Genomic DNA, 42,073 nt, shown 5'->3' with positions numbered 1-42,073 from the left:
GTTTGCACGAAAAATGCCCATCTGCTGCGTTGCGCTCCTCGGCATCGTAGTCCTGGCTACGACCTTCGTCGCGCGCCTTGCATCTGAGCATTTTTCGTGTCAAACGCGGCTCCCGGAGAGTTTTTCAACACCCTGTTAAGGCGGCAGCGTTCGCGCCACCACCCAGACGCTGATTTCAACCGCACCTTTCCTGCGCACCACCTTGGCAAGCTCGTCGAGGGTTGCGCCAGTGGTCATCACGTCATCGATCAGCGCCACTTTTTTTCCGGATAAATCGGCTTCGCACGCAAACGCGCCGCGGATGTTTTTAGTGCGTTCTTTCCACGGCAGTCCCGCTTGCGGCGCGCAATCGAGTACCCGGGAACAGCTGGTCGCCAACAGCGCAACTCCGGTTGCGCGCGCCACCGGCCTGGCGATTTCCAGCGCCTGATTGAAGCCGCGCTCGCGCAGTCTCGCCGCAGACAACGGCACCGGAATCAGGCAATCGACTGGAGATGCGCTTCGGGCAATGGGCTCCAGCGCGCTCGCCAGCAGCGGCGCTACCGCGAAGTTTCCCCGATACTTGAGTGCCTGAATCAAGGCGTCCACCGGAAAACTGTAGCTGAATGCAGCATAAGTACGGTCAAAAGCCGGCGGCTCGCTCAAGCACGCACCGCAGATTTCGCTTTGCGATAGCGGCACCGCGCACACCTTGCAGCAAGCAGGGGCGAGATACGGCAAATGTTCAAGGCAGGCTTGGCACAAATCCTGATTTGCAACGGTCGCGCCGCAAAGCAGGCACTCTGCCTGCAACAGCCGAATATTTAGGCAGTTGTTTAAAAATTTACAGATAGAAATTGACACTCGAACGGAAATCCTTGATAATTTAGCGAATTTTATTGTTTAGCCGAGGCGCTGCAAATCCGCGAATCAGACATTGTAATGAAGCCCGCCTCACAAATTGCAGAAATACGTCAAGCATGGCGCGTTGACGAAGTTGAAGCTTTGTTCGAGCTGCCGTTCAACGACCTGGTTTATCGCGCCCAGCAAATACATCGCCAGCACTTCGATGCCAACGCAGTGCAGCTATCCACTCTGCTTTCCATCAAGACCGGCGGCTGCCCGGAAGATTGCGCTTATTGTCCGCAAGCGGCGCGCTATCACACCGGCGTCGCCGATGAAGATATTCTGCCTGTGGCCAGCGTGGTCGCGGCGGCACGTGCAGCCAAAGACAAGGGAGCGACGCGTTTTTGCATGGGCGCCGCTTGGCGCGGCCCCAAGCAAAAAGATCTCGACAAGGTAATCGAAATGATTAAAGCCGTGCGTGTCCTGGGTTTGGAAACCTGTGCAACGCTCGGGCTTTTGAAGGAAGGCCAAGCCGAACAATTGCGCGAAGCGGGTCTCGATTACTACAACCATAACCTCGATACCGCGCCCGATTTTTACGGGAAAATTATTACGACGCGCGAGTATCAGGACCGGCTCGACACGCTGCAACGCGTGCGCAGCGCGGGCATCCATGTCTGCTGCGGCGGCATCGTCGGCATGGGCGAGACGCGTCGCGGCCGCGCCGTGCTGATCGCGCAGCTCGCCAGTCTCGATCCTTATCCGGAAAGCGTGCCGATCAACAATCTGGTGCAGGTTGAGGGCACGCCGCTTTACGGAGCCGAACCACTCGATCCGCTGGAATTCGTGCGCACTATCGCTTGCGCGCGCATTACCATGCCCAAAGCGATGGTTCGCCTTTCCGCCGGCCGGAGCCAAATGCCCGAAGCCATGCAAGCCCTGTGTTTCCTCTCCGGGGCGAATTCGATTTTCTACGGTGAGAAACTCCTGACCACCGGCAATCCCGAAATGCGGCAGGACCAGGCATTGCTCGATAAACTCGGCATGCATCCGATGTAATCTTCCGGCGCGCCTCCTTCGACCGGCTCCGGATCGGTTTGTCATCCACGATGTCTTTAGCCCAACTTCGCGGTCAACTGCAGCGCCTGGAAACCAAGGGGCTGCTGCGCCACCGGCGCATCGTGCAAAGCCAGCAAGGCGCACATGTCAGGGCGGATGGCCGCGAGCTGGTTTCATTTTGCAGCAATGATTATCTTGGCCTGGCGTCCCACCCGGAGCTGATTAAAGCCGCACGCGAAGGAGCGGAGCTTTATGGCGTGGGCGCTGGCGCTTCGCACCTGGTGAGCGGACATTTTGACGCGCATCATCAGGTTGAGGAGAAGCTCGCGCAATTTGCGGGCTTGCCGCAAGCGCTGCTGTTTTCCACCGGCTACATGGCGAACCTCGGCGTGGTGACGGCACTGCTGGGGCGCGATGATGCTTTGTTTGCCGACAAGCTCAACCATGCGTCGTTGAACGATGCCGCGCTTCTTTCGAGAGCGAAATTTCACCGCTATCCGCATCTCGACGTGCGGGCGCTTGGAAAACGGCTGGCCGCATCCAGCGCTAAACACAAGCTGGTCATGACCGATGCCGTGTTCAGCATGGATGGCGACATCGCGCCGCTGCCTGATTTGCTTGCCTTGTGCGAGCGTTTCGATGCCTGGCTGCTGATCGACGATGCGCACGGTTTCGGCGTGCTGGGCAAGGAAGGACGAGGCGCGCTTTCGCATTTCAATATGCGTTCTCCGCGCATCGTTTACATGGGGACGCTCGGCAAGGCGGCCGGCGTCTTCGGCGCTTTTGTCGCCGCCGAAAAAGAAGTGATAGCAACGCTCATCCAACTCGCCCGCAGCTATATTTACACCACTGCCTCGCCGCCGCTGCTGGCGCATGTGCTGCTGAAAAGTCTGGATTTGATAAACACTGGAAACGGTCGCCGGGCGCATCTTGCGGAACTGATTGTACAGTTGAAGAAAAACTTGCGGCTGAAAAACTGGCGCCTGGCTCAATCCCAAACGCCGATTCAGCCGCTGATCATCGGCGAATCGCACGCAGCGGTAAGGGCGAGCAAAGCACTGGCTGAAGCAGGCTTCCTGGTTCCGGCAATCCGTCCGCCGACCGTGCCTCAAGGCACGGCGCGGCTTCGAATTTCGCTTTCCGCGGACCACACGAAAGAAGATATCGGGCGGCTGGTGAACACGTTGCATGAATTAGAAAGAGCAATTTAACCGCGGAGGACGCGGAGGAAGCTTGATTCTTAGTAAATATTATGGCTCTTCCGTCCTCAGCGCCCTCTGCGGTGAAAAGGTTTTGAATTGACTTTGCACATTGAATCCACAGGCGATGGGCCGGATCTCGTGTTACTCCATGGCTGGGGCATGCACAGCGGCGTGTGGGACGGTGTGTACGTGGCGCTGGCAAAACACTTTCGCGTCCATCGCGTGGATTTTCCAGGCTATGGCAAAAGCAACGGCTGCACGCGGCATACGCTCATAGAGCTCGTGCAGTCGCTGGCCAAGGCCGCGCCTGAAAGCGTGGCGGTGTGCGGTTGGTCGCTGGGGGCGCAGGTGGCACTGACCTGGGCGCGAAATTTTGAGCGGCAGGTGAAACAATTGGTATTGGTGGCGGCCACGCCGCGCTTTGTGTGTGCCCCCGATTGGCCGCATGGAATGGAAACGCAGGTATTTGCGGAATTCGCGGCCAAGCTCAAACGCGACGGACGGACGGCGCTGAAGCGCTTCGTATCTTTGGAAACCCGGGGCGCGGAGGATGCGCGCAGTCAAAGCGCCTGGCTGCGCAAGCAACTGTTCGCGCGCGGCGAACCTGAGCAGTCCGCATTGGAGACAGGCTTGCGGATTTTGCACGACGCGGATTTACGGGAAACGGCGCAGAAACTGCGTCAGCCGGTTTTGCTTTTGCATGGCGCAGCCGATGCGCTGGTTCCGCTTGGTGCGGCATTATGGCTGAAGCAGCATTTTCCACAGGCCAGGCTTGAAGTATTTGAGCGTTGTGCCCATGCGCCGTTTTTGTCAAAGCCCGGAGAATTCGTGAAAGAACTTGCGGAATTCCTGGATGAGTGAAGCCGACCCATTTGCCCTGGACAAGCGCCTGGTACGGCTTGCTTTCGAGCGCGCGGCGGCTACTTATGATCAGGCCGCGGTGCTGCAGCGCGAAGTGGAGGGGCGCATGCTTTCGCGTCTGGACTATATCAAACTCACGCCGGATTCCATTCTCGATGCCGGCAGCGGCACCGGGCATGGCAGCCGCGAACTTAAGCGGCGTTATCCTCAGGCAAAGGTACTGGCGCTCGACATCGCCTTGGCCATGCTCGAGCGTTCACGCAGACGCAGACGCGGGCGCTGGCTGCCTTTTTTGCCGCAGCCCATTGTTCATCTATGTGCCGACATCGAACGCATGCCACTTAAGGCAGCCAGCGCCGGCATGGTGTGGTGCAACCTGGCGCTGCAATGGGTAAATCAGCCGCAGCGGGCATTTGCCGAAATGCACCACGTGTTGCAGCCGGGAGGGTTGCTGATGTTCAGCACCTTCGGGCCGGACACGCTCAAAGAGCTGCGGCAGGCCTGCTCGGGAATCGACGGCTACAGCCATGTGCATCGCTTTATTGACATGCATGATATGGGCGACATGCTGGTGCAAACGGGATTCAACACTCCGGTGATGGACATGGAGCAAATCACGCTGACTTATGTGAATGCCGTTTCCTTGATGCGCGATCTCAAGGCCATCGGCGCGCACAACGTGAGTCATGGGCGTCGTCATGGCCTGGCGGGCAAGTCGCTGCTGCAAACGGTGTCGCGCAATTACGAGAAGTTTCGCAGCGAGGGGCGTCTGCCGGCGACGTTTGAAGTGGTATACGGCCATGCCTGGAAGCCTGAAGCGCCGCGCATGCCGGATGGAAGGAAAATCATCAAAGTGGAAGCCAGACGTTGATGAGCCGGGGTTTTTTTGTCACCGGCACCGATACCGGCGTGGGCAAGACGCTGGTGGCCTGCGCTTTGCTGCATGCTTTCGCGGCTTTGGGAAAAAGCACGATCGGCATGAAGCCGGTCGCGGCAGGCGGCGCGGAAACCGCGCAAGGTTTGCGCCATGACGATGTTGAAGCCTTGCTAGCTGCAAGCTGCATTAAGGCACCCCGCATTTTGATTAATTCTTACGCGTTGAAGCCGGCGATTGCGCCGCATATCGCCGCGCGACAGGCCGGAATCGAAATCGATTTGCCGGTCATCAAAAACGCATTCAGTCAATTAGCCGGAATGGCCGAAGTTGTGATTGTGGAGGGCGTAGGCGGTTTCATGGTCCCGCTCAATTCCCGCGCAGACAGCGCTGATCTCGCCACATTACTTGGTCTTCCCGTAATTCTGGTGGTGGGGATGCGTTTGGGCTGCCTCAACCACGCCTTGCTTACCGCAGAAGCGATCGAGTCGCGAGGATTGCAACTCTCAGCCTGGGTCGCTAATTGCCTGGACCCGCAAATGCAAGCGCTCGAAGAAAATCTTGCTGCGCTTAAAGAAAGGCTTAAACAAGCCCCCTTGGGTGTGCTCGAATTTGCGGCTAGTCCGCAGCCTGCGGAAGTGGCGGCGGGCCTTGCGGTTTCCTCTTTGATTTGATAGACAAAGCAGAGCAGAAAAAAGCCTGATTGTCCTTGCCATGCCAGTTTGCCTATGCTAATTTACGCGCTTGGTTAAATTGGGCGGGTCGGGAGGCACGAGAACATGCAGTGCACCGGTGCGGATGATGCGACGGCTTACACGCTCACCGCAAGACGCAACAACTCCCTGACCACGGCGGGCCGCTGTCTGGTTTTTGGTTTCATTTTTGTGGTCTCTTTCGGCATTTCCTTGGCGTTTGCGGCATTCGGGGCGTGGCTGATTTTGCCCTTTGCCGGGCTGGAAATGCTGGTTTTGTTTGTGGCTTTCCACTATATCGATCGCCGGTCGGGCGATTACGAACGGCTTACCTTGAGCGGCGACAAGCTGCTGCTCGAGTGCCGGACAGGCGGAGAGCTCAAGCGGTTTGAATTCAACCGCTACTGGGCGCAGGTGGTATGTGACGCGACGGGAAGCCGCCTTGCGCTTCGCTCGCACGGACGGGAAGTGGAATTAGGGTGCCATCTGACGGAAGAGGAGCGCGCGAAACTCGCGCGGCAGCTGAAAGCGAAAATCCGGCAGTTCTGAGAGTGCCCGGCCGCGCGTCTACTGAGGATGGCGAGGGAATTCGTTGAATATTTGCAAATCCCTTAGGGAGATTATGTTTAACAAATTGGTAAAACATGGTGCGGCGGGAATCATTCCGGCCCTCTACGCCGGGCTGGCGCATGGCGCTTACCAATTAAACCTGCCACAGCCCGAGTCGCCGATCGCCCAGCAAATCTACGATTTGCACACGACGATTCTCCTGGTGTGCGTGCTCATCTTCTGCTTGGTGTTTGGCGTGATGTTCTACTCCATCTACAAACACCGCAAGTCCGTCGGCCACCGGGCCGAGCAGTTCCACGAAAACACTACCGTCGAAATCATCTGGACCATCATCCCTTTCTGTATTCTCGTCGGCATGGCCTATCCCGCCACCAAAACCATCCTGGCGATGAAGAACACCATCACCCCGGACATGACCATCAAGGTCACCGGTTACCAATGGAAATGGGGCTACGATTATCTGCAGGACAACGTGAGTTTTTACAGCAACCTCACCACCCCCCGAGACCAGATCGAGAACCGGGCACCCAAGGGCGAACATTATTTGCTGGAAGTGGACAAGCCGCTGGTGGTGCCGGTGGGCAAGAAGGTGCGTGTGTTGATTACCGCAAACGATGTGATTCACGCTTGGTGGGTGCCGGCCTTTGGCGTGAAGCAGGATGCCATTCCCGGTTTTATCCGCGACAGCTGGTTCAAAGTGGACAAACCGGGAACCTACCGCGGCCAGTGCGCGGAATTGTGCGGCAAGGACCATGGCTTCATGCCCATAGTGGTGGAAGCGAAGGAACAAAAGGATTATGAGATCTGGCTTGCCGAGCAGAAACAGAAGCAGGCGGCAACCCAGGTGGATGCCAACAAAACCTTCACTCTGGATGAGCTGAAAACGCAAGGAGAAAAAGTCTATAACACCAATTGCGCCGTCTGCCATCAAGCCAGCGGCGCCGGCATTCCCGGCACGTTCCCCGCGCTCAACGGCTCGAAGATTGCCACCGGCCCAAACCCAGATCATTTTAACATCGTGATGAACGGCAAAGCAGGCACGGCAATGGTCGCCTTCAGCAAGCAGCTTTCGGACGTGGAACTCGCCGCGGTAATCACCTACGAACGCAACGCCTGGAACAACAAGATCGGCGATGCGATTCAGCCCGGCGAAATCAAAGCTTTGCGCAAATGAACCGTAAATTTGTAGCTTAGACAGATTTTAAGGAGAGCAGCATCATGGACGCAGCAACTCACGCTCACGGTCACGACGATCACGCACATCATCCCGGCGGCATCATGCGCTGGGTGATGACCACCAACCACAAGGACATCGGCACGCTGTATCTGACCTTCGCCGGCTTGATGTTCTTCATCGGCGGTATCATGGCCATGACCATCCGCGCCGAGCTGTTCCAGCCGGGGCTGCAAATCGTGCGGCCGGAGTTCTTCAATCAACTCGTCACGCTGCACGGCCTCATCATGATATTCGGCGCGATCATGCCGGCATTTGTCGGCTTCGCCAACTGGCAGGTGCCGCTGATGATCGGCGCGCCGGACATGGCGTTCGCGCGCATGAACAACTGGAGCTTCTGGCTGCTGCCGCCGGCCGCGCTCCTGCTCATCATTTCCATGTTCGTTCCCGGTGGCGCCGCCGCCGCGGGCTGGACGCTCTACGCCCCGCTCTCCGTGCAATTAGGGCCGGGAATGGATCTTACGATTTTCGCCATCCACATGATGGGGGCAAGCTCGATCATGGGTTCGATCAACATCATCACCACCATCCTCAATATGCGCGCGCCGGGGATGACACTGATGAAAATGCCGCTGTTTGTGTGGACCTGGCTGATCACCGCTTATTTGCTGATTGCCATAATGCCGGTGCTGGCGGGTGCGGTGACCATGCTGCTCACCGACCGCCACTTCGGCACGCATTTCTTTAATGCGGCCGGCGGCGGCGATCCGGTATTGTTCCAGCATGTGTTCTGGTTCTTCGGCCACCCCGAGGTGTACGTCATGATTCTGCCCGGATTCGGCATCGTGTCGCAGATCATCCCGACTTTCGCGCGCAAGCCTCTGTTCGGTTATTCCTCGATGGTCTACGCAACCGCCTCGATTGCGGTTCTCTCGTTCATCGTCTGGGCGCACCACATGTTCACCGTCGGCATGCCGGCGGCCGGACAGTTGTTCTTCATGTACTCGACGATGCTGATTGCGGTGCCGACCGGCGTGAAAGTGTTCAACTGGCTCGCCACCATGTGGAAAGGTTCGATGACCTTCGAAACGCCGATGCTGTTTGCCATCGGCTTCATCTTCCTCTTCACCATGGGCGGCTTTACCGGCCTGGTGCTGGCGATCGTCCCGGTGGACATCCAGCTGCAGGACACCTATTACGTGGTCGCGCACTTCCACTACGTGCTGGTGGCGGGTGCGCTGTTCAGCATTTTCGGCGGCATTTACTACTGGTTGCCGAAATGGACCGGCAAAATGTATGACGAAACGCTGGGGAAATGGCACTTCTGGCTGTCGATGATTTTCTTCAACGTCGCCTTCTTCGTGCAGCATTTCCTGGGGCTGGCCGGCATGCCGCGCCGCATTCCCGACTATTCGCCGCAGTTCACCGAATTCAACATGATCTCGAGTATCGGCGCGTTTGGTTTCGGTCTGGCCCAGTTGCTGTTCCTGTACAACGTGATTAAAACTATCCGCAGCGGGGAGAAGGCTGCAGCCAAGTCTTGGGAGGGCGCGCAAGGGCTGGAATGGACACTGCCGTCGCCGCCGCCTTATCACACGTTTGAAACCCCGCCGCTGGTGAAGTAAGGAGGGCGCAAGCCCATGCGACATGATGAGCTGGTTTCGCGCAAAAATGGATTAAGGACCGCGCTGATTCTGTTTTCGATTGCCGCGGCGTTTCTTGTCGGGTTTGTAATCAGGCATTGGCAATGAGCGCAAAACAGGCCAACCGTATTCTGTTGAAGAAGCTGCTCGTCGTAGCAGTGGCGATGTTCGGCTTCGGTTTTGCCCTGGTGCCGTTTTACAAGAAGATCTGCGAAGTCACCGGCATCAACAATATTTTTCAGGCGGATGCGCTGGCGAAGAATACGCAGGTTGACTCTACGCGTACCGTGACGGTGGAGCTGGATGCCAATACCCGGCAGCTGGCGTGGAACTTTCGCCCGCTGCAGGGCAGCGTGAAAGTGCACCCCGGCGAGCTCACACAGGTGGTGTATGAGGTCAAGAATACATTACCCTATGCCGTAACCGGACAGGCGATACCGAGTTACGGGCCGCAGTACGCGGCGGAATATTTTAAGAAGCTGGAGTGTTTCTGCTTCACGCAGCAGACGCTGAAAGCCAATGAAGTGCGGCAGCTGCCGGTAGTGTTCATGATTGACTCCCGGCTTCCCAAGGACGTGAACACTATCACCTTGTCGTATACTTTTTTCGAGGTCGATGGCGGACGCCGGCAGCCCGGCTAGGCTGAAGCGTAACGCTATAACAGGATAGACTAAAGAGGAGTGATATCCATGACTCAACAACCTGGACGTTACTATGTGCCGGCACCATCGCACTGGCCGATTCTCGGCTCGACGGCGCTGTTTTGCATGGCGCTCGGCGCGACGTTGTGGATGAACAATCATGCGGGTATCGGGCCCTGGATCCTGGTGCTCGGCGTGTCGATACTCATATTTATGATGTTCGGCTGGTTCAGTACCGTGATCCGCGAAAGCGAAGGGGACAAATTCAACCAGCAAGTGGATGTCAGTTTCCGCTGGGGCATGAGCTGGTTTATCTTCTCCGAAGTCATGTTCTTCGCGGCGTTTTTCGGCGCGCTGTTCTACATGCGCGTTTTGTCGGTGCCCTGGCTCGGCGATTTCGAGCACAAGATCTTGTGGCCGGATTTCACCGCGCACTGGCCGGTGTCCGGGCCGGGAATAAAAGAAACCTTCACGCCGATGGCGGCGTTGGGCATTCCCGCCATCAACACGCTGCTGCTGCTTTCTTCCGGCGCCACTGTCACCTGGGCGCACTGGGGGCTGAAGAAGAACAATCGCCAGCAGCTCATCCTCGGATTGATTTTAACGATTGTGCTGGGCAGCACTTTCTTGGGGCTGCAGATGTATGAGTACGGCCATGCCTACAGCGAACTCAACCTCAAGCTCACCACCGGCGCGTATGGCGCGACGTTCTTCATGCTGACCGGCTTCCACGGTTTCCATGTGACCATCGGCACCATCATGCTGCTTACAATACTCGGCCGCTCCATCGTCGGCCATTTCAAGCCGGAGCATCACTTCGCATTCGAGGCGGTGTCCTGGTACTGGCACTTTGTTGACGTGGTGTGGCTGCTGCTTTTCATTCTGGTTTACTGGCTGTAACAGGACACGGGCGCTCAGGCTCAAGGAGGAAAACGCAGCACACTAACGAACCTCTGATTAAGCCCCACACGTGCGCGACTTAATCAGAGGTTCCCTTACAACAAGGAGGAGGAGCCCCATAGCAGCTAACAAGAAGGGGACACTGAACGCCGCATGGTTCAAGCCGTGCGGCGCTTTTTTTCTTGTGGTTACAAACCTTGAGGTGAGATCAGGCCGAAGTAAAAGCCGAGCATGAGCAGGAGAAACAGCGCGATCGAAAAAGTGATGCGCACGGTGAGCGCTCTGACGACGCGCTCTGATTGGCCTTTGTCCTTGACGAGGTAATACAGTGCGGAGCCGAGACTGAACAGGATGACTATGATGAACAGGAGTACGATGATTCTCATGTTGTTGTTCCGGGGTAGGTTATCAGTTTAGACCATTACTCCGGTGCCTGCCAGCCAACATGTTGTTTGAATTTAAACCCAAGCTTCTGTCCAGTATCGCCGCCGCGGCGATGTTCGTCCTGGTCCTGAGTTTGGGAAATTGGCAACTCAATCGCGCCAGCGAGAAACTGCGATTACAGCAACGCATCGAGGAGCTTGCCAAGCAGCCGCCAGTGCGGCTTCCCGCCAGTGAAGTGAACGCAGAGGACTACCGGTACCGCCCGGTGGAAGTCGAAGGACGCTTCGCCGGGAGCTATACGATTTATATCGATAACCGCATTTATCACGGGGTTCCGGGTTATCACGTGATTACGCCTTTGCAAATCGGGAACAGCGCACGCTACGTTTTGATTGAACGCGGCTGGATTGCGCGTGGTGACGAGCGGCGTGCGCCACTCGTGCCGACGCCTGAAAATACGTTAATAATAAACGGCCTAGCTGCAATCCCGAGCAACAAGGTGTTTGAGCTCTCGACGCAAACCGAAGAAGGAAACGTCTGGCAAAACCTGGTGCTGGAACGCTATCGCAAAGCGGTGCCGCTGGCGATCCAACCCCTGGTGATCGAGCAGCGCAACGATACGGGAGATGGATTGGTTCGCGACTGGGAAAAACCGGATGTGGGCATTAACATGCACCGCGGCTACGCGTTCCAGTGGTTTGCGCTGGCGGTGGCAGTGGCGGTTTTGTACGTGGTGGTGAATGTCAAACGCGTCCCGCAAAAGCCGCATTGAACTTTGGCTCATCCTTGCATTCTGTACCGCGCCGGTGGTTGCGGCGTATGTGGTGTTTTACTGGTGGCAGCCGCAGCAGGGGACGATGAATTACGGCGAATTGCTGCCGGTTAAGCCGCTTCCGGACTCCACCTTGCAATTGGTGGACGGGCGCGCGTTTCACATCAGCGAATTGCGCCGCAAATGGGTGCTGCTGCAAGTGGATTCGGGTACTTGCGACGAAAATTGCCGGCACAAGCTTTACACCCTGCGCCAGGTGCGCCTGACTCAGGGCAAGGACATGCAGCGCATCGAGCGCGCCTGGGTGATTGACGACAACAGCGCTCCCTCGCCCCAACTGCTGCAGGAATACTCCGGTACCTGGCTGATTCGCGGTGCCGGCAGCGCGCTGCTCAAGGCGCTGCCGGCACCAGGCTCGGCGCGAGACCATATTTATGTGGTGGACCCGCTGGGCAACTTAATGCTGCGCTTCCCGCCGGATGCCGACCCGCGCAAGATGGTGAAGGATATAACGAGACTGCTCAAAGTTTCACGGATTGGATGATGTATAGAAAATTAGTTTTGACGGCCGCCTGTCTCGGTTACCTCGTCGTGGTGTTTGGCGCGTTTGTGCGGCTCTCCGATGCGGGGCTGGGCTGCCCCGACTGGCCGGGCTGCTACGGCCATGTGACTGTGCCGCAAAGCGAAGCCGTGCTGGGGTCGGCGCAACTCGAGTTTCCCAACCGGCCGCTGGACAACACGAAGGCGTGGATTGAAATGATTCACCGTTACCTGGCCGGTACGCTGGGACTGCTGATATCGGCCATAGCAATTTATGCTTGGCGCAAACGCTTCGAGCTGCGTCAATCGCCGGCGCTACCGCTGTTTCTGTTGGGGTTGGTGATAGTCCAGGCGCTGCTCGGCATGTGGACGGTGACCCTGTTGTTGAAACCCGCCGTGGTTTCGCTGCATCTTCTGGGCGGCATGGCGACACTGGCGCCGCTTTGCTGGCTTGCGCGGCGCCAGTATGGGCCCACGGTTGCGGACGCCGCAATGGCTAAAAAATTCAATGTTTGGGCGTGGCTTGGCCTGGTGCTGCTCGCGTTGCAAATCGCGCTGGGCGGCTGGGTAAGCGCCAACTACGCGGCGCTTGCCTGCACCGATTTCCCTTTGTGCCATGGCAAGCTCGTGCCGGAAATGGATTTTGCCAACGCGTTTCATTTTTTCCGCGAGCTGGGCATGACGGCGCAAGGCGAACCGCTCTCGAATACCGCGCTAAATGCCATTCACTGGATGCATCGCCTCGGCGCAGCAGTGGTATTTGCTTATCTTGGGTTGCTGGCGCTCGGCGCGATCGCGGTTCGCAGTCTCCGCGCTCATGGCATGCTGTTGCTGGTTGTGCTCATCCTGCAAGTGGCTTTGGGTATTGCCAATGTGGTTTTCAGCCTGCCTTTGCCCCTCGCAGTGGGACATAATGCTGTGGCCGCGCTGTTACTGGTCACCGTTGTGGTGTTAAACTTCAAAATCCAATCCGCGGGCGCCGCAGTAAAGCGCCCGCTCCAGCAAAAGCCGTCGGGAGCAAGGGATGACTAGCCTGGTCTGGCAGCGAACCGCCACCCGCGCGCAGCAGTATTTGAGCTTGTGCAAGCCGCGCGTGGTCTCGCTCATCGTGTTTACCGCGGTAATCGGCATGTTTCTCGCAACACCCGGCATGATACCGATTAATATTCTTTTGCCGGCCACGCTCGGGATCGCGCTGGTGGCAGGCGCGGCGGCGGCGGTGAACTGTCTGGTGGAGATTAAAATCGACGCGGTAATGGCGCGCACTCGCTGGCGCCCGCTCCCGCGCGGCGAAATCAGCTCGCTGCAAACGCTCCTTTTTGCCGGTGTGGTCGGCGGCTGCGGCCTGTTTTTGCTTTATCGTTACATCAACCCGCTCACCATGTGGCTGACACTCGCCACCTTCGTCGGCTACGCCGTGGTCTACACCGTGTTGCTCAAGCCGCTCACTCCGCAGAACATCGTGATTGGCGGCGCATCCGGCGCCATGCCGCCGGTTTTGGGCTGGGTGGCGGTGACCGGTGAAATTTCTTCCGATGCGCTGCTGCTTTTTCTCATCATATTCGCCTGGACGCCGCCGCATTTTTGGACGCTCGCGCTCTACCGCAAGCACGACTACGCCAGGGCCGGGATTCCCATGCTGCCGGTAACCCACGGCGACAAATTCACCCGTCTGCATGTTCTCCTCTACACGCTGATTCTGGTGGCGGTGAGCCTTTTGCCGTTTTCCACCCGCATGAGCGGCCTGATTTATCTTCTCAGCGCTTGCATGCTCGGAGGCCTCTACCTCTATTTTGCTGTGCGCATCTATTCGGACTACAGCGACAGGCTGGCGCAGAGCGCGTTTCGCTATTCAATTGTTTATCTTTCCCTGCTGTTTGCGGCGTTGCTGATCGATCACTACTGGCGCTTTTAAAGCTTCTGCAAAACTGCGGATTTTACCTTGATACTTCGTTGCGCCGCTTTTTTCGATGCTCACATACTCTCCGGCTCCGCTCGAAAAAAGTCTCGCGCCTCGTCTGAAGGCAAACTTCTTGTTTCGCAGAGGCTTTAATACAGAACTTTTAAGAGTTGTAACGTTCCTATCGCCAGTTTATGAGATTTTTCTTTAAATACCTTTTTCTGGCTTCATTTGCGGCCTTGCTTGCCGGATGCGGTGCGCCGAAGGAAACATTCCAGTCCACTGACATTACCGGCGCTGATTTCGGCAGGGACTTCCATCTTACGGATCACAATGGGAAGGCGAGAAGCCTTGCCGATTTTAAGGGCAAGGTGGTCGTGCTGTTTTTCGGTTACACCCATTGCCCCGATGTGTGCCCGACCACCCTGGCAGAATTTGCGCTAACAATGAAGGAATTGGGCGAAGATGCAAAAAAAGTGCAGGTGCTGTTCGTGACAGTGGATCCGGAACGCGACACGCCGGCGCTTATCGCGCAGTACGTGCCTTCATTCAATCCGGGTTTTCTGGGTTTGTACGGCGATGCGCAAGCGACCGCTGCCGTGGCGAAGGAATTCAAGATTGTTTACCAAAAAAACGCCGGCAGCCGTCCCGGCGAATACACCATGGACCATTCCGCCGGCACTTATGTGTTCGATCCTTCCGGAAAACTGCGTCTTTTTGTGAGCTACGGGCAAGGCGCGCAGGTGCTGCTGCGCGACATCAAGATACTGCTTGCACAGAAGGGCTGATTGAAACCGCGTCAGGCGGCTTCAATCACTGCTTTCATTTTGGTGAGCGCTTTTTGCTCGAGCTGACGGATGCGCTCGGCGGAGACCTTGAATTCCGCTGCCAAGTCGTGCAGCGTCGCCGAATCTTTTTCGCGCAACCAGCGCGCTTCGATGATGCGGCGGCTGCGCGGATCGAGGCTTCCCAGCGCCCGGTTCAATCCTTCGCCTTGCAGACGGCTGGCTTGCTTGTGTTCGATGAGCCGCGACGGCTCGGCTTCGGGATCGCTTAAATACGCAATCGGGGTGAGGCCGGCTTCTTCGTCGTCATTCGCCGGCTCGAGCGCCACGTCGTGGCCGCTCATGCGCGTTTCCATTTCCACCACTTCTTCGGATTTGACGCCGAGCTGTTTCGCCACATCGGTGATTTGCTCGCCACGCAGCGGCGCTAATCCCCGCTTCAGGCTGCGCAGATTGAAGAACAGCTTGCGCTGCGCCTTGGTGGTGGCGATTTTGACGATGCGCCAGTTCTTCAGGATAAATTCATGGATTTCAGCGCGGATCCAGTACACGGCATACGACACCAGGCGCACACCGCGTTCGGGATCGAAGCGTTTCACCGCCTTCATCAGACCGATATTGCCTTCCTGGATGAGGTCGGCCTGCGGCAGTCCATAACCCATGTAGTTGCGGGCGATGGCCACCACCACGCGCAGATGAGAAAGAATCAATTGTCTTGCGGCATCGAGGTCGCCATGCTGGCGGAAGCGACGCGCGAACTCCAGTTCCTGCTCTTGGGTCAGGATCGGGAAGCGGTTTACCGCTTGGACATAACTCCCCAGGCTGCCTGCTGCCGAGGGGATAGGTAAAGTCATGGTTTGGTACATTGTTTTACCTCCTTAACCGGTATTTTAGCACTCGATGTATGAGAGTGCCAGCAGCTCTAAAAGTTCTGTCTAGTGGGGTTCAATCTGATGTAAGTATCTACTTACCGACATCCAAGAGCCCAGCCAGCCAAGCGCTGCGGAAAACAGCAAAAGATCTATCGTGTCATCTGTATTGAGCTGATTTAATTTAAAATTTTCTGAATAGAGTTTCGCCAGATCGGCGAGGCTGAGGTTTAGAATATGTATGCTGGCAGCCACAATGAGCCAGCAAGCCACCCCCCCCAATAGCCCTTGCAGGGTACCGAAATAGAGGAAGGGACGGCGGATGAAGCGATTGGTGGCCCCGATAAGTTTGGCCACCTCGATTTCTTCGCGCTGGGTGAGGATTTGCAGCCGGATGGTGTTGAAGGTAACCGCCGTCAGTGCAAAGCCGAGCAAAAGGGCGAGCAGCAGAATCGCGATTCTGCCCAGACGCAACAACGCATCCAGCCGTTGCGCCCATTGCGAATCGAGCTGCACGGTAACGACCTGGGGCCAGGTGCGGAATTCTTCCTGCAGCGCTTGCAGGGTCTGCGCCGTGGCGTTTTTGGCGCGGACGATGAAGGCGTCGGGCAGCGGATTCTGCGTGAGGCTTTGTACCACATCGTCTATGCCGGCGGCTTTTTGCAGCTCGCGCAGCGCCCGATCTTTCGGCACCAACTCGAAGTTTTTCACCCCAAGGTGGTTTTTGAGAAGGGTTTCGATTTGCATGGCATCGGCGGGGGCGGCCTGGGTGTTCAAAAAGAGGCTGATCTGCGGTTCGTTCGCCACCTGCTTCGTGAGTCCCTGCAGGTTGGCGAGCAGCACGTACAGGCCGCAGGGCAGGCTCAGCGCGATGCCGATGACGCCGATGTTAAGCAGGTTTGCAAACGGATTGCGAGTAAGGCGCTTTGCCGAAAGCCACAGTGTTTCCCAGTGCTGGACGAACCAGGCTTTCATTGCATGAGTTCCCCTTGGCGGAGTTTCATAAGCCGTGCATTGAGTTTGGCGAGCATGGTTTCATCGTGGCTCGCGATAATCACGGTGACGCCGACCTGGTTGAACGATTTGAAAAGTTCCATGATGTCGGCGGCATAAGCGGAATCCAGATTGCCGGTGGGCTCGTCGGCGAGGAGTATTACCGGGCGGCTGACGATGGCGCGGGCGATGCACAGCCTCTGCTGCTCGCCGCCGGAAAGCGTGATCGGTAGAGCTTTTTCCTTGTTGAGCAGCCCCACTTTATCGAGCGCCGCGCGCGCGCGTTTCGCGCTTTCGCGGCGGTCGAAACCAGTGATCGCGAGCGGCAGCAACACGTTTTCAAACACGGTGCGCTCAAACAGAAGTTTCTGGTCCTGAAACACCAGGCCGAAACGACGGCGCAGATAGGGAATCGCCGCCGCGCGCAGTGAGCCTGTATTCTGGCCGTTGACGATGAGGCTGCCGCTGGTGGGCCGCTCGATAGCGGCGAGGAGTTTGAGCAGGGTGCTTTTCCCGGCGCCCGAATGGCCGGTGACTCCCACCAGCTCGCCCGCTTCAATCTTGAAGCTTAAGTGCCTCAGCGCCTCCTGGCCGCCGGGGTAGCGCTTGCAGACCAGGCTGGCGGAAATCATTCGAAGAGCGCCGCAACAAATTCTTTTGCAGAGAAGGGACGCAAATCGTCCAGTCCTTCGCCGACGCCGATGAAGCGCATCGGAATGGGCTTTTCCCTGGCGATGGCGGCGATGGCTCCACCTTTGGCGGTGCCGTCGAGCTTGGTGAGGACCAGCCCGGTGAGCCCAAGCGCCGTGTCAAACGCTTTGACCTGGGCGAGTGCATTTTGCCCGGTGTTGGCGTCCAGTACCAGCAGGGTTTCATGCGGCGCGGAAGGATCCGCCTTGGCGATCACGCGCTTTACTTTCTTGATTTCCTCCATCAGATGCAGCTGTGTGGGCAGCCGGCCCGCGGTGTCGGCAAGCACGATATCCGTACGGCGCGCTTTGGCGGCATGGATCGCATCGAATATCACCGCCGCCGGATCGCCGCCTTGTTGTGCGATGACCTGGACCTTGTTGCGCTCGCCCCAGGCCATCAACTGCTCGCGCGCCGCCGCGCGGTAGGTGTCCCCCGCAGCCAGCAAGACCGATTTGCCCTGCGTTTGAAAATAGTTGGCGAGCTTGCCGATCGAAGTGGTCTTGCCGCTGCCGTTCACTCCGGCAACCATGACGATGAAAGGCTTATGGAAAGCGGTATCCAGCGGTTTCTCAAGCGGCGCGAGCAATTCCAGCAAAGCCTCTTGCAATGCCTGCTTGAGTTTAGTTGCATCCTGTAGCTTGTCGCGTTCGACTCGTACGCGCAATTGTTCGAGGAGATGACGGGTTGCGGAAACACCGACGTCGGACAGGAGCAGGACGCTTTCCAGCTCCTCATACAGCGCCTGGTCAATTTTGCCGTGGCCGCCAAACACGCTCGCCAGTTGTTGGCCCAGCTGGTTGCGAGTGCGTGCAAGGCCCCGCTTCAAGCGCTCAGTCCAGCTCGAGGCGCCGCTTTCGGTTTTGTCCTGCTTTAAGAAACTAAACATGCTGCCTGTTGTCACAAATCGCGTGCCCGGAATGAAGAAGTGCAATCCGGGTATAATTCTATTCGAAATCAACCCATCGTAGGCCAAAAATAATGAATGATATTGCCCGCGTTCTTAAGTATTCAAGTTTTGCAGCAGCTTTTCTTCTCGTCAGCTTGTTCCCCTGCACCGCCCGCGCCGTCACCGCGGAACACACGCTGAAAAACGGCCTCAAGGTGATCGTTAAGGAAGACCACCGCTCGCCGGTGGTGGTGTCGATGGTGTGGTACAAGGTCGGAAGCATGGACGAAGTGAACGGCACCACCGGTGTCGCGCATGTGTTGGAGCACATGATGTTCAAAGGTACGAAAAAGGTTCCGAGCGGCGAATTTTCCAAAATCATCGCCCAAGCCGGCGGGCGCGACAACGCTTTTACCAGTAAGGATTACACCGCCTTTTTCCAGCAACTGCACAAGTCGAAGCTCCCGCTTGCCATGAAACTGGAAGCGGACCGCATGCAGAATCTGGCGCTTTCCAGACAGGAATTTGAGAAAGAAATAAAAGTGGTGATGGAGGAGCGGCGCTGGCGCACCGATGACAAGCCTCAGGCGCTGGTTTATGAGCAGTTGCTGGCGACGACTTTCGGAGCCCACCCCTACCGCACGCCGGTCATTGGCTGGATGAACGATCTGGAAAACATGCGGGTGGACGATGCGACGCGCTGGTACCGTACCTGGTATGCGCCGAATAATGCGACACTGGTGGTGGTGGGTGATGTGAAGCCGAGTGAAGTGTTTAATCTCGCCCGGCGCTATTTTGGTGCCATCAAACCCAAAGTGCTGCCGATGCGCAAACCGCAGGAAGAACCGCAGCAAACCGGCATCCGCCGCGTCACAGTGAAAGCGCCCGCCCAGTTGCCTTACCTCATGATGAGCTACCACGCGCCGGTGCTGCGCGATGCCGAGCGCGACTGGGAACCTTACGCGCTGGAGATTCTTGGCGGCGTACTCGATGGCAACGAGTCGGCGCGGTTAAACCGTTCCTTGGTGCGCGAAACCCAGGTCGCCTCTTCCACCGGGGTGAGTTATGACAGCGACGAACGCGGTCCGGGCCTGTTTTACTTGGACGGCGTTCCCAGCGAAGGCAAAAGTGTTGCCGATTTGGAAACGGCGATACGCGGCGAGCTGCAAAAAATCATCAATGACGGCGTGACCAATGAGGAACTGAACCGGGTAAAGGCCCAGGTCATCGCCAACGAAGTATTTGAGCGCGATTCGGTCATGGCCCAGGCGCGGCAAATCGGCGCGTGGGAAATGGCGGGGCTGTCGTATAAAACGCTGGATATTCTGGTGGACAAGCTGAAAGCGGTAAGCGCGGATCAGGTACAGGCAGTGGCAAAAAAATATTTCAACGACGACAATCTCACAGTCGCGGCACTCGATCCGCAGCCTCTCGAAAACAAAAAGCCGCTCAAGGCGCCAAAAGGATTAAAACATGATTAACGTTTTTAAGTGGTGCGGCTTGGTTTTGCTTGGCGTATTCGCCGGAGCCGGACCCGCTTTTGCCATCCTGCCGATACAGAATTGGCAGACGTTGACCGGCGCTCGGGTCTATTTCGTGGAAAGCCATGAACTGCCGATGCTCGATATCAGCATTGATTTCGCCGCCGGCAGCAGCCGCGACACCCGGGAAAAATCGGGCTTGGCGAGCCTCACCCGGCACCTGCTGAGCCTGGGCGCCGACGGACTTTCCGAAGACGAAATCGCCGAAAAGCTCGCTGATGTCGGGGCGCAGCTGGGCGGACGCATCGACCAGGACCGCGCCGGCATGACGCTGCGCACCTTGAGCAGCGCGCACGAGCGCGATCAGGCGCTCGATGTTTTGTCGCGCATCGTGCAGCGGCCCGAGTTTCCCGATAAGGTGCTGGACCGGGAAAAGACGCGCATGACAGCGATGCTGAAAGAAGCGGCGACCAAGCCGGAAAGCATCGCCGAACGCGCGTTCTACTCGCTCCTCTACGGCAGCCACCCGTATGCGCTGCGCACTTCCGGGGAAGTGGACAGCCTGGAGTCGCTCAAGCGCGATGATTTAGTGCAGTTTTATCGCGCTTATTACACCGCAAACGATGCGGTGGTGGCGATTATCGGCGATGTAAGCCGCGAGACTGCGCAGGAAATCGCGGAAAAACTCACCGCGAAACTACCCGAAGCGGCTGCGCCCCCGCCGGTGCTGCCGCAAGTTCCGCTTCCGGCACAGGCGCAAAACCGTGAGATTCCGCATCCGGCGACGCAAAGCCATATTCTCATCGGCTATCCGGGCGTCAAGCGCGACGACCCTGATTATTTTGCGCTGTTTGTCGGCAACTATATTCTCGGCGGCGGCGGGTTCGCTTCGCGCTTCGTCGAGCAAATGCGGCAAAAACGTGGGCTGGTGTACAGCGTTTACAGCTATTTCATGCCGCTCAAACAGCAGGGTCCGTTCCAGATTGGCTTGCAGACCAAAAAGGAGCAGGCGGACGAGGCACTTAAAGTGGTGCGCGAGACGCTGCGCGATTTCATCGCCAAGGGGCCGACCGAACCGGAGCTCAAGGCGGCAAAGCAGAATCTGGTCGGCGGCTTTCCGCTGCGCATCGACAGCAACAAGAAAATTCTCGAGTATCTATCCGTAATCGGTTTTTACCGCCTGCCGCTGACTTATCTAGACGATTTTGTTCCCCGCGTCGAGAATGTGACTGTGGCGCAAATCAAAAGCGCCTTCCAGCGGCGCATTGATCCCGGGCACATGGTCACGGTGGTGGTGGGCGCGCCGGGCGCGGGCTGACGGCGTTTTCTCATGCGGCGCGGCAGAGTGCGCATCATCGGCGGCGAATGGCGCAGCCGTTTCATTGAGTTTCCGGCGCTGCCCGATTTGCGCCCCACTCCCGACCGCGTGCGCAAAACCCTGTTCAACTGGCTCGGCCAGGACCTCACCGGCATGACCTGTCTCGATTTGTTTGCCGGCAGCGGCGCGCTGGGCTTCGAAGCCTTATCTCGCGGCGCGCAAAAGGTGATGATGGTGGAAAAGCACCGCGTGGCGTTTCAGGCGCTGCGTGAAAACGCGCACAGGTTCAAGGCGCAAAACCTGGAACTGGTACACGCCGATGCGCTACAATTCCTGAAAGCCGACCGGAATGTCTACGATATGGTTTTTCTCGATCCGCCGTTCCGTGACGATTATCTGCCGCGCCTGCTTGCTGAGTTGCCTGCGCGCCTGGTTCCGGGAGGGCGGGTGTATGTGGAAAGCGGCGACGCCTGTGATGAGCCCGGTTGGGAGACGTGGCGCCAGGCGCAGGCCGGCCAGGTGTGTTACCAATTGCTGAAACGGAAACAACATGAATAAGGCAGTCTACCCCGGCGGTTTCGATCCCATCACCCGCGGCCATGAAGACCTGGTGCGCCGCGCCGCCAGCATCTTCGATGCCGTCATCGTGGCGGTGGCTGACAGCCGCGACAAGCAGCCGTTTTTCACGCTGAAGGAGCGCGTGGACATGGCCAAGCAGGTGCTGGCGGGCTACCAGAATGTGCAAGTGCTTGGATTTTCCGGTTTGCTGATGGATTTCTTGCGCGGGCACAGGGCGACAATCATCCTGCGCGGCTTGCGCGCCGTTTCCGATTTCGAGTTCGAATTCCAGATGGCGGGGATGAACCGCATTTTGTATCCCGATGTGGAAACGATTTTTCTCACGCCTTCCGAGCAGTACATGTTCATTTCCGCCACTATGGTGCGTGAGATCGCGACTCTGGGCGGCGAGGTGGGGCCATTCGTGCAGCCCTTGATCGCCAAGAAGCTAAGTGCCAAAATCAAAAAACCGTGATGAAGTGAGCAAATTCCATGGCGCTGATAATCACCGATGAATGCATCAATTGCGACGTGTGCGAGCCGGAGTGCCCGAACGGCGCGATTTCGCAGGGCGAGGAAATCTACGTCATCAATCCCCGGCTCTGCACCGAGTGCGTGGGGCATTACGACCGGCCGCAATGCGTGGAAGTGTGCCCGGTGGACTGCATTCCACTCAATCCGGATTACGTCGAAAGTCAGGAACAGCTGCGCGAAAAGTATCTCGCGCTTCAGGCGCAAAAAAACACTACTTCCGCTTAAATTTCAGCTAATGTAACGGCTGGAAACAGCGCCGCCTCAGGCGGCCATTTCGCGCGGCTCGTCGAAGAACAGCCTGACGGCGATCTTGTGCGAGACTTGCTTGAGCTGGTCGAGCTGGCGTTTGATCTGGCGTTCCTGCTCCTCCAGCTCGGTAATGCGGTCTTCCAGCGTGTCGGTCACCTGGTGGATGTGCTTGATGCTCTCCAGTCGTCGTTTCAGTTGCAGCTGATGCTCGCGCACCTGGGTTTCCATCGGCGCCATCACCGCCTTCAACCAGCTTTCGGTGTCGCGGTTGGCGATGGTGTAGAGGTGCACCACGCGGCTCGCCAACGTTTCGAAAAACTTGTTCATCAGCGTGGCTTTCTCGTGGGTGAGCATGGTGCAGGCAGTGTCGAAATGGCGCCGGTACCCATCGCGCAGCCGCTCCATCTCTTTAATGTACTTCAGCATCGAGAAGGCCGCCGGTGCGAGTTCGGCGAGCCCGTGCTCGGCGCCGAATTTCTTGTACATCGCTTCCATCATGGCGCGGATTTCCACGGTCTGCTTGGCGGAGCTCATCAGGTTTTCGCTGGCTTTGTTGAAAAACTCGTGCATGGCCTGCCGCAGGCTCGAGCTGAACTTGCTCTGCTCCATTGACTGACGGGTACTCTGTACCCCCGCTTGCAGCGCGTCCATGCCGAGGCAGGCGAAGAGCGCGTTGGTGTGCTGCGAAAACACGCTGCGCAGCGCCTGGAAGCGTTGCAGGCTCTTTTCGAAGTCGTCTTTTTCGCTTTTGATCCGCTGCATCATGTGCGCGACCACGTCCTGGTTCTTGCCGCGCAGCGCTTTGAGTTCTTCAAGCTGTTCGTACACGCCGGAAAGCCTGCCTTCGAGAATATGCCTGGCGTTGCCTACCATGTCCTCGACTTCGCTCTGGGTTTTTTCTCGCACGATGTCCCGTTTGCACGGAATCAGGTAGTCGGAAAGCGCCTGCTCAAGTTCCGGCAGGCGGCTTCTGGCGAGCAGCACATCGTCCCTGTTGACCTTGGCCACCAGGCCTTTCTGCGCCGACACCGGGAAGATTTGCGAAGCGTGCAGGCCCAGCGTCTCGGAACAGTATCGCACCTGCCCGGAGATCTCGTTTTCCACCAATGCCGGATTTTTCAGGTCATCCCACAAGCCGTCAATCTTGTTAAGCACGATGATGCGGCCTTTCTGCTGGCCTTGCAGATAGCTGATGTGGTTGCGCCACACCTGGATGTCGGACTTGGTGACGCCGGCATCGGCCGCCAGAATGAACAGCACCGCGTGCGCGTTCGGCAAAAGATTGAGCGTCAGCTCCGGCTCGGCGCCGATGGCGTTCAGACCCGGCGTATCCAGAATCACCAGGCCCTGTTTCAAAAGCGGATGCGGAAAATTGATGATCGCATGCCGCCAGCAGGGAATTTCCATGGTGCCGTCTTCCTTTACCAGCAACGCCTGGTCGGCATCGTCCTCGTTATACAGGCCGTAGCTCTTGGCTTCTTCCAGCGGCGCGCGCCGGGTTTCGCTCACCTGCCGGAATGCTTCCGCCATCGCTTCCCCCGAATTCACATTCAGCGGCAGGCTGCGCCATTCGTCGGGGAAGCGCTTATATTCGCTGGTGCTGGAATGCTTGGCGCGGGTTTCGATCGGCAGCAGCTGGATGCTCGGCTCGCGCGCCGGGTCGTACAGCAGTTCGGTCGGGCACATGGTGGTGCGCCCGGCGCTGGAAGGAAGCAGCCTTTGGCCGTAATCGGCGAAAAAAATCGCATTGATGAGTTCCGATTTGCCGCGCGAGAATTCGGCGACAAAAGCGACGTTCAGCTTGTCGTCGGCCAGGCGGTCGCGCAATTGCTGAATGCGTAAATTGGTCTGCGCGTCGTCGAGCTCCTGCTCGCGCAGCCAGTCGCGGTAATCGCCGACGGCCTGCGACAGTGCAATGCGCTAGCTGCTGTAGGCCTGGAGTCGCGAAACGAGGTTAGCGTTCCTCATGAGTTTAGGCGCCATCTAAGGAACCTCTGATTAAGTCCCACGCAGTTGCGACGGCGGCTTTCCGGGATGGAATGCGCGAAGCGAGGCGCAGCCAATGGCCAGACCCCCTTGGCAAGCCGAGCGACAAAGCAGACCGCCCGGAAAGCCCCGTCCCGCTGGGTTGCGGTAAAATGCGGCGTCTGCGTCGTTGCGCTCCTCGGTGTCGTAGTCCGGGCTACGACCTTCGTCGCGCGCCTTGCATCCATCCGCATTTTGCCAGCAACGCAATCCGTGAAGGACTTGATCAGAGGTTCCCTAAAACAAGGGCAAATTCTAACTCTAGCATAAACGAGATTTATCCTTAGATTTGGCAACGCGGACAAAAATAGCTGGAGCGCTGACCGAGCCGCAGCTGACGGATCACCGTCCGGCATTTGCTGCAGGGTTTGCCGGCGCGGTCGTAAACCAGATAGTGCATCTGGAAGCAGCCGAGGTTGCCGCCGCAGTCAACGAAATCGCGCAAGCTACTGCCGCCTGCCTTGATGGCGAGCATGAGCGTCTTGCGCACCGCCTTGACCAGTTTTTCATAACGCGCGGGGCCGATGCGCGAAGCGGAAGTCTTGGGATGGATGCGCGCGCGAAACAGCGCTTCATTGGCATAGATGTTACCCACGCCCACCACCACGCGGCTGTCCATCAGTGCTTGCTTGATGGCCGCGCTGCGGTTGCGCGTTTGCCGGTAAATCCAGTCGGCGTTAAACGCGTTGGTTAACGGCTCTGGGCCGAGGTTTTTGAGCAAGGGGTGCTGCAGGGGATCGCTCTCGGTCCACAGCACCGCGCCGAAGCGGCGCGGATCGTGCAGCCGCACCATCTCGCCATTATTCAAAACCAGATCGAAGTGATCGTGTTTCTGCCAGGGCGTCTCCGCGGGCAGGACTCGCAGGCTGCCCGACATGCCGAGATGCATGATCAGCGTGCCGCCCCCGCAATCCAGCAGCAAATACTTGCCGCGCCGGGCCACGCCATGGATGGCGAAGCCCTCCAGCAGGCGCGGCAAATTTGGCGGTACCTTCCAGCGCAAATTCGGATTGCGAATGGCAATCCTGGCGATGCGCTGGCCGCTTACATGCTGTTCCAATCCGCGGCGGGTGATTTCGACTTCAGGCAGTTCCGGCATGCTGGGGGGCTTATTTTTGCGCTTGGATTGCGGCGAGCGGGTCGAGCAGGCGCAACCCGATTTCCGTTGGGAACTGATAGGCGATGCCTTCATCTTCGCGCAGCAGCACCACGTCCGGCTCTTTTTGCAGTATCTGAAAGTTAACGGCAGAACCGTTGGCGAGTCGGATTTTGATGGGCGGACCTTTCTGGCCGCTCAGCGGCCGGCTGCTCATGCAGTAAGCATGTTGCCACTCGTCAGCGAAGCGGTTGAGCTGATCCTGGGTGAGCTTGATTGCAGGTGAGCTTTCCCACTTGCCTTCTTTTTGCGTCAGCGTCAGTCCCGGCAGCTCGAAACCCACCGGTGTTTCATTCTCGGTGAGCGGCCGGTGGCTCAGGAAATAATTGCTGGGCAGGCTCAGGGAACGGGTGTATTGCGGCGGAATAAGATAGACGTAGCCTTCGGTGGCGATGAATTGTTCGCGGGTGAGTGGATGCTGATCCCCAAAGCTGATTTCTTGGTTGTCGAAAGTAAGCTTGGCCCACGGCTGTTCCAGATCAAAACGCGCGAGATCAGTTGCCGGCAAGCGTTGCTTGACGGTCAGGGACAGCAGATCGAGCACGCCGGAGATCAAATTGCTGTCGGCGCGCGCCTTGATCGGCGCGGTGATGAACCAGTGGTCGCCGCGCTTTTCCACGGTAATCGGCGAATCGGCGGTTTTGGCAATCACGATTTTCTTGACCACGCCCGCCTGCAAACTGGAAAGCCTGAATTCGCTTTGCGCTTCGATTTTCGGCTTGAAGTAAAACACTGCGGCCAGAGCGCCGACTGCAACGAGCAGGATAAGGTTGAGCCAGAGCCGCGATTTCATGATTTCCTGCGACGCCACCAGATGACGCCGCCCGTCGCCAGGAACAGCAGCGGCAAGGCGATGAGAAAGCCTGCGGTAATCAGCGTGAGCGCGGTTTTCTCCAGGCTGAGATCGCTGTCATGGGCGGCGCGCGGCTGGAGGGTGATCAGATTCTCGTCCCGCGCCAGCCAGTTGATGATGTTAATGCCGAGGTCGAGATTGCCGCCGTTGCCGAGAAAAGCGTTGGCGAGAAACGCGCCCGAGCCCACCACGACCGCACGCTGTTCGCGTTGGTCTTTTTGCCGGCTGAGGGCGAGCCCCACGGTCACCGGTCCCGGCGTGTCTTTTCCCTGGTCGAAGCGCACGCTCTGATCGAGTTTGCCGGTTTCCACCCAACCGCGCTGCGCCACATTAATCAACGACGCCACATTCCAGCCCGTGTTTTCCTTAATCACCAGTTCGCGCGCCAAAGGGAACACCGTAATCAGGTTGAAATTGCGCGTAATCGGGTGCTCGCCGTAGATCGCAGCCAGCGCCCAGGTGGCCGGCGCGTTGAGTTGCTGGGCGGCGGGATCAATGACCACCCCGGGAGTCAGCCCGATGCCCAGGGTTTGCGCCAGCGCCTGCAGGCCATGCAGCGGTTCCTGGTCGACCAGCCACAACAGGTTACCACCCTTGTCGAGATAGCGCTTGAGCTTGTCGATTTCGCCCGGCAACAGATCAGTCTGCGGCTGAGTGATGACCAGTATGCTGGTATTGTCGGGAATGTCCTGCGCCACCGCCAGATTTGCCGTGCCGGTCTGGAAGCCCTTGGCAGCCAGTTGTTTTCCGAACTCGCCCAAATCATGGTTGGCCGGGCCGTTCAACTTTCTCTCGCCGTGGCCCTCGAGTTGCATCACCAGCCGCTGCTGCGCGCGGGCGAGGCGCATCAGCATGTTGGTGAAGGTTTGTTCCTTGAGCTCGGTGAGGCGTTCAGATTTGTCGCCGTACTTCACCACCATCTCGCCGTTTATTTGCACGTTGGCGCTGGCGGCGAGTTTCGGCTGCTCGGTGGGGTCAATGAATTCCAGCTTGAGGTCGGGTTTGGCCAATTGGTACGAGCGGAAGAAGTCGTGAATCAGTTTGCGCACATCACCCATGCGCGGGTCCTGCTGCGTGGCATAAGCGGTTACGGTCACCGGCCCCTTAAGCTGCTTGAGTGTATCGAGACTCGCCTTGGACAGCGAATTGCGGTTGTTCTGCGTCACGTCCCATTGCACAGGATGGTCACGCGCGAGCAGCGCAAGCAGCGTTGCCATCGCCACCAGCAGCAGCACGAAAAAACTGTTTTGCAGCAGTAACTGGATACGCAGTTTTTTATTAATTTGCATAACTAGTTAAGTTGATGAGGCCTTTAAAACGAGTATTTGGTTTCGAGACAAGGCGCGAGCTTTGATCGAAGCGGAGTGTATATGAGCAATACATGAGCATTCGAGCAAAGAGAGCAACGCAGTATCGGAGCCAAAGACGAAGTTTTCAAAGGCTTCATCCGCGCAATCGGTCGGCATCAAGACGTCTTATCGCCAGCGCCAAAAAGGCAGTGGTGAAAAGCGCAAGGAATGCGATATCCGCGGTGTCGATCAAACCACGATTGAAACTTTCAAAATGCTTGAGCAGCGACATCCAGTGCAGCCAGCTGTCAGGCGCGCCGGCCGCCGCATCAAACACCCACAAACCGAGCAGCGCGCCCAGCGTGGCGATGGCGGCGACCACCGGCTGCGCGGTGAGGCAGGAGAAGAAAAGCCCCAGCGACGCATAACCTGCCACGATGAGAAACAGCCCCAGCACATTGCCGATTATCAGGCCGTAATCGGGCTGCGTGCCGAGGCCGAGCGACACCGCCATCAGCGCGGCAAGTCCGATTACCGCGGCGAGAAACAGCAGCAGACCGAGAAATTTTCCAAGGATGATTTCGGTCATCGAAAGCGGCGCCGAGAGAAGAAACGGCATGGTCTGGTTGCGCCGCTCTTCCGCCACCAGCCGCATCGACAAAAGCGGCACCGCCATCAACAGCACCACGGCGACACTGCCAAACAGCGGCATGGCGATGAATTCGGTGGCTCCCGGAGGGTTGCTGAGTTGCAGCAATTGCGGTTGCACCAGCAAAAAAGCGTTGACACGCGACAGGAAGATCCAGGCGAAAATGGTTTGCAATACTGCTATGACAATCCACGCCAGTGGCGAGGCGAACAGCGCTTTGAGTTCCTTGGCGGCAAGGGTGAAGATCATCTCAGGTGTCTTCTTCCTTTTGCGTGAGTTGCACGAACACGTCTTCTAGACTCGCCTGCTGCCGATTCAATTGATGCAGCCCCCAGTTTTTTTCCACGGCGGTTGTTACCAACGCGTCAGTGGGATCGGTTTCCGGGCTGAACCGCACATGGAATTGACCGTCGCCGCTTTTTTCAACCGCGGTCACGCCGGCAATACGTTCCAGCTCGGCAACCGGCGGAGGATTGCGCAAACCCACCTGCAGCATGTGCCCGGCCCGCATTTGCATGAGGCTGGCTATGCCACCGCTATAGACGCCTTTGCCCTGGTGCAGGATATGTACGCGGTCGCACACGGTTTCCACTTCGGGCAGGATGTGGGTGGAGAGAATCACGCTGTGTGCTCCGCCGAGTTCGCGAATCAAAGTGCGGATTTCGCGGATTTGGATCGGGTCGAGCCCCACCGTCGGCTCATCGAGTATCACCACTTCCGGAGTGTGCACGATGGCCTGGGCGATGCCCACCCGCTGCCGGTAGCCGCGCGAGAGGCCGCCGATAAGCTGCCTGCCCACATCGTTTAGCCCGCAACGCTCCTTGGCGCGGGCGATGGTACCCTGGATTTGCTTTTTGGCAACGCGGTGCAGCCTGGCGGCAAGCTTGAGAAATTCATCGACAGTCAGGTCGCGGTATAGCGGCGGGGTTTCCGGCAAATAACCGATCAACGCTTTGGCGGCCTTGGGTTTCTCGAAAAGATCAATGCCGCAAATCCTGACGCTGCCGCTGGAGGGCGCGAGGTTGCCGCTGAGGATACGCATGGTGGTGGTCTTGCCGGCGCCGTTGGGACCCAGAAATCCCAGCACCTCGCCTTTTTTAAGCTCCAGCGTCACTTCGGATACGGCGAGGCGCGGGCCAAAGGAACGCGACAAGGCCTGCGCCGAGAGGGTAATGGTTGAAATTTCTTCGCTCATTCGGCAATAAACTCGCGCAACTCAAGCAAAACCCGCGCGCAAGAAAAAATTGCACAAGGCGCGGGTCTCTTGTAGCGAGTGCAAAATATACCTAATATGTCAATATTATTAAAGGACTTCGGCGTAATCGAAACTTCTAAGTTTTTGATTATCCGTCTAGGATACCTGCAATGAAGCAAAAATTCCTTATTCTCGCTTTGTCGGCATGGTTTTGCGCGTGCGCCCAGCAGCCGCAAAAACCGATCCTCGGTACCACCGAGGCGAGCTCCGAGCCGCAAGCAGAGGACCAGCTGGAACAGCCGGATTCCACTCCCGCTACCAAGCCGGCCAATCTTCCCAAGCAGGAATTGAACGACAGCGTGCTTTATGAATTCCTGCTGGGCGAGATCGCCGGACAGCGCGGGCAGCTGAATATTGCCGCCAAGGCTTATCTCGATATCGCCGAGGCCACCCGCGACCCGCGCATCGCGCAGCGCGCCACTGAAATCGCGCTCTACGCGCGCCAGCCGGAAGCGGCGTTGCAGGCGGCGCGTATTTGGGTGGAGACCGATCCCGATTCCGCCAAAGCGCGGCAGACCCTGGTGGCGCTGCTGGTCGGCGCACGCAAGCTAGAGGAGGCGCGTCCGCATCTCGAAAAGCTTTTGGCCGCAGAAGGCGAAAACATCGGCCGGGGCTTCCTGCAATTGAACGGGCTGCTGGCCAAGACCGCCGACAAGAACGAGGTGCTCAATTTGGTGCGCGACCTGACCAAACCGCATCCGCGGGTCCCCGAAGCGCATCTGGCGCTAAGCCAGGCGGCGTGGAATGCGGCGCAATACGATATGGCGCTCAGCGAAGTGCGCAAGGCACTGGAGCTGCGCCCCGATTGGGAACTCGCCGCTTTGTTTCAGGGCCAGATTCTGCAGCGTGACTCGAACCACCTTGCCATCGACTACCTGCACGGTTATTTGAAAAGCCATCCCAAAGCCAAGGATGTGCGCTTAAGTTACGCTCGGCTCCTGGTCGCGGAAAAAAACTACCCCCAGGCGCGCAAGGAATTTCAACAGCTGATGGCCGATTTTCCCAAGAACGCCGATGTGTCGCTGGCGGTGGGGCTGCTCTCCATGCAGCTCAATGATTACGATGCCGCGGAGGCGAATTTCAAGCAGGCGTTGAGCCTTAATTACAAGGACCAGGACAGCGTGCGCTTTTACCTGGGCCAGGTGTACGAGGAGCGCAAGCGCTACGACGAGGCGCAGCGATGGTATGGCAGCGTCGGCCCCGGAGAGTTGTATATTTCGGCCCACACCCGCTATGCCAACATGCTGGGCAAGCAGGGCAAGCTGGCCCAGGCGCGCGAATACCTGCACCAACTGGAGCCGCAGGATTTGCAGCAAAAAATGCAAATCGTGCTCGCCGAGGCGCAACTGCTGCGCGACGCGGGGCGCTACCAGGAGGCGTTTGATCTGTTGGGGCGGACGCTGGAAAAAAATCCGAATTACCCGGACTTGCTCTACGACTACGCGATGGCCGCGGAAAAATTGAATCGCCTCGATGTGCTCGAAGACAATTTGCTCAAACTGATCAAGCTCAAGCCCGATTACGCGCATGCCTACAACGCATTGGGCTACACGCTGGCGGACCGCAACGAACGCCTGAGCGAGGCGGTGGAGTTCATCCGGCAGGCGCTGCAGCTCGCGCCGGAAGACCCGTTCATCATGGACAGCATGGGCTGGGTGCAATACCGCCTCGGCAATTTCAAGGAAGGGGCGGATTATTTGCAGCGCGCGTTCGCCAACCGCCCCGATCCCGAAATCGCGGCGCACCTGGGCGAAGTGCTGTGGGCGCAAGGCCGGCGTGAGGAAGCGCAGCAGATCTGGCAAACTTCGCTCAAGGACAATCCGGGCAACGAAACGTTGCAGAATGTGATGAAGAAATTCGCCGGCAAGTGATGAGGAACCTCTGATTAAGTCCTTCGCGAATTGCGTTGCTGGCAAAATACGGATGGATGCAAGGCGCGCGACGAAGGTCGTAGCCCGGACTACGAAGCCGAGGAGCGCAACGACGCAGACGCCGCATTTTGCCGTAACCCGGAGGGACGGGGCAATCCGGTCGCATGGCTTTGTTGTTCGTCGCTGGTTTGGCCTCCACCAAACGGCGCTCCTCACGCCTCGCCCAGCACCCGGATTGCACACCGTCGCAACCGCGTGGGACTTAATCAGAGATTCCCTAGGCCGCGTTGCGATGCTTGCGCTGCTGGTTTGCGGCTGTGTTTCCATTCCGAGTAAAACGCCGTCTCATCCGCAATCGCGAGCGCAAAGCCTGCACAGCGCGCAGCAGCACGGCTTCGAGTTGTCCGGGCGGGTGGCGGTCAAATACGATGAAAAAAGCTTTTCCGGCGGCGTGCGCTGGACGCACCGCGCGGATACGGACGAAATCTGGATCCTCGCGCCGCTGGGAAAAGGGGTCGCGCGCATCGTGCGCGATGGCGCGGGCATCACGCTTACCACCGACGACCAGAAAACCTACCGCGCGCGCGACGCCGAAAGCCTGACGCGCGAAGTGCTGGGCTGGAGCTTGCCGCTTGCGGGTCTCCAGTATTGGGTGCTGGGCGTGGCCGCGCCGCAAAGCCCGGCCGATGCGCAAAGCGACAATGAGGGGCGGATTGAGCGTCTCAATCAGGACCAATGGGAAATCGCCTATCTGCGCTATAAGCCGGAACCGGAAAGCGGCATGCCGGGACGCATTCAATTGCGCCGCGGCGATTTAAACATTAGCCTGATTGTTGACAACTGGACCATCTCTTCAAATTCACGATGAATATAGCCACCTTTCCTGCTCCGGCCAAACTCAACTTATTTCTGCACGTCGTCGGACGCAGGCCCGACGGCTACCATTTATTGCAAAGCGTGCTCCGCTTTGTTGATTTCAGCGACAGCCTGAGCTTCCGGGTTATGGAGGATGGCGCAATCCGCCGCGCCCGGGAGCTTCCCGGCGTGCCGGCGGAACAGGATCTCTGCGTGCGCGCGGCGATATTGCTGCAACAAGCTAGCGGCACGCCCCTGGGCGTGGAAATCACGCTGGAAAAAAAGCTGCCGCTGGGCGGCGGTTTGGGCGGTGGCAGTTCCGATGCCGCCACCACGCTGATCGCGCTCAACCGTTTGTGGAAATTGAATTTCAGCCGTGCCAGGCTGCAACAGCTGGGACTCAAGCTCGGCGCGGATGTGCCGGTGTTTGTGTTCGGCCAAAGCGCGTTCGCCGAAGGAGTGGGTGAGGTGTTGCAGCCCATCAACCTGCCGCCGGCGTGGTATGTGGTGTTGGTGCCGAAGGTCAACGTCTCAACCGCCGAGATTTTCGCGGATTCTACATTGACACGAAACATGAAACCCATCAAAATAAACAGCTTTTTTATAGGGCAGGGTCATAACGACCTGGAACCTGTAGTCTGCCGCAAATATCCGGAAGTGGCGCAGCATCTGGCCTGGTTGAAGCAGTTCGGCCCGGCCCGAATGACCGGCTCCGGGGCGTGTGTGTTTGCCGAGTATGCGCGGGAAGAGGAGGCACGCGCCGTGCTGGCGCGGCTGCCTCGCGAGATGAGCGGTTTTGTGGCGCGGGGCCTTGACCGGCATCCCATGCATGATCTTGCCTTGTAGCGAGAATTGGGGAGTCGCCAAGTGGTAAGGCACCGGATTTTGATTCCGGCATTCGTAGGTTCGATCCCTACCTCCCCAGCCAGGTTTAGAGAGTCTTTTAGGTGAAGCAGCCTCAAGCGATCGGGGGAAGCGGCGTGGCTTATGACAGTTTGATGGTGTTCACCGGCAATGCCAACCCCAAGCTCGCCGAGCGGGTGGTGAAACATCTGAACATCCATCTCGGGCGGGCCACCGTCGACCGCTTCAGCGACGGCGAAGTAATGGTGGAAATTCTGGAAAACGTGCGCGGCAAGGACGTTTTCGTGCTGCAGTCCACTTGCTCGCCGCCCAACGAAAGCCTGATTGAATTGCTGGTGATGGTGGATGCGCTGAAACGCGCTTCCGCCGGACGTATCACGGCGGCGATTCCGTATCTCGGCTACGCGCGCCAGGACCGCAGGCCGCGCTCGGCGCGGGTGCCAATCACCGCCAAGATGGTAGCGAACATGCTGACCAGCGCGGGCGTGGACCGGATGCTCACCATGGATTTGCATTCCGACCAGATCCAGGGTTTTTTCGACATCCCGGTCGACAATATTTACGCCATGCCGCTTTTGCTGGGCGATATCTGGAAACATGATCACCAGAATTTAGTGGTGGTCTCCCCCGATGTTGGCGGCGTAGTGCGCGCGCGCGCCGCGGCGACGCCCCTGGAAGCGGATTTGGCGATCATCGACAAGCGCCGTCCCAAGCCCAACGTGGCCAAGGTGATGAACATCATCGGCGAAATCAAAGGCCGCACCTGTATCATCATGGACGACTTGGTGGATACCGCAAACACGCTGTGCGAGGCGGCGCAGGCGCTGAAAGATCAGGGCGCGGCCAAGGTGCTGGCGTATTGCACGCACCCGGTGCTGTCGGGAAAAGCGGTCGAGCGCATCGAGAATTCGGTGCTGGATGAGGTGGTGGTCACCAATACCATTCCGCTGAGTGAAGCCGCAAGGAAATGCAAACGCATTCGCTGCTTGTGCGTGGCGGAACTCTTGGGCGAGACGATGATAAGAATCAGCCACGAGGATTCGGTGAGTTCGCTGTTTATGGAATGAATTTTAAACCGCCGAGCGCGCCGAGAATTTTTTTGTTCCCTCGGCGTTCCTGGAGTCTTGGCGGTTAAGGTAAGGTTTTATCAACGGTGTTGCCTGGTCGCGGGCAATACATTTTTTGGAGTGAATCATGCAAATCGAAGTCACTGCAACATCCCGCTCGGTGCAAGGTACGGGTGCGAGCCGCCGCCTGCGCCGTGACGGCAAGGTGCCGGGCATTCTCTACGGGGGAAAAGAACCGGCGCAGGTCATTGAGCTGGACCACAACGCGCTACACCGTCTGCTCAAACAGGAAGCGTTTCACGCCTCGATTCTCAGCATGAAGGTTGACGGCAAGAAACAGCGGGTGCTGCTGCGCAATGTGCATATGCATCCCTGGAAGCCGATGGTGATGCATGTGGATTTCCAGCGCGTGGCCAAGGACCAGAAGATTCACATCAAGGTGCCGCTGCACTTCATCAATGCCGAAATCGCGCCGGGCGTGAAAGTCGACGGCGGCATCGTCAGCCACGTGATGAATGAAGTGGAAATTTCCTGCCTGCCGGACAATCTTCCGGAATTTATCGAGGTTGATCTGGCAAGCCTCGAGCTCGGGGACTCGGTGCACCTTTCCAACCTGAAGTTCCCCCAGGACGTCGAATCCACCGCCCTGGTGCGCGGCAACGATTCAGTGGTGGCGACCGTGCAAGTGCCGAAGGTGATCGTGGTCGAGGAAGCGCCAGTGGCGCCTGCGGCTGAAGAAGCGGCGGCTGTCGAGGGCGTTACGGCCGAAGCTGCGGCTGCCACCGGCGAGAAGAAAGAAGGCGAGAAAGCAACTGACAAGCCGGAAGCTGGCAAGAAAGAAGGCGGCAAAGCGCCCGAAGCTGGCAAGAAAGAAGGCGGCAAGGCAGAGAAGAAATAATTCCTTTTGTTTGATCTTGCGAAGCCCGCCGTGCTTTATTAACGAACTGGCGGGCTTTGTTCATCCAAAGAAAGAAAAATGAAACTGGTCGTCGGTCTGGGTAATCCCGGCAAGGAACATACGGCCAACCGGCACAACGCCGGTTTCCGCTGGCTTGAGCGTCTGGTCGCGGAAAAGCGCGTGACGCTCAAGGCAGAGGCGCGCTTTCATGCGCGTCTGGGACAGCTTGGCCGCGAAGGCGAAGAATGCTGGCTGATGCAGCCGCAGACCTTCATGAATGACAGCGGCCGCGCCGTCGGCGCGCTCGCCAGATTTTACAAAATTCCCGCCGCAGAGATTTTAGTGGTGCATGACGAGCTCGATTTGCCTCCGGGCGTGGCGCGCCTGAAGCAGGGCGGCGGCGTTTCCGGCCACAATGGTCTCAAGGATATCGCTGCGCATCTGGGCACGCAGGATTTCTGGCGGTTGCGCATCGGCATCGGCCATCCCGGAGAAAAAGCGCTGGTGGTTGATTACGTGCTCGATCACCCGCGTGCCGGAGAAAAAAAGCTCATCGAGCAGGCCATTCACCAAAGCCTTGAAGTCTGGCCGCTGATTGCAGAAGGCAAACACCAAGCAGCAATGCTGCGGCTTCATACGAAGCCGACCTAAGGAACCTCTGATTAAGTCCCACGCGGTTGCGACGGCGGTTTTCCGGGATGGGATGCGCGAAGCGAGGCGCAGCCAAGGGTCATCCCCCTTGGCAAGCCGAGCGACAAAGCAGACCGCCCGGAAAGTCCCGTCCCTCCGGGTTGCGGTAAAATGCGGCGTCTGCGTCGTGCTCGCCGGAGCGTGGAGCCTCGGCACGTGCGACCGCGAAGGCGAGCGCTGGCCCGCTCCGCTGCACAGCTTCGCAGGTGCGGACGCTACGCGGGCCCTCCTCGGCTTCGTAGTCCCAGCTACGACCTTCGTCGCGCGCCTCGCATTCATCCGCATTTTACCTGCAACGCAATTCGCGGAGGACTTAATCAGAGGTTCCCTAAGTGTTGAGGGTTAAGAGTTGAGTGTTGAGAGTTATCGATGCGTCGCACTTATCACGACTTGATTGTATGGCAAAGAGCAATTCGTCTTGCCAAAGAGGCCTATGCTATCTCCGAAGGCTTCCCGAGTGCCGAGCGTTTTGGGCTATCAAGTCAGATGCGTCGTTCGGCAGTATCTGTAGCAAGCAATATCGCCGAGGGCTCCTCAAGGGGTACCAAACGCGAGTTCATCCAGTTCTTAAACATTGCCCGTGGATCGTTGGCTGAACTCGAAACGCAAATAACGATCGCAGAGGAACTAGGCCTGATTTCTGATGCAAAGCAAATCCGCGCGCTGACCGACGAGATTTTCGGATTACTGAACGGGTTGATTAAATCAATGCGCCGCTAAACCCTCAACCCTGAACACTCAACTCTCAACATGTCTTTAAAATGCGGGATCGTCGGCTTGCCCAACGTCGGCAAGTCCACTTTGTTCAACGCGCTGACCAAGGCGGGAATCGCCGCTGAGAACTATCCTTTCTGCACCATCGAGCCCAACGTCGGCATCGTCGAGTTGCCCGATGCGCGCTTGCAGGCGCTGGCCGACATCGCGAAACCCCAGAAAGTCCAGCCTGCGCTGGTTGAGTTCGTGGACATTGCGGGTTTGGTGGCTGGCGCATCCAAAGGCGAAGGGTTGGGCAACCAGTTTCTCGCCCACATCCGCGAAACCGACGGCGTGGTGCAGGTGGTGCGCTGCTTCGTGAACGAGAACGTGGTGCATGTCGCCGGCAAGATTGATCCCGTCGCCGACATCGAGGTCGTCAACACCGAGCTCGCGCTCGCCGATCTGGCGACAGTCGAAAAGCAGTACGCGCGCTACGCCAAGGTCGCGAAAACGGGCGGCGACAAGGAAGCGCAGCGCATCGTTGCCATGCTCGACAAAATTCAGCCCGTGCTTGATCAGGCAAAGCCGGCACGCAGCGTGCGCCTTGCCAAGGAGGAGTTGGCGGTTCTGAAACCGCTGTTTTTATTGACCGCGAAACCGACGATGTACGTGGCCAATGTCGCGGAAGATGGATTTGAGGGCAATCCACTGCTTGACCAGGTGCGGGCACAAGCCAAGATGGAAAACGCTCCGGTAGTGGCGATATCCGCAGCGCTGGAAGCCGAAATCGCCGATTTGCCGCTGGAAGAAAAACAGGTGTTCCTCGCCGATATGGGACTGAAAGAACCCGGACTTAACCGCTTAATTCGCGTCGCTTTTGATTTGCTGGGCTTGCAAACCTATTTCACCGCCGGCCCGAAGGAAGTGCGCGCCTGGACGATACATAAGGGCGATACCGCGCCGCAGGCAGCAGGCGTGATTCACACCGATTTCGAGAAAGGTTTCATCCGTGCCGAGGTGATTGCTTATGCGGACTACATCGCCTGCAAGGGCGAGCAAGGAGCGAAAGAAGCGGGAAAGATGAAATTGGAAGGCAAGGATTACGTGGTGCAGGATGGCGATGTCGTGCACTTCCGCTTCAATGTCTAGCAGGCCGCTGAAAAACTGCTGCGGACCCCATCTGCTTTGTCAAAAGTTCGCTCATTCCTCGCCGTACTTCCTCTGTACTGTCTCGTCGTTCGCTCACTTTTTTCGCGCATCTTGGCTTCCTCGTGACGTTTTTCAGCGGCCTGGCGGTTAGACTCGAATGCTAAACCGATCGCGGCAGTCCTGGGACGGAGAACGGCGGTATGTGAATGCGGACTTCCTACGTGAGTACATCGGGGATATCATCACACCAATCTTCTATCTCGCGGGACCGCCGGGGCTGGTCGCCGGTATTACCAAAGCCGTGATCGAAGCGGGCGCAGATCCTACGCGCGTCCGGTCTGAGGAATTTGAAGGCTACTGAAGGAGGTGAGCTATGGCAGGATTCGTGAAGGTATTGAAGACGGAGGACCTCGCCCCCGGGCAGGGGAAGATGGTAGAGGTGAGCGGCAAAAAGATTGCCCTCTTCAACGTGGACGGGGACTACTATGCGATCGACGACACATGCACCCACAAAGGCGGCCCGCTATCGGAGGGTGAGCTCGCGGGTAGAGAGGTAACCTGCCCCTGGCACGGCGCGACTTTCGATGTGACAACCGGCGAAGTGCTGGGGCCTCCGGCACCCGAAGGGGTTGCCCGGTACAACGTTAGGGTTTCGGGCGATAGCATCGAAATCGAAATCTGAAAGCCCGCCGATCTTCGGGACATCGGAGCCCCGCGTAGAGGCCCAGTCCTCTTTACGTTCTCTACGCGGCCCCGCGGCCCAAGCCACGACAGCTCGATGCAATACTGCTGCGCGGCCGATCTGCGGTGTTGCGCGCTCGCTCAAGGCTCGCCGTACTCTCTTTGTACTGTCTCGCCTTTCGCTCGCCCGCGCCTAGCATCTCGGCCTGCTCGCAACGTTTTGCATCGACCTGCAATGTGCTAAATTGTTGTTTAAGAATTAACCCTCATTTCTGGGTAATGTTTTACCCCATAAATAGGGTCTAATTTAAAGCAGACCTGCGTTGCAAACATATGGCAGACGATCCACCAGCCCCACAAGCCAACGAGTTGAGAATTACGTCAACGGCGGATATCACTTCTCGCCCGCGGTACACCGACGACGTGATTCCAGAACGGAACCCGTTTAAGCGAATCATCAAACCCTACTACCTGCACGTTCCGATGCAATGTGGAATTGGTAGCTGTAAGACTTGGCACAACGACGGTTTTCTGGTGGAGCTCGAAAACGGCGACGAAACAAACATTGGTCACGTATGCGGGGGGAAATACTTCGGAACACGGTTTCTTGATGGGGTTGAGAGCTACACCCGGGGAAAGCTTCTGCCCGAGCTTCGTCTGAGACTCGGCCTTGAAAAGCCCAAGATCAATGCTGCACTACCTCAACTACGAACTTGGTGTGAACTCGAAAGCCAAGTTCTTGGTAAGCAGCGCCGGAATTTTAGGCGCATATTCCCGACCCTTAGCAAAGAACTCTCCCGGCGCGCGTCTCGCGGCGACGTGGCCGTAACCACACATAGGGAGCGGTCGAACGAGGAAATTGAAAGGCTGGGCGCACTAAATCCGAACGTTCCCCGTGAGCGGTTTCGATATGAGGAGGTTCGGGTGGCTGAATTGCAAGGCATTCGAACTTTTGACCACAACCTGCATGAACTCTTGCACACAACGCTTCTTGGAAAAGCACAAGAGTTTCTCGATGCCCCGCTCGCCACACTAAAGCTCCAGAAACTTATAGAATGGGACAGCTGGTCCCGAATCTTCGATGACGAAATGTCGCGCGCCCGCACTGTATTGACAGACGCACAAAACTTCTTTTCCTCAAACAATTTCGAGGCACTGCGCCAGCTCGGAGGATCCCCTGACGAACAAAGGATTTTACGTGTTACATCTCCCGAGAAGCTTTCTCAAGGGAACCCCAGGGATCTGTTAACCAAGGATGTTGAAAAGACACTCAACCGACAGCAACGCCGCCAACTTATGCACGGTAGTCGCAACCGGAAACAGTGAAAGTTTCCGACATTGTGCGTGCCCGTACCATGGGGCCAACTAACCAGCGCATAGAGCGGACCGGCGGGGAAGCAGCCTGCCACGTGCTCGCGCTGCAGCACGTCGCGTACCTGGTCCAGGAGCCTGGGTTTAGCTATCGTTTGTGGCCGCGAATACGGCCTATCTGGTTTTGGCATGCGAATCGGGGTTTTGTCAGGGCATTTAGTGTGCCATGCTCCCATAACGGATTGATCAGCTTGAAGGACGACAAAGACGGATGCAGAATAGGGTATCTAGACACCGTTTTTCGGCGGTCGACATTAAGTTAGCCGTTGCAAGGAACAATCACAGGGAGGGGCGCATCATGAGTTCAGAATCATCTGCAGCTACGCCGGCGCGGAGTCCTGTATTTGTTGCATCGGTGATCGCGACTGGGGTGCTGGCGGTCGGACTGGTCATAGTCGCCGCGCTTTATTTTCAAGCCACGACGGAACTCGCGGCCACAAAGGCTGAATTGGCCAAGGAGGTTGCTCGCGCTGCGGAATTGAAGACCGATCTGAACTCCGCACGCACTGAGCTTCAATCGCTCGCGGCTCAGTCGACCAAACTCAAATCCGAGATGGAAGCGAAAGAACAGGTCTTGGCTGAGGAAAAATCTCGCGCTGAATCGGCCACAACCGCACTAGAGCGCGAAAAGGCGCGCCCGCCTGCTGTTCCTGTTCGCGTCGAATTTCGGCGGTCCGGGATGGGTCGAGGATTGGTTGGCATCTTCTCCAATTACTCATCCAAACAGCTTCCTGTTGTCATCGCGCTCCATAATCCGACCACTGGCCTACGAAAGCAGTTGTCAATCCAGATAGCGCCAGGATCAAGGGCGGAATTGGGGCATCTTGAAGGGTGGCAGTTCGCATCGGGCGATCAGGTCGCAATTGGAAGCGCTGGCCATGAGGCATTGCGAGTCACCGTGCCATAAGTCAGCGGCTAACCCGGCGCCCAACTCGGACGTGCGCAGAAGCGGCGCGCGCCGGTTGGCTCCACGTTAGGCGGCAGTGGGCCGCTAGATTTACGATTCGCCAAGTTATGGCAAAAGGAGAAGCAAAATGCTCGAGACCATTGCAGTCGTCATGGTTGTCCTCTGGCTTCTGGGTTTTGTCACCTCGTACACCATGGGTGGATTCATTCATGTCCTCTTGGTCATCGCGGTCGTGGTGATTCTGATTCGTGTCATTCAAGGTCGACGCCTGTAACGACCCTGGAATGGTTCTATGCAGCGGGGCACTGGGCAGAGCGGTCCGGCTGCTCGCGGTCCCGGTTTTGATAGTCACTCCCTGGCGCGCTGTCCGTGGTGGGGATCCAAGAGTTTCTTTACTAGGAGGAGACGAAATGAACGCAGTCAAGATTGTGGCAATCGTGCTGATCGTGGCCGGCGTCCTGGGGTTGGTGTATGGCAGTTTCAGCTACACCAAGGAGACCCATGAGGCCACGCTGGGACCGATCAAGCTTTCGGTAACGGACAAGGAGACGGTCAACGTCCCAGTTTGGGCTGGCGTGGGGGCGATAGTGATTGGCGGCGTGCTCCTGCTTTTTGGAAGCAAGAAGAGCTAGCCGCTGCACCTGCTGCCTAACAAGGCGCCCCAGCCGACGTCCTTGTCGCCGCTTCGCGGCGACAAGGACGCGCCTGAGCTTGGGCGTTAGGCCGCTCAGACCCCGTGAGCATAGACTACAATCACAAACTCGAAAGGAGACAACCATGAAATCCGAACGTAGGATCCGTTGGTCCGCAGCCGTCTCCGCCACCGCGCTGTTTCTCTGCGCCACGCTGATCAGTGCCACCGCCGCGGAGGACTTCAGCGCTCTGGTCAAACGCTTGCAGCAGGAGAAACCCGAGTTCGCCAAGCGCCATCAGGCGTTGCTCGCGGAGCGCTACGAGCTTGCTGACCGCGCTGCCCCGGGTGTCACGATGTCCCGCGGGAAGCCCGTGCAGGAGGGGGTTCGCGTGAAGCTGCCCAAGGACATGACATGGGAGAGGCTCGCCGCCATGTCGCCAGAGGACATCAAGACCAAGGATCTCTGGCCAGCGGGCTTTTTCCCCCTGCCGCATCCCCACCACGAAGCGGGCGGAATGATCTTCCCCAAATTCCTCATCGAGGAAACGAAGAAGCAGACCGATCGGGATCTAACTCGCTTCGACCTCGACTTCGACTTGCCGGATCATTTCCTGCCCGAGTTCCCGGCACCGATCTATCTGACGACGCGGCCGGATCTGGGCGACGTCTCGCAAGGGAAACTGGTGACGCTCAGCAACTTCAACGAATTGTTCAAAGACATCCTCAATCCCAAGCAACTCGAAGGATTGCGGTTGCTGGT

The 42,073-nt window shown here is 57.9% G+C and carries 46 protein-coding genes, 1 tRNA gene and 1 pseudogene; 36 read left to right on the top strand and 12 right to left on the bottom strand.

Annotated features, from left to right (window positions below):
- Positions 1–135: 135 nt before the first annotated feature.
- Positions 136–792 (bottom strand): ComF family protein, encoded by a 657-nt coding sequence (locus VHE58_09210; protein ID HVS27454.1) that lies wholly within the window; start codon positions 790–792, stop codon positions 136–138.
- Positions 793–921: 129 nt separating this feature from the next.
- Here VHE58_09210 and bioB point away from each other — a divergent pair, with 129 nt between their 5' ends.
- The 11 genes from bioB to VHE58_09155 all read left to right on the top strand — a co-directional run bounded on the left by bioB (position 922) and on the right by VHE58_09155 (position 10,441).
- Positions 922–1,884 (top strand): biotin synthase BioB, encoded by a 963-nt coding sequence (gene bioB / locus VHE58_09205; GenBank protein HVS27453.1) that lies wholly within the window; start codon positions 922–924, stop codon positions 1,882–1,884.
- A 50-nt stretch (positions 1,885–1,934) separates the two neighbouring features.
- On the top strand, positions 1,935–3,095 hold the full coding sequence (gene bioF / locus VHE58_09200) for an 8-amino-7-oxononanoate synthase (protein HVS27452.1): 1,161 nt from the start codon (positions 1,935–1,937) through the stop codon (positions 3,093–3,095).
- A gap of 87 nt (positions 3,096–3,182) precedes the next feature.
- Entirely contained in the window at positions 3,183–3,947 is a 765-nt protein-coding gene (gene bioH / locus VHE58_09195; GenBank protein ID HVS27451.1) for a pimeloyl-ACP methyl ester esterase BioH, read from the top strand.
- Positions 3,940–4,818 (top strand): malonyl-ACP O-methyltransferase BioC, encoded by an 879-nt coding sequence (gene bioC / locus VHE58_09190; GenBank protein ID HVS27450.1) that lies wholly within the window; start codon positions 3,940–3,942, stop codon positions 4,816–4,818. The genes bioH and bioC overlap by 8 nt, the downstream gene beginning before the upstream one ends.
- Positions 4,818–5,495: a dethiobiotin synthase gene (gene bioD / locus VHE58_09185; protein HVS27449.1), complete on the top strand. Its 678-nt coding sequence runs from the start codon at positions 4,818–4,820 to the stop codon at positions 5,493–5,495. Before bioC ends, bioD begins: the two co-directional genes overlap by 1 nt.
- 105 nt (positions 5,496–5,600) lie before the next feature.
- Positions 5,601–6,062, top strand: coding sequence for a DUF2244 domain-containing protein (locus VHE58_09180; protein HVS27448.1), 462 nt, complete (start codon positions 5,601–5,603; stop codon positions 6,060–6,062).
- Between the two features lie 73 nt (positions 6,063–6,135).
- Positions 6,136–7,257, top strand: coding sequence for a cytochrome c oxidase subunit II (gene coxB / locus VHE58_09175; GenBank protein HVS27447.1), 1,122 nt, complete (start codon positions 6,136–6,138; stop codon positions 7,255–7,257).
- A 44-nt stretch (positions 7,258–7,301) separates the two neighbouring features.
- Entirely contained in the window at positions 7,302–8,882 is a 1,581-nt protein-coding gene (gene ctaD, locus VHE58_09170) for a cytochrome c oxidase subunit I (protein HVS27446.1), read from the top strand.
- A gap of 15 nt (positions 8,883–8,897) precedes the next feature.
- Positions 8,898–9,008: a cytochrome oxidase small assembly protein gene (locus VHE58_09165; protein HVS27445.1), complete on the top strand. Its 111-nt coding sequence runs from the start codon at positions 8,898–8,900 to the stop codon at positions 9,006–9,008.
- The gene (locus VHE58_09160) at positions 9,005–9,541 is read left to right on the top strand and encodes a cytochrome c oxidase assembly protein (protein ID HVS27444.1); all 537 of its coding nucleotides are present in this window, start codon (positions 9,005–9,007) and stop codon (positions 9,539–9,541) included. The genes VHE58_09165 and VHE58_09160 overlap by 4 nt, the downstream gene beginning before the upstream one ends.
- 48 nt (positions 9,542–9,589) lie before the next feature.
- Positions 9,590–10,441: a cytochrome c oxidase subunit 3 gene (locus VHE58_09155; GenBank protein HVS27443.1), complete on the top strand. Its 852-nt coding sequence runs from the start codon at positions 9,590–9,592 to the stop codon at positions 10,439–10,441.
- Between the two features lie 188 nt (positions 10,442–10,629).
- On the opposite strand, the gene VHE58_09150 is transcribed toward VHE58_09155, so the two are convergent.
- Positions 10,630–10,827, bottom strand: a complete 198-nt coding sequence (locus VHE58_09150) for a twin transmembrane helix small protein (protein HVS27442.1) — start codon at positions 10,825–10,827, stop codon at positions 10,630–10,632.
- Between the two features lie 59 nt (positions 10,828–10,886).
- Between VHE58_09150 and VHE58_09145 the strand changes: the two genes are divergently transcribed.
- From VHE58_09145 to VHE58_09125, 5 genes are all read left to right on the top strand, one after another.
- On the top strand, positions 10,887–11,597 hold the full coding sequence (locus VHE58_09145; GenBank protein ID HVS27441.1) for an SURF1 family protein: 711 nt from the start codon (positions 10,887–10,889) through the stop codon (positions 11,595–11,597).
- Positions 11,566–12,141, top strand: a complete 576-nt coding sequence (locus VHE58_09140; GenBank protein ID HVS27440.1) for a cytochrome C oxidase subunit I — start codon at positions 11,566–11,568, stop codon at positions 12,139–12,141. Before VHE58_09145 ends, VHE58_09140 begins: the two co-directional genes overlap by 32 nt.
- The gene (locus VHE58_09135) at positions 12,141–13,169 is read left to right on the top strand and encodes a COX15/CtaA family protein (protein HVS27439.1); all 1,029 of its coding nucleotides are present in this window, start codon (positions 12,141–12,143) and stop codon (positions 13,167–13,169) included. Before VHE58_09140 ends, VHE58_09135 begins: the two co-directional genes overlap by 1 nt.
- Positions 13,162–14,052 carry a heme o synthase gene (gene cyoE / locus VHE58_09130; GenBank protein HVS27438.1) on the top strand — a complete coding sequence of 297 codons (891 nt, stop codon included), beginning with the start codon at positions 13,162–13,164 and terminating at the stop codon, positions 14,050–14,052. Before VHE58_09135 ends, cyoE begins: the two co-directional genes overlap by 8 nt.
- 179 nt (positions 14,053–14,231) lie before the next feature.
- Entirely contained in the window at positions 14,232–14,825 is a 594-nt protein-coding gene (locus VHE58_09125; GenBank protein HVS27437.1) for an SCO family protein, read from the top strand.
- A gap of 11 nt (positions 14,826–14,836) precedes the next feature.
- Here VHE58_09125 and rpoH read toward each other — a convergent pair whose 3' ends face one another.
- From rpoH to ftsY, 4 genes are all read right to left on the bottom strand, one after another.
- Positions 14,837–15,688: an RNA polymerase sigma factor RpoH gene (gene rpoH, locus VHE58_09120; protein ID HVS27436.1), complete on the bottom strand. Its 852-nt coding sequence runs from the start codon at positions 15,686–15,688 to the stop codon at positions 14,837–14,839.
- 69 nt (positions 15,689–15,757) lie between these two features.
- Positions 15,758–16,666, bottom strand: coding sequence for a permease-like cell division protein FtsX (gene ftsX, locus VHE58_09115; GenBank protein HVS27435.1), 909 nt, complete (start codon positions 16,664–16,666; stop codon positions 15,758–15,760).
- A complete protein-coding gene (locus tag VHE58_09110) occupies positions 16,663–17,316 on the bottom strand; it encodes an ATP-binding cassette domain-containing protein (protein HVS27434.1) in 654 nt (217 codons plus the stop codon). The genes ftsX and VHE58_09110 overlap by 4 nt, the downstream gene beginning before the upstream one ends.
- The gene (ftsY, locus tag VHE58_09105) at positions 17,313–18,263 is read right to left on the bottom strand and encodes a signal recognition particle-docking protein FtsY (GenBank protein HVS27433.1); all 951 of its coding nucleotides are present in this window, start codon (positions 18,261–18,263) and stop codon (positions 17,313–17,315) included. Before ftsY ends, VHE58_09110 begins: the two co-directional genes overlap by 4 nt.
- Before the next feature lie 92 nt (positions 18,264–18,355).
- Here ftsY and VHE58_09100 point away from each other — a divergent pair, with 92 nt between their 5' ends.
- From VHE58_09100 to VHE58_09080, 5 genes are read left to right on the top strand one after another with little or no spacing between them, the layout of a single operon-like run.
- The gene (locus VHE58_09100) at positions 18,356–19,744 is read left to right on the top strand and encodes a pitrilysin family protein (GenBank protein ID HVS27432.1); all 1,389 of its coding nucleotides are present in this window, start codon (positions 18,356–18,358) and stop codon (positions 19,742–19,744) included.
- The gene (locus tag VHE58_09095) at positions 19,737–21,062 is read left to right on the top strand and encodes a pitrilysin family protein (GenBank protein HVS27431.1); all 1,326 of its coding nucleotides are present in this window, start codon (positions 19,737–19,739) and stop codon (positions 21,060–21,062) included. The genes VHE58_09100 and VHE58_09095 overlap by 8 nt, the downstream gene beginning before the upstream one ends.
- Before the next feature lie 12 nt (positions 21,063–21,074).
- Complete coding sequence (gene rsmD / locus VHE58_09090; GenBank protein HVS27430.1) at positions 21,075–21,620, top strand: 16S rRNA (guanine(966)-N(2))-methyltransferase RsmD; 546 nt, start codon at positions 21,075–21,077, stop codon at positions 21,618–21,620.
- Positions 21,613–22,095, top strand: a complete 483-nt coding sequence (gene coaD, locus VHE58_09085; protein ID HVS27429.1) for a pantetheine-phosphate adenylyltransferase — start codon at positions 21,613–21,615, stop codon at positions 22,093–22,095. The genes rsmD and coaD overlap by 8 nt, the downstream gene beginning before the upstream one ends.
- A 17-nt stretch (positions 22,096–22,112) precedes the next feature.
- A complete protein-coding gene (locus tag VHE58_09080) occupies positions 22,113–22,379 on the top strand; it encodes a YfhL family 4Fe-4S dicluster ferredoxin (GenBank protein HVS27428.1) in 267 nt (88 codons plus the stop codon).
- Positions 22,380–22,415: 36 nt separating this feature from the next.
- Here VHE58_09080 and VHE58_09075 read toward each other — a convergent pair whose 3' ends face one another.
- The 6 genes from VHE58_09075 to VHE58_09050 form a co-directional block, all read right to left on the bottom strand.
- Positions 22,416–24,230, bottom strand: a complete 1,815-nt coding sequence (locus VHE58_09075) for a dynamin family protein (GenBank protein ID HVS27427.1) — start codon at positions 24,228–24,230, stop codon at positions 22,416–22,418.
- Positions 24,231–24,711: 481 nt separating this feature from the next.
- Positions 24,712–25,527 (bottom strand): bifunctional DNA-formamidopyrimidine glycosylase/DNA-(apurinic or apyrimidinic site) lyase, encoded by an 816-nt coding sequence (gene mutM / locus VHE58_09070; protein ID HVS27426.1) that lies wholly within the window; start codon positions 25,525–25,527, stop codon positions 24,712–24,714.
- Between the two features lie 10 nt (positions 25,528–25,537).
- Positions 25,538–26,377 (bottom strand): DUF4340 domain-containing protein, encoded by an 840-nt coding sequence (locus VHE58_09065; GenBank protein HVS27425.1) that lies wholly within the window; start codon positions 26,375–26,377, stop codon positions 25,538–25,540.
- Positions 26,374–27,726: a GldG family protein gene (locus tag VHE58_09060; GenBank protein ID HVS27424.1), complete on the bottom strand. Its 1,353-nt coding sequence runs from the start codon at positions 27,724–27,726 to the stop codon at positions 26,374–26,376. Before VHE58_09060 ends, VHE58_09065 begins: the two co-directional genes overlap by 4 nt.
- 154 nt (positions 27,727–27,880) lie before the next feature.
- On the bottom strand, positions 27,881–28,624 hold the full coding sequence (locus tag VHE58_09055) for an ABC transporter permease subunit (GenBank protein ID HVS27423.1): 744 nt from the start codon (positions 28,622–28,624) through the stop codon (positions 27,881–27,883).
- A 1-nt stretch (position 28,625) separates the two neighbouring features.
- The gene (locus VHE58_09050; protein ID HVS27422.1) at positions 28,626–29,570 is read right to left on the bottom strand and encodes an ATP-binding cassette domain-containing protein; all 945 of its coding nucleotides are present in this window, start codon (positions 29,568–29,570) and stop codon (positions 28,626–28,628) included.
- Positions 29,571–29,740: 170 nt separating this feature from the next.
- Between VHE58_09050 and VHE58_09045 the strand changes: the two genes are divergently transcribed.
- From VHE58_09045 to VHE58_08975, 15 genes and pseudogenes are all read left to right on the top strand, one after another.
- A complete protein-coding gene (locus VHE58_09045; GenBank protein ID HVS27421.1) occupies positions 29,741–31,501 on the top strand; it encodes a tetratricopeptide repeat protein in 1,761 nt (586 codons plus the stop codon).
- Positions 31,502–31,793: 292 nt separating this feature from the next.
- Positions 31,794–32,369, top strand: a complete 576-nt coding sequence (lolB, locus tag VHE58_09040) for a lipoprotein insertase outer membrane protein LolB (GenBank protein ID HVS27420.1) — start codon at positions 31,794–31,796, stop codon at positions 32,367–32,369.
- On the top strand, positions 32,366–33,202 hold the full coding sequence (ispE, locus tag VHE58_09035) for a 4-(cytidine 5'-diphospho)-2-C-methyl-D-erythritol kinase (GenBank protein ID HVS27419.1): 837 nt from the start codon (positions 32,366–32,368) through the stop codon (positions 33,200–33,202). The genes lolB and ispE overlap by 4 nt, the downstream gene beginning before the upstream one ends.
- Positions 33,203–33,209: 7 nt before the next feature.
- A tRNA-Gln gene (locus VHE58_09030) sits at positions 33,210–33,284 on the top strand.
- Between the two features lie 52 nt (positions 33,285–33,336).
- Positions 33,337–34,287, top strand: coding sequence for a ribose-phosphate pyrophosphokinase (locus tag VHE58_09025; GenBank protein ID HVS27418.1), 951 nt, complete (start codon positions 33,337–33,339; stop codon positions 34,285–34,287).
- A gap of 133 nt (positions 34,288–34,420) precedes the next feature.
- A pseudogene (locus VHE58_09020) lies at positions 34,421–35,059 on the top strand (50S ribosomal protein L25/general stress protein Ctc).
- 204 nt (positions 35,060–35,263) lie between these two features.
- A complete protein-coding gene (pth, locus tag VHE58_09015) occupies positions 35,264–35,836 on the top strand; it encodes an aminoacyl-tRNA hydrolase (protein ID HVS27417.1) in 573 nt (190 codons plus the stop codon).
- 408 nt (positions 35,837–36,244) lie between these two features.
- A complete protein-coding gene (locus VHE58_09010) occupies positions 36,245–36,595 on the top strand; it encodes a four helix bundle protein (protein ID HVS27416.1) in 351 nt (116 codons plus the stop codon).
- A 30-nt stretch (positions 36,596–36,625) separates the two neighbouring features.
- Complete coding sequence (gene ychF / locus VHE58_09005) at positions 36,626–37,720, top strand: redox-regulated ATPase YchF (GenBank protein HVS27415.1); 1,095 nt, start codon at positions 36,626–36,628, stop codon at positions 37,718–37,720.
- A 373-nt stretch (positions 37,721–38,093) separates the two neighbouring features.
- Positions 38,094–38,402 carry a non-heme iron oxygenase ferredoxin subunit gene (locus tag VHE58_09000; GenBank protein HVS27414.1) on the top strand — a complete coding sequence of 103 codons (309 nt, stop codon included), beginning with the start codon at positions 38,094–38,096 and terminating at the stop codon, positions 38,400–38,402.
- Positions 38,403–38,734: 332 nt separating this feature from the next.
- Positions 38,735–39,727 carry a hypothetical protein gene (locus VHE58_08995; GenBank protein ID HVS27413.1) on the top strand — a complete coding sequence of 331 codons (993 nt, stop codon included), beginning with the start codon at positions 38,735–38,737 and terminating at the stop codon, positions 39,725–39,727.
- Between the two features lie 343 nt (positions 39,728–40,070).
- Entirely contained in the window at positions 40,071–40,679 is a 609-nt protein-coding gene (locus tag VHE58_08990) for a hypothetical protein (GenBank protein ID HVS27412.1), read from the top strand.
- 127 nt (positions 40,680–40,806) lie between these two features.
- A complete protein-coding gene (locus VHE58_08985; protein ID HVS27411.1) occupies positions 40,807–40,953 on the top strand; it encodes a lmo0937 family membrane protein in 147 nt (48 codons plus the stop codon).
- Between the two features lie 136 nt (positions 40,954–41,089).
- Complete coding sequence (locus VHE58_08980) at positions 41,090–41,311, top strand: hypothetical protein (protein HVS27410.1); 222 nt, start codon at positions 41,090–41,092, stop codon at positions 41,309–41,311.
- A gap of 145 nt (positions 41,312–41,456) precedes the next feature.
- Positions 41,457–42,073: hypothetical protein (locus VHE58_08975; protein HVS27409.1), on the top strand; the 617-nt coding region annotated here is incomplete at its 3' end.

This window comes from Burkholderiales bacterium (genome assembly GCA_035543335.1).
In the GTDB taxonomy this organism is placed as follows: Bacteria; Pseudomonadota; Gammaproteobacteria; order Burkholderiales; family JAHFRG01; genus JAHFRG01.
The sequence above is the reverse complement of the archived record's forward strand: the minus strand, read 5'-3'. Positions and strand labels throughout refer to the sequence as shown.

Coding starts and splice junctions, on each gene's coding strand:
- bioB (HVS27453.1), top strand. CDS start 922: ATGAAGCCCGCCTCACAAATTGCAGAAATACGTCAAGCATGGCGCGTT.
- bioF (HVS27452.1), top strand. CDS start 1,935: ATGTCTTTAGCCCAACTTCGCGGTCAACTGCAGCGCCTGGAAACCAAG.
- bioC (HVS27450.1), top strand. CDS start 3,940: ATGAGTGAAGCCGACCCATTTGCCCTGGACAAGCGCCTGGTACGGCTT.
- bioD (HVS27449.1), top strand. CDS start 4,818: ATGAGCCGGGGTTTTTTTGTCACCGGCACCGATACCGGCGTGGGCAAG.
- VHE58_09180 (HVS27448.1), top strand. CDS start 5,601: ATGCAGTGCACCGGTGCGGATGATGCGACGGCTTACACGCTCACCGCA.
- coxB (HVS27447.1), top strand. CDS start 6,136: ATGTTTAACAAATTGGTAAAACATGGTGCGGCGGGAATCATTCCGGCC.
- ctaD (HVS27446.1), top strand. CDS start 7,302: ATGGACGCAGCAACTCACGCTCACGGTCACGACGATCACGCACATCAT.
- VHE58_09165 (HVS27445.1), top strand. CDS start 8,898: ATGCGACATGATGAGCTGGTTTCGCGCAAAAATGGATTAAGGACCGCG.
- VHE58_09160 (HVS27444.1), top strand. CDS start 9,005: ATGAGCGCAAAACAGGCCAACCGTATTCTGTTGAAGAAGCTGCTCGTC.
- VHE58_09155 (HVS27443.1), top strand. CDS start 9,590: ATGACTCAACAACCTGGACGTTACTATGTGCCGGCACCATCGCACTGG.
- VHE58_09150 (HVS27442.1), bottom strand. CDS start 10,827: ATGAGAATCATCGTACTCCTGTTCATCATAGTCATCCTGTTCAGTCTC.
- VHE58_09145 (HVS27441.1), top strand. CDS start 10,887: ATGTTGTTTGAATTTAAACCCAAGCTTCTGTCCAGTATCGCCGCCGCG.
- VHE58_09140 (HVS27440.1), top strand. CDS start 11,566: ATGTCAAACGCGTCCCGCAAAAGCCGCATTGAACTTTGGCTCATCCTT.
- VHE58_09135 (HVS27439.1), top strand. CDS start 12,141: ATGTATAGAAAATTAGTTTTGACGGCCGCCTGTCTCGGTTACCTCGTC.
- cyoE (HVS27438.1), top strand. CDS start 13,162: ATGACTAGCCTGGTCTGGCAGCGAACCGCCACCCGCGCGCAGCAGTAT.
- VHE58_09125 (HVS27437.1), top strand. CDS start 14,232: ATGAGATTTTTCTTTAAATACCTTTTTCTGGCTTCATTTGCGGCCTTG.
- rpoH (HVS27436.1), bottom strand. CDS start 15,688: ATGTACCAAACCATGACTTTACCTATCCCCTCGGCAGCAGGCAGCCTG.
- ftsX (HVS27435.1), bottom strand. CDS start 16,666: ATGAAAGCCTGGTTCGTCCAGCACTGGGAAACACTGTGGCTTTCGGCA.
- VHE58_09110 (HVS27434.1), bottom strand. CDS start 17,316: ATGATTTCCGCCAGCCTGGTCTGCAAGCGCTACCCCGGCGGCCAGGAG.
- ftsY (HVS27433.1), bottom strand. CDS start 18,263: ATGTTTAGTTTCTTAAAGCAGGACAAAACCGAAAGCGGCGCCTCGAGC.
- VHE58_09100 (HVS27432.1), top strand. CDS start 18,356: ATGAATGATATTGCCCGCGTTCTTAAGTATTCAAGTTTTGCAGCAGCT.
- VHE58_09095 (HVS27431.1), top strand. CDS start 19,737: ATGATTAACGTTTTTAAGTGGTGCGGCTTGGTTTTGCTTGGCGTATTC.
- rsmD (HVS27430.1), top strand. CDS start 21,075: ATGCGGCGCGGCAGAGTGCGCATCATCGGCGGCGAATGGCGCAGCCGT.
- coaD (HVS27429.1), top strand. CDS start 21,613: ATGAATAAGGCAGTCTACCCCGGCGGTTTCGATCCCATCACCCGCGGC.
- VHE58_09080 (HVS27428.1), top strand. CDS start 22,113: ATGGCGCTGATAATCACCGATGAATGCATCAATTGCGACGTGTGCGAG.
- mutM (HVS27426.1), bottom strand. CDS start 25,527: ATGCCGGAACTGCCTGAAGTCGAAATCACCCGCCGCGGATTGGAACAG.
- VHE58_09065 (HVS27425.1), bottom strand. CDS start 26,377: ATGAAATCGCGGCTCTGGCTCAACCTTATCCTGCTCGTTGCAGTCGGC.
- VHE58_09060 (HVS27424.1), bottom strand. CDS start 27,726: ATGCAAATTAATAAAAAACTGCGTATCCAGTTACTGCTGCAAAACAGT.
- VHE58_09055 (HVS27423.1), bottom strand. CDS start 28,624: ATGATCTTCACCCTTGCCGCCAAGGAACTCAAAGCGCTGTTCGCCTCG.
- VHE58_09050 (HVS27422.1), bottom strand. CDS start 29,570: ATGAGCGAAGAAATTTCAACCATTACCCTCTCGGCGCAGGCCTTGTCG.
- VHE58_09045 (HVS27421.1), top strand. CDS start 29,741: ATGAAGCAAAAATTCCTTATTCTCGCTTTGTCGGCATGGTTTTGCGCG.
- lolB (HVS27420.1), top strand. CDS start 31,794: ATGCTTGCGCTGCTGGTTTGCGGCTGTGTTTCCATTCCGAGTAAAACG.
- ispE (HVS27419.1), top strand. CDS start 32,366: ATGAATATAGCCACCTTTCCTGCTCCGGCCAAACTCAACTTATTTCTG.
- pth (HVS27417.1), top strand. CDS start 35,264: ATGAAACTGGTCGTCGGTCTGGGTAATCCCGGCAAGGAACATACGGCC.
- VHE58_09010 (HVS27416.1), top strand. CDS start 36,245: ATGCGTCGCACTTATCACGACTTGATTGTATGGCAAAGAGCAATTCGT.
- ychF (HVS27415.1), top strand. CDS start 36,626: ATGTCTTTAAAATGCGGGATCGTCGGCTTGCCCAACGTCGGCAAGTCC.
- VHE58_09000 (HVS27414.1), top strand. CDS start 38,094: ATGGCAGGATTCGTGAAGGTATTGAAGACGGAGGACCTCGCCCCCGGG.
- VHE58_08995 (HVS27413.1), top strand. CDS start 38,735: ATGGCAGACGATCCACCAGCCCCACAAGCCAACGAGTTGAGAATTACG.
- VHE58_08990 (HVS27412.1), top strand. CDS start 40,071: ATGAGTTCAGAATCATCTGCAGCTACGCCGGCGCGGAGTCCTGTATTT.
- VHE58_08985 (HVS27411.1), top strand. CDS start 40,807: ATGCTCGAGACCATTGCAGTCGTCATGGTTGTCCTCTGGCTTCTGGGT.
- VHE58_08980 (HVS27410.1), top strand. CDS start 41,090: ATGAACGCAGTCAAGATTGTGGCAATCGTGCTGATCGTGGCCGGCGTC.